Source organism: Ruminococcus bromii, assembly GCF_928721825.1.
In the GTDB taxonomy this organism is placed as follows: Bacteria; Bacillota; Clostridia; order Oscillospirales; family Acutalibacteraceae; genus Ruminococcoides; species Ruminococcoides bromii.
The window spans coordinates 865,073-922,743 of sequence record NZ_CAKMVP010000003.1 but is presented as its reverse complement, the minus strand read 5'-3'; the positions used below and the strand labels follow the sequence as shown (position 1 = coordinate 922,743).

The 57,671-nt window shown below is 40.4% G+C and carries 56 protein-coding genes and 1 pseudogene (2 of these 57 running past the window's edge); 31 read left to right on the top strand and 26 right to left on the bottom strand.

The window, feature by feature from the left end:
- From QDI94_RS04665 to QDI94_RS04645, 5 genes and pseudogenes are all read right to left on the bottom strand, one after another.
- Positions 1 to 746, bottom strand: partial view of an ABC transporter permease gene (locus QDI94_RS04665; protein WP_278418497.1) — the 5' portion only. The gene continues 76 nt to the left of window position 1, outside the view; the window shows 746 of its 822 coding nt (coding positions 1–746); it begins with the start codon at positions 744 to 746; its stop codon lies beyond the left edge, outside the window.
- A gap of 373 nt (positions 747 to 1,119) precedes the next feature.
- On the bottom strand, positions 1,120 to 2,208 hold the full coding sequence (locus QDI94_RS04660) for an ABC transporter substrate-binding protein (protein WP_278867576.1): 1,089 nt from the start codon (positions 2,206 to 2,208) through the stop codon (positions 1,120 to 1,122).
- A 31-nt stretch (positions 2,209 to 2,239) separates the two neighbouring features.
- Positions 2,240 to 3,046 carry an ABC transporter permease gene (locus tag QDI94_RS04655; protein WP_278867574.1) on the bottom strand — a complete coding sequence of 269 codons (807 nt, stop codon included), beginning with the start codon at positions 3,044 to 3,046 and terminating at the stop codon, positions 2,240 to 2,242.
- Complete coding sequence (locus QDI94_RS04650; protein WP_278474951.1) at positions 3,046 to 3,837, bottom strand: ABC transporter permease; 792 nt, start codon at positions 3,835 to 3,837, stop codon at positions 3,046 to 3,048. The genes QDI94_RS04655 and QDI94_RS04650 overlap by 1 nt, the downstream gene beginning before the upstream one ends.
- 384 nt (positions 3,838 to 4,221) lie before the next feature.
- Positions 4,222 to 5,265 (bottom strand): annotated as a pseudogene (locus QDI94_RS04645) (ABC transporter ATP-binding protein); the annotation flags it as partial.
- 520 nt (positions 5,266 to 5,785) lie between these two features.
- On the opposite strand from QDI94_RS04645, the gene QDI94_RS04640 reads away from it, so the two are divergent.
- A complete protein-coding gene (locus QDI94_RS04640) occupies positions 5,786 to 8,977 on the top strand; it encodes an alpha-amylase family glycosyl hydrolase (RefSeq protein WP_278867570.1) in 3,192 nt (1,063 codons plus the stop codon).
- A 175-nt stretch (positions 8,978 to 9,152) separates the two neighbouring features.
- Positions 9,153 to 9,731: a hypothetical protein gene (locus QDI94_RS04635; RefSeq protein ID WP_278867567.1), complete on the top strand. Its 579-nt coding sequence runs from the start codon at positions 9,153 to 9,155 to the stop codon at positions 9,729 to 9,731.
- Between the two features lie 204 nt (positions 9,732 to 9,935).
- On the opposite strand, the gene QDI94_RS04630 is transcribed toward QDI94_RS04635, so the two are convergent.
- From QDI94_RS04630 to QDI94_RS04610, 5 genes are read right to left on the bottom strand one after another with little or no spacing between them, the layout of a single operon-like run.
- The gene (locus QDI94_RS04630; protein ID WP_278867565.1) at positions 9,936 to 10,952 is read right to left on the bottom strand and encodes a rod shape-determining protein; all 1,017 of its coding nucleotides are present in this window, start codon (positions 10,950 to 10,952) and stop codon (positions 9,936 to 9,938) included.
- Positions 10,953 to 10,988: 36 nt separating this feature from the next.
- Positions 10,989 to 11,651, bottom strand: coding sequence for a ComF family protein (locus QDI94_RS04625; RefSeq protein WP_278867563.1), 663 nt, complete (start codon positions 11,649 to 11,651; stop codon positions 10,989 to 10,991).
- Positions 11,635 to 13,848, bottom strand: a complete 2,214-nt coding sequence (locus QDI94_RS04620; protein ID WP_278867559.1) for an SF1B family DNA helicase RecD2 — start codon at positions 13,846 to 13,848, stop codon at positions 11,635 to 11,637. Before QDI94_RS04620 ends, QDI94_RS04625 begins: the two co-directional genes overlap by 17 nt.
- Positions 13,849 to 13,854: 6 nt before the next feature.
- The gene (locus tag QDI94_RS04615) at positions 13,855 to 14,577 is read right to left on the bottom strand and encodes a glutamine amidotransferase (protein ID WP_278867556.1); all 723 of its coding nucleotides are present in this window, start codon (positions 14,575 to 14,577) and stop codon (positions 13,855 to 13,857) included.
- A 2-nt stretch (positions 14,578 to 14,579) separates the two neighbouring features.
- Entirely contained in the window at positions 14,580 to 15,905 is a 1,326-nt protein-coding gene (locus QDI94_RS04610; RefSeq protein ID WP_278867553.1) for a Mur ligase family protein, read from the bottom strand.
- A 214-nt stretch (positions 15,906 to 16,119) separates the two neighbouring features.
- Between QDI94_RS04610 and QDI94_RS04605 the strand changes: the two genes are divergently transcribed.
- The 3 genes from QDI94_RS04605 to QDI94_RS04595 are packed head-to-tail and all read left to right on the top strand — an operon-like array spanning position 16,120 to position 18,257.
- A complete protein-coding gene (locus tag QDI94_RS04605; protein ID WP_278867551.1) occupies positions 16,120 to 16,941 on the top strand; it encodes a hypothetical protein in 822 nt (273 codons plus the stop codon).
- Between the two features lie 18 nt (positions 16,942 to 16,959).
- Positions 16,960 to 17,496 (top strand): hypothetical protein, encoded by a 537-nt coding sequence (locus tag QDI94_RS04600; protein WP_101029191.1) that lies wholly within the window; start codon positions 16,960 to 16,962, stop codon positions 17,494 to 17,496.
- Positions 17,497 to 17,531: 35 nt separating this feature from the next.
- Complete coding sequence (locus tag QDI94_RS04595) at positions 17,532 to 18,257, top strand: hypothetical protein (protein WP_278867550.1); 726 nt, start codon at positions 17,532 to 17,534, stop codon at positions 18,255 to 18,257.
- A gap of 196 nt (positions 18,258 to 18,453) precedes the next feature.
- Here the strand turns inward: QDI94_RS04595 and QDI94_RS04590 are convergent, their stop codons facing one another.
- On the bottom strand, positions 18,454 to 18,786 hold the full coding sequence (locus QDI94_RS04590; RefSeq protein WP_278867547.1) for a hypothetical protein: 333 nt from the start codon (positions 18,784 to 18,786) through the stop codon (positions 18,454 to 18,456).
- Positions 18,787 to 18,906: 120 nt separating this feature from the next.
- On the opposite strand from QDI94_RS04590, the gene QDI94_RS04585 reads away from it, so the two are divergent.
- The 6 genes from QDI94_RS04585 (at position 18,907) to QDI94_RS04560 (ending at position 23,363) form a co-directional block, all read left to right on the top strand.
- Positions 18,907 to 19,089, top strand: coding sequence for a DUF1540 domain-containing protein (locus QDI94_RS04585; protein ID WP_015524182.1), 183 nt, complete (start codon positions 18,907 to 18,909; stop codon positions 19,087 to 19,089).
- 69 nt (positions 19,090 to 19,158) lie between these two features.
- A complete protein-coding gene (locus tag QDI94_RS04580) occupies positions 19,159 to 20,085 on the top strand; it encodes an AEC family transporter (RefSeq protein WP_278867544.1) in 927 nt (308 codons plus the stop codon).
- Between the two features lie 61 nt (positions 20,086 to 20,146).
- A complete protein-coding gene (locus QDI94_RS04575; RefSeq protein WP_278867541.1) occupies positions 20,147 to 20,686 on the top strand; it encodes a nitroreductase family protein in 540 nt (179 codons plus the stop codon).
- A gap of 13 nt (positions 20,687 to 20,699) precedes the next feature.
- Positions 20,700 to 21,221, top strand: coding sequence for a nitroreductase (locus QDI94_RS04570; protein ID WP_117519687.1), 522 nt, complete (start codon positions 20,700 to 20,702; stop codon positions 21,219 to 21,221).
- A 32-nt stretch (positions 21,222 to 21,253) separates the two neighbouring features.
- Entirely contained in the window at positions 21,254 to 22,150 is an 897-nt protein-coding gene (locus tag QDI94_RS04565; RefSeq protein WP_278867537.1) for a LysR family transcriptional regulator, read from the top strand.
- 100 nt (positions 22,151 to 22,250) lie between these two features.
- Entirely contained in the window at positions 22,251 to 23,363 is a 1,113-nt protein-coding gene (locus QDI94_RS04560; RefSeq protein ID WP_046433635.1) for a 5-methyltetrahydropteroyltriglutamate--homocysteine S-methyltransferase, read from the top strand.
- Positions 23,364 to 23,417: 54 nt separating this feature from the next.
- Here the strand turns inward: QDI94_RS04560 and QDI94_RS04555 are convergent, their stop codons facing one another.
- The 4 genes from QDI94_RS04555 to QDI94_RS04540 all read right to left on the bottom strand — a co-directional run bounded on the left by QDI94_RS04555 (position 23,418) and on the right by QDI94_RS04540 (position 26,275).
- Positions 23,418 to 24,350: an ABC transporter permease gene (locus tag QDI94_RS04555; RefSeq protein WP_278867535.1), complete on the bottom strand. Its 933-nt coding sequence runs from the start codon at positions 24,348 to 24,350 to the stop codon at positions 23,418 to 23,420.
- A gap of 1 nt (position 24,351) precedes the next feature.
- Entirely contained in the window at positions 24,352 to 25,263 is a 912-nt protein-coding gene (locus QDI94_RS04550) for an ABC transporter ATP-binding protein (RefSeq protein WP_278867534.1), read from the bottom strand.
- A gap of 115 nt (positions 25,264 to 25,378) precedes the next feature.
- A complete protein-coding gene (locus QDI94_RS04545) occupies positions 25,379 to 25,825 on the bottom strand; it encodes a DUF3021 family protein (RefSeq protein WP_278867531.1) in 447 nt (148 codons plus the stop codon).
- A gap of 9 nt (positions 25,826 to 25,834) precedes the next feature.
- A complete protein-coding gene (locus QDI94_RS04540) occupies positions 25,835 to 26,275 on the bottom strand; it encodes a LytTR family DNA-binding domain-containing protein (RefSeq protein WP_278867528.1) in 441 nt (146 codons plus the stop codon).
- A gap of 170 nt (positions 26,276 to 26,445) precedes the next feature.
- Between QDI94_RS04540 and QDI94_RS04535 the strand changes: the two genes are divergently transcribed.
- From QDI94_RS04535 to tnpA, 3 genes are all read left to right on the top strand, one after another.
- Positions 26,446 to 26,964, top strand: a complete 519-nt coding sequence (locus QDI94_RS04535) for a hypothetical protein (protein WP_278867525.1) — start codon at positions 26,446 to 26,448, stop codon at positions 26,962 to 26,964.
- Positions 26,965 to 27,052: 88 nt separating this feature from the next.
- Entirely contained in the window at positions 27,053 to 27,235 is a 183-nt protein-coding gene (locus QDI94_RS04530) for a hypothetical protein (RefSeq protein ID WP_278867522.1), read from the top strand.
- A 244-nt stretch (positions 27,236 to 27,479) separates the two neighbouring features.
- Positions 27,480 to 27,941 (top strand): IS200/IS605 family transposase, encoded by a 462-nt coding sequence (gene tnpA / locus QDI94_RS04525; protein WP_101105764.1) that lies wholly within the window; start codon positions 27,480 to 27,482, stop codon positions 27,939 to 27,941.
- Between the two features lie 104 nt (positions 27,942 to 28,045).
- On the opposite strand, the gene QDI94_RS04520 is transcribed toward tnpA, so the two are convergent.
- The 5 genes from QDI94_RS04520 to QDI94_RS04500 form a co-directional block, all read right to left on the bottom strand.
- Complete coding sequence (locus tag QDI94_RS04520; RefSeq protein WP_278867520.1) at positions 28,046 to 30,223, bottom strand: transglutaminaseTgpA domain-containing protein; 2,178 nt, start codon at positions 30,221 to 30,223, stop codon at positions 28,046 to 28,048.
- A complete protein-coding gene (locus QDI94_RS04515; RefSeq protein ID WP_278867518.1) occupies positions 30,220 to 31,182 on the bottom strand; it encodes a DUF58 domain-containing protein in 963 nt (320 codons plus the stop codon). The genes QDI94_RS04520 and QDI94_RS04515 overlap by 4 nt, the downstream gene beginning before the upstream one ends.
- A gap of 2 nt (positions 31,183 to 31,184) precedes the next feature.
- Positions 31,185 to 32,111, bottom strand: coding sequence for an AAA family ATPase (locus QDI94_RS04510; protein ID WP_278867489.1), 927 nt, complete (start codon positions 32,109 to 32,111; stop codon positions 31,185 to 31,187).
- 596 nt (positions 32,112 to 32,707) lie between these two features.
- Positions 32,708 to 33,556: an HAD family hydrolase gene (locus QDI94_RS04505; protein ID WP_278475905.1), complete on the bottom strand. Its 849-nt coding sequence runs from the start codon at positions 33,554 to 33,556 to the stop codon at positions 32,708 to 32,710.
- 9 nt (positions 33,557 to 33,565) lie between these two features.
- Entirely contained in the window at positions 33,566 to 34,582 is a 1,017-nt protein-coding gene (locus QDI94_RS04500; RefSeq protein ID WP_278867486.1) for a peptidylprolyl isomerase, read from the bottom strand.
- A gap of 366 nt (positions 34,583 to 34,948) precedes the next feature.
- On the opposite strand from QDI94_RS04500, the gene QDI94_RS04495 reads away from it, so the two are divergent.
- Positions 34,949 to 35,875 carry a S1 RNA-binding domain-containing protein gene (locus tag QDI94_RS04495; protein ID WP_278418535.1) on the top strand — a complete coding sequence of 309 codons (927 nt, stop codon included), beginning with the start codon at positions 34,949 to 34,951 and terminating at the stop codon, positions 35,873 to 35,875.
- Positions 35,876 to 35,942: 67 nt separating this feature from the next.
- On the top strand, positions 35,943 to 37,112 hold the full coding sequence (locus tag QDI94_RS04490; RefSeq protein WP_278867483.1) for a DNA recombination protein RmuC: 1,170 nt from the start codon (positions 35,943 to 35,945) through the stop codon (positions 37,110 to 37,112).
- Between the two features lie 56 nt (positions 37,113 to 37,168).
- Here the strand turns inward: QDI94_RS04490 and QDI94_RS04485 are convergent, their stop codons facing one another.
- From QDI94_RS04485 to QDI94_RS04465, 5 genes are all read right to left on the bottom strand, one after another.
- Positions 37,169 to 37,474 (bottom strand): hypothetical protein, encoded by a 306-nt coding sequence (locus QDI94_RS04485; RefSeq protein WP_278867481.1) that lies wholly within the window; start codon positions 37,472 to 37,474, stop codon positions 37,169 to 37,171.
- A 6-nt stretch (positions 37,475 to 37,480) separates the two neighbouring features.
- On the bottom strand, positions 37,481 to 38,674 hold the full coding sequence (locus QDI94_RS04480) for a M56 family metallopeptidase (RefSeq protein ID WP_278867479.1): 1,194 nt from the start codon (positions 38,672 to 38,674) through the stop codon (positions 37,481 to 37,483).
- 60 nt (positions 38,675 to 38,734) lie between these two features.
- Positions 38,735 to 39,115 (bottom strand): BlaI/MecI/CopY family transcriptional regulator, encoded by a 381-nt coding sequence (locus QDI94_RS04475; RefSeq protein WP_101029169.1) that lies wholly within the window; start codon positions 39,113 to 39,115, stop codon positions 38,735 to 38,737.
- Between the two features lie 298 nt (positions 39,116 to 39,413).
- A complete protein-coding gene (locus QDI94_RS04470; protein WP_015524165.1) occupies positions 39,414 to 40,127 on the bottom strand; it encodes a queuosine precursor transporter in 714 nt (237 codons plus the stop codon).
- A gap of 1 nt (position 40,128) precedes the next feature.
- On the bottom strand, positions 40,129 to 40,824 hold the full coding sequence (locus QDI94_RS04465) for a radical SAM protein (RefSeq protein ID WP_278867475.1): 696 nt from the start codon (positions 40,822 to 40,824) through the stop codon (positions 40,129 to 40,131).
- A gap of 421 nt (positions 40,825 to 41,245) precedes the next feature.
- Between QDI94_RS04465 and QDI94_RS04460 the strand changes: the two genes are divergently transcribed.
- From QDI94_RS04460 to QDI94_RS04405, 12 genes are all read left to right on the top strand, one after another.
- Positions 41,246 to 41,740 carry a YceD family protein gene (locus QDI94_RS04460; protein ID WP_278867473.1) on the top strand — a complete coding sequence of 165 codons (495 nt, stop codon included), beginning with the start codon at positions 41,246 to 41,248 and terminating at the stop codon, positions 41,738 to 41,740.
- 27 nt (positions 41,741 to 41,767) lie between these two features.
- Positions 41,768 to 41,956, top strand: a complete 189-nt coding sequence (rpmF, locus tag QDI94_RS04455; protein ID WP_015524162.1) for a 50S ribosomal protein L32 — start codon at positions 41,768 to 41,770, stop codon at positions 41,954 to 41,956.
- Positions 41,957 to 42,112: 156 nt separating this feature from the next.
- A complete protein-coding gene (locus tag QDI94_RS04450; RefSeq protein WP_278867470.1) occupies positions 42,113 to 43,420 on the top strand; it encodes a DUF512 domain-containing protein in 1,308 nt (435 codons plus the stop codon).
- A 4-nt stretch (positions 43,421 to 43,424) separates the two neighbouring features.
- Positions 43,425 to 44,747, top strand: coding sequence for a ribosome biogenesis GTPase Der (der, locus tag QDI94_RS04445; protein ID WP_278867467.1), 1,323 nt, complete (start codon positions 43,425 to 43,427; stop codon positions 44,745 to 44,747).
- Positions 44,747 to 45,472 carry a glycerol-3-phosphate 1-O-acyltransferase PlsY gene (gene plsY, locus QDI94_RS04440; RefSeq protein ID WP_101029164.1) on the top strand — a complete coding sequence of 242 codons (726 nt, stop codon included), beginning with the start codon at positions 44,747 to 44,749 and terminating at the stop codon, positions 45,470 to 45,472. Before der ends, plsY begins: the two co-directional genes overlap by 1 nt.
- A gap of 113 nt (positions 45,473 to 45,585) precedes the next feature.
- Positions 45,586 to 45,927, top strand: coding sequence for a histidine triad nucleotide-binding protein (locus QDI94_RS04435; protein ID WP_015524159.1), 342 nt, complete (start codon positions 45,586 to 45,588; stop codon positions 45,925 to 45,927).
- Positions 45,928 to 45,942: 15 nt separating this feature from the next.
- On the top strand, positions 45,943 to 46,479 hold the full coding sequence (locus QDI94_RS04430) for a phosphoribosyltransferase family protein (protein WP_015524158.1): 537 nt from the start codon (positions 45,943 to 45,945) through the stop codon (positions 46,477 to 46,479).
- 367 nt (positions 46,480 to 46,846) lie between these two features.
- On the top strand, positions 46,847 to 47,374 hold the full coding sequence (locus QDI94_RS04425; protein WP_278419714.1) for a hypothetical protein: 528 nt from the start codon (positions 46,847 to 46,849) through the stop codon (positions 47,372 to 47,374).
- A 12-nt stretch (positions 47,375 to 47,386) separates the two neighbouring features.
- A complete protein-coding gene (locus QDI94_RS04420) occupies positions 47,387 to 49,630 on the top strand; it encodes a ComEC/Rec2 family competence protein (RefSeq protein WP_278867463.1) in 2,244 nt (747 codons plus the stop codon).
- A 1-nt stretch (position 49,631) separates the two neighbouring features.
- Positions 49,632 to 50,675, top strand: a complete 1,044-nt coding sequence (gene holA, locus QDI94_RS04415; RefSeq protein ID WP_278867461.1) for a DNA polymerase III subunit delta — start codon at positions 49,632 to 49,634, stop codon at positions 50,673 to 50,675.
- The gene (locus tag QDI94_RS04410) at positions 50,675 to 51,253 is read left to right on the top strand and encodes a toprim domain-containing protein (protein WP_101029210.1); all 579 of its coding nucleotides are present in this window, start codon (positions 50,675 to 50,677) and stop codon (positions 51,251 to 51,253) included. Before holA ends, QDI94_RS04410 begins: the two co-directional genes overlap by 1 nt.
- Positions 51,254 to 51,320: 67 nt before the next feature.
- Positions 51,321 to 51,713, top strand: coding sequence for a putative ABC transporter permease (locus QDI94_RS04405; protein ID WP_176790637.1), 393 nt, complete (start codon positions 51,321 to 51,323; stop codon positions 51,711 to 51,713).
- A gap of 45 nt (positions 51,714 to 51,758) precedes the next feature.
- On the opposite strand, the gene QDI94_RS04400 is transcribed toward QDI94_RS04405, so the two are convergent.
- Positions 51,759 to 53,057: a hemolysin family protein gene (locus QDI94_RS04400; protein ID WP_278867459.1), complete on the bottom strand. Its 1,299-nt coding sequence runs from the start codon at positions 53,055 to 53,057 to the stop codon at positions 51,759 to 51,761.
- A 234-nt stretch (positions 53,058 to 53,291) separates the two neighbouring features.
- Between QDI94_RS04400 and QDI94_RS04395 the strand changes: the two genes are divergently transcribed.
- The 3 genes from QDI94_RS04395 to QDI94_RS04385 form a co-directional block, all read left to right on the top strand.
- Positions 53,292 to 54,098 carry a ClpP family protease gene (locus QDI94_RS04395; RefSeq protein ID WP_278867458.1) on the top strand — a complete coding sequence of 269 codons (807 nt, stop codon included), beginning with the start codon at positions 53,292 to 53,294 and terminating at the stop codon, positions 54,096 to 54,098.
- Positions 54,099 to 54,241: 143 nt separating this feature from the next.
- Positions 54,242 to 55,201 (top strand): undecaprenyl-diphosphate phosphatase, encoded by a 960-nt coding sequence (locus QDI94_RS04390; RefSeq protein ID WP_278867456.1) that lies wholly within the window; start codon positions 54,242 to 54,244, stop codon positions 55,199 to 55,201.
- A gap of 21 nt (positions 55,202 to 55,222) precedes the next feature.
- Positions 55,223 to 57,671: the 5' portion of a DNA translocase FtsK gene (locus QDI94_RS04385; protein ID WP_278867454.1), read on the top strand. The gene runs 308 nt beyond the window's last position; 2,449 of the gene's 2,757 nt are visible here — the first part of the coding sequence; it begins with the start codon at positions 55,223 to 55,225; its stop codon lies off the right edge, out of view.

Genomic DNA, 57,671 nt, shown 5'->3' with positions numbered 1-57,671 from the left:
ATTGCAAACACAAGACATTCCGTTTTGTTTGCATAGAACGGTCTGTTGTAGAGGAAACAGTTGCGGTAGCCGTTTACGAAAAAGTTAATCGGATTGATAAGCATAAGCTTGTTGAGGAACGGCGAATCAAAGCCGTAGGAGTTGTACATAATACCCGATAACCAGAAAATACCTGACATAACGGAAACAATCAGGCTTTCAAAGTCCTTACTGAACGCAGACATCGGGGCTGTTGACCATGTGAGCGCAAGGAAGAAGATAAACATCAACGGACAGTACAGGAAGAATTGCAGATTGTACCAGCTCGGTCCGATTGTGAAAAGTACATATGCGTACATAAATGCCATAAGAATCAGGTGAACAAAAAGCCTTGAAACCTCAGTATAAGTAAGGATTGTTGAAACGGGGAACTTAACCTTTGTAATAAATTGACGGTTGATTCTCAGTTCCTTTGCACCCTGCGTTATGCTGTCCTGAATAAAGAACCACGGAATGATACCGATGAACATAAAAGTAAAGAAGTCAACAGAAAAAGGCTGTGCTCCGCCGATGTCAAGGTGAAGTGTTTTAAGCTGTTTGATACCGCAGGAAAAAGCGAACCAGTAAACAAAAATTGTAAACGCAGGCTTAACAACAGCCCAAAGAGGACCGATTACGGCGCCTTTGTAAGTTTTAATAAGTTCGTTTTTGGCAAGGAGCAAAATCTGCTTTCCGAAGCCACGATGTTCTTTTAAAATTGTAAACAATTATTATACCATCCTATCTCTTTTTTGATGCACAGGCGCCCGCCTGCAAGTGAATAAAATCGAAAAATGTATTATGCACTCTTTAACAGTATATATTATATTACTTTTTCCTAATTTGTCAATCAAAACAGGGCAATTGAAATCTATTTGTAAGATTGAGCGAATCCCCGTTAATTCTGTGTATTTTGAGTGTTAGCAGAGCGAATATGACAACCTGTCACGGAAACCCTTTAAAATAAGGAATAATACTTTTAAGATAACATAAAATTTAAAGGCTGTATAAATGGGGGATGATTAATTTTAAAAATTCACCAAAATTAAAATCCCGAACAGAGCCTTTAAAAGCTTTGCTCGGGATTAATTTTATTGCTTATCAGTCTGCCTGGATTTTTACAAACTGTTCCTGCATATAGGAATAAACCTCATCGGAAACATTTGAAAATACATAGCATTTGTCAAGATACTCGTCACTCGGGAAGATAAATTCGTTTTTCTTTGCGTCTTCATCAATGTAATCGTCATATGCAACCTGATTGGGTGTTGCATAGTTGAGATATTCAAAGTTTGCGGCGGCAATTTCAGGATCCTGCATAAAGTTGATGAACTTCTCAGCATTTTCCTTGTTCTTACTGCATTTCGGAATACACATTGCGTCATAGAAAAGGTTTGAGCCGTCCTTTGGCATTGCGTAGTCAAGATCCTCGTTGTTATCAATCATTGTCATAATGTCGCCTGCGTAGTACGGAGCAATTGCCGACTGGCTGTTTTCCATTTCAGTAAATACCTGATCCATGACATATTTTTTAAGGAGAGGCTTCTGCTCTTTAAGCTTAGCGGCGGCTTTGTCAACATCTGCCTTGGTGCAGTTAGCAGGATTAATGCCCTCAAGCTGCATTGCAATCGCCATTGCGTCACGGCTGTTGTTAAACATAAGAATCTGACCTGAAAGGTCTTTGTTCCAAAGTGCGTCCCATGAATCGGGCTTTGTCTTAACCTTTGCTTTGTCATAAACCATACCGGTTACGCCCCAGCTGTAGCATACGGTATATTTACCTTCGGGATCGCAGGCAAGCTTTTTGAAACGATCCATAAGATTGTCGTAGTTAGGAATATTGTCAAAGTTAAGCTCCAACAGCATATCCTCATCAATCAATCTGCTGATCATATATTCGGACGGAATGACAACATCATAGCTTACATTACTGTTTTTCAGCATATTGTAAAGTTCTTCGTTGGTTTCATAGGTTGTGTAGTTTACCTTGATGTTGGTGCGTTTTTCAAACTCCTCGATAATGTCGAGTGAGTCATCTTCGCCGTTTGAAATGTACTCGCCCCAGTTGTAAACATTAACTTCTCCTGCGTCAGCTGAGTCAGCCGAAGCGCCTCCGCCGCAGCCTGAAAGGCAAGCCGCACATGTTGCCGTCATTGCAGATGCAAGGACAATGCTGATGATTCTTTTCATTTCTCAATCTCCCTTAAATAAAATTTAAAAATCAAGTTCTCTTTTTCTGCATCTTTTCTTCGTGTCTGTCACGCAGGTTGATTACAACCATAACAATGAGTACAGCAAGGAAAAGCAGCGCCGAAAGAGCGTTGATTTTCGGTGAAATTCTCCTGTGAGTCATCGAGTAAATTTCAATTGAGAGGTTCTGGAATTTTGCACCTCTTGTGAAATATGTTATGATGAAATCGTCAAGAGAATATGTAAAGCTCATGAGCAGGCCCGAAACAATGCCCGGCATAAGCTCATGAATAATTACCTTGTAAAATGCCTGCCATTGGTTACAGCCAAGGTCAAGGGCGGCGTCATAAATGCTCTGATCCATTCGTTTGATTCTCGGCATAACATTAAGCACAACAAACGGGACACAAAAGCATATGTGCGAAATCAAAACGGTGAAAAATCCCATTTCAAAGTTAAAGATAACCCCGAGAGTCGTAAACAAAAGCATAAGCGAAACACCCATTACAATGTCAGGGCTGATAATCGGAATGTTTGACGCATTCTGAATAAGCATTCTCTTTTTGCCTTTAAAATTACTGATGCCGATTGCGGCGGCAGTTCCGAGAATTGTTGCAAAAACAGATGCAAGAACGGCAATAATAACAGTGTTCCACAATGCGTTCATAATATTGTCGTCACGAAAAAGTTGTACATACCATTTGAATGTAAATCCTTTCCAGACGGTAGTTTTGCCGTTGTTGAAGGAATAGAAGATAAGTACGGCAATGGGCGAATAAAGGAAAATAAGCAGGATTGCAATGTAAATTTTTGAAAGAATACCTGTTTTCGTTTTCATTATGCAATCGCCTCCTCATCACCGAACAAGTTCATGATTATCAGGAACACGAAAATAAAAATCATTAATATCAATGAAATTGCCGAACCCGTGTTTTGGTCTGTCCAGAATATTTTTTCAATGACATCACCAATCATAATGTCGTCCGGACCGCCGAGATACTGTGCAACCAGGAATGTGCTTGCACTCGGAACAAATACCATTGTCACACCCGAAATAATTCCGGGAACGCTGAGCGGTGCGACAACCTTTCTGAATACGGTAAAGTTGTTTGAACCGAGATCATGTGCCGCCTCAATAAGACCGTTGTCGATTTTGCTCATAACGGTGTAAATCGGCAGAACCATAAACGGAAGATATTCATACACCATTCCGAGAATTACCGCACCCGTGTTGCCGATGTAGGTTGAATGAATACCCAAAAGCGAAAGCATCATATCAATCGGACCGTTATCCTGCAAAAGCGTTACCCATGCGTAGATTCTGAGCAGAAAGTTCATCCACATAGGAATCATAAGCAGCATAATGAGCGTGTTCTGGGTTGATTCCTTCATTCTCGTGAGAAGGTATGCAAGCGGATATGCAAGTACAAGACAGATTGCCGTTGAAATAAGCGCAATCCAAAGTGATTTTACAAAAATATTTGTGTAGTAAAACGCATTTGTGAATGCCTGAAGAGAAAAATTACCGTTTTTGTCGGTAAAGGCGGTAAAGCCGATCATAATAATCGGAATCATTGTGAAAACAACCATCCAGATTATGTAGGGAATAGAGGGCTTGCGTGATTTCATTTATCAGCCCTCCTTTTCCGAAAACTCTGAGATTACCTCAAACCGAGCCTTTGAAAAGTCAAATGAAAGCGGAACATAGGTTGCAACCTGCTCGTCTGTATCGCTGAGCATGAGCCACTTTCTTTCATCCGATTCAAGAATGATTTCGTTTTGTTCACCCTTGTAAACTACCGATTCGATGTACAAATCCTTCAAATCGCCAACACCGTCGCCTGCAAGTGAAAGAGCGTCGGGCGGAAGAGCAATTTTGAGTTTTGTGCCTTCTTCATAGTATTTATCGGGAACGGTAACGGTTTCGCCCTCAAGCTCAAATTCAAAGGAATTGTCGTTCTGATTTGCGTATGTAACGGTTGCCTCAATAACATTATCATAAAACGGAAGAAGCTTGTTCATAATCTGAATGTTGAACGGGATAACCCTCATACCGATTTTGTTTCCGATTTCAGCCGATTTGGTGGAGTGGATAAGAATTTCACACTTTCCGCATCTTACGCTCATCTCATAGTGAACACCCTTGAAGGTTGTGTTCTCAACAATTCCGACAAGCTGACCGTCCTCGGGAGCGGTAACTTCAATATCCTCGGGACGGATGACAACATCGACAGGCGTGTTTTTGCCGAATCCCTTGTCAACACATTCAAGCTCTTTGCCGAGAATCTGGATTCTGCAGTCGTCAAGCATAATTCCGTTGAGAATATTTGCCTCACCGATAAAGTCGGCAACAAATGCGTTCACAGGCTCGTTGTATATATCCTCGGGAGAGCCGATTTGTTCAATAACACCGTTGTTCATAACAACAACACGGTCGCTCATTGTCAGAGCCTCTTCCTGATCGTGAGTTACATATATAAATGTTTTCTGAGTTTTCTGCTGAATTTCCTTAAGCTCAAGCTGCATACTCTTGCGAAGCTTGAGGTCAAGCGCACCGAGAGGCTCGTCAAGCAGAATGATTTCGGGATCGCACACAAGCGCTCTTGCAATTGCGACACGCTGCTGCTGACCGCCCGAAAGCTTTGTAATTGAACGCTTTTCATAGCCCTTAAGGTCAACGGTTGCAAGCATATCGGTTACACGCTTTTTTATTTCATTTTTCGGCATTTTTTTGAGCTTAAGTCCGAAAGCCACATTATCAAAAACATTGAGGTGAGGAAACAAAGAATATTTCTGGAACACCGTGTTTACATTTCTTTTGTTAGGCGGAGTACCGTTAATTCTTTTGCCGCCAAAAATGACATCACCGCTGTCGGGTTCAACAAAACCGCCGATGATGCGCAGGGTTGTGGTTTTACCGCAGCCTGACGGACCGAGAATCGTAACAAATTCCTTTTCATTTATATCAAGGTTGATGTGGTTAAGAATTACCTCACCGTCAAATTTGATGAAAATATCCTTGAGTGAAACTATTGTTTTCTTTGATGTCTGTTCCATTTATGCACCCCTGTTCCGATGATATAGTAGAAGCCTGTAAGTAAATGAAGTAAAGGCGGAATGTGTCAACTTGCATAAAGTGCAGGCGAACACAGTCCGCCTTGCCGTTTCTGCAAAGACATAACCATGATGCTCGGTGTTTTGTGCAGAAAAATAAGACGGCTGTGTTGCTCCGTCCTTTCTTTCACATAAATCCTTATTATTGCTTAAAAAGCAATAGTCGCAATACAATTTGAATTATATTCTAAATGCATAAAAATGTCAATCAATATTGCGTAAAAACAAAATGTATTTTTTTGAAAAATAAAATTCTTTTAGAGAAACATACCGAGAATCAAAGCTATGAGAATTGAATATAATGTTATTTAATGCAAATTTATTGTCACCGATTGTTCCTTTGCAGTATCAGCAGTAAAATCTGCACAAAAAAGTCTGCTTTAATTTGTAACATAGGGTATGTACTTTTTTGGACAAATTTGTTATAATTGAAATGAAAATTTTATGAAAGGATGTTTTCACAATGAAGAAAGCAAAAAAAATTGCAAGTCTTGTTGTTGCGTCTGCACTCTTGACATCTTCTTTTGCGGCAATTACCTCCGTAAATGCTGCCGAGATTGATTCCGCACAGGTTGCGTCTGCCGACAATACCCTTCGTGATAAGGTCGGCGATGGTGTTATGCTTCATGCATTCAACTGGTCTTACAATACAATCAAGGAAAATCTTCCCGCAATTGCAGCGGCAGGATACACAACAGTTCAGACCTCTCCCGTTCAGCAGCCGAAGGACTATTCAACCTCGGGTGATGTAGTCGGTCAGTGGTGGAAGCTCTATCAGCCAATCAGCTTCCACATTGCAGAGAAGTCTTGGCTCGGCACAAAGGACGATCTTAAATCGCTTTGTGATGAGGCTGACAAGTACGGCATCAAAATCATCTGCGATATCGTTTCAAACCATGTTGCAAACGCTGATGACGACAAGCCAAACGCTGTCAGCAGTCAGGTTAAACAGTATGAGCCTGATTTCTATAAGAAAAGAAAAACTCTTACCCGTTATTCATACAAAGGCGATGCAAGCGACAGTTCGGTTCAGGCTGTTGTTCAAGGTCATGTTTCAAGGTGTCCTGACCTTGTAACAAATGATACTGTTATCCAGAACTATATTATCAACCTTCTCAAGGAATGTATCGACTGCGGTGTTGACGGCTTCCGTTTTGATGCAGCAAAACACATTGAAACAGAGGATGACGGTGAATATGCGTCAGACTACTGGAAGAATGTAACAACCTCGGCTTCTTCTTACTACACACAGAAAACAGGCAACGACCTCTATATCTACGGTGAAATCCTCAATAACTGCGGTGCAGGCAGAAGCTACAACTCATACACAAAGTATATCAATGTTACCGACAACAGAACAGGTGATGCTGTGCTTTACAATGTTGCAAAGGGTAAGGCAAGTTCAGCCGCAAATGCAACATACCAGTCGGGCGTGGCAGCATCAAATGCGGTTATTTGGGCAGAAAGCCATGACACATATGAGGGCAACTCAGGTTCATGGGGCTACTCAAATACTTCAAGTGTTTCGGATGAAAATGTTGTAAAGGCATGGGCAATCGTAGCTTCAAGAAAAGATTCAACAGCACTTTTCTTTGCCCGTCCGGGAACAGCTCTTATGGGCAATGTTTCAACAGATTCAACCTACAAGAGTACAGCTGTTTCTGAAATCAACAAGTTCCACAACCTTTTTGTAGGTCAGTCGGAAAAGCTCGGTTCTTCAGGCGACATTGCTTATGTTGCAAGAGGCACAAGCGGTATTGTTCTTTCAAATTGTAAAGGCACAAACGCAAGCGTAAGCATTTCAGGCACAGGTCTTGCAGACGGCAAGTACACAGATACAGTTTCAGGTGCAGAGTTTAAGGTTGTAAACGGCGTCCTCACAGGCTCAATCGGTAAGACAGGCGTTGCTGTTGTTTACAACGGTACAACAACTCCAAAGGTAACAAACTCTGTTGAAAGCGGTACATTCAAGGGCGACACAATGACACTTACACTCGGTCTTGAAAACGCAGCATCAGGCACATACTGCCTTGATGATTCAACTCCTGTTAAGTTTACTGACACAACATCAATCCGCATCGGTTCAGACTACAAGCCGGGTGAAACAATCAACCTCACAGTTACGGCAACCGACGGTGTAAAAACTACTTCAACGGTTTATAAGTACACAAAGAGTACTGCTGAGGAATCGGGCGTTTATGTATTCTTCAACCCTGCTACAAAGAAGAACTGGTCAGCTCCTTATCAGGTTTACATCTATGATGAAAACACAGACAAGGGTATGGTTTACAAGAATGCAAACTGGCCGGGCGAAGCAATGACTCTTGATCCTGCTACAGGCTACTATTACTACGAAGTTCCGAAGTCATCATGTATTTCAGCTGATGAAGATGATCAGAATCAGGCTGCATCAAACTTTGACCTTTCGTCTTCAGCCAACACAAGAGTAATTATTTCCGAAAAAGGCGGCGAGCAGTATCCCGGCAGAACAGATGCTGCTATCAGCCTTAACGGTTCTTCAAAGGCATACTCACTTTCAAAGGCAGGTACTTGGGAGGATACAACACTTACCCCGACAAAGGTTGAGATTGAGGCTACAGATGTTACAAAGGGTACGGCAACAGAGCCGACAACAGAGGCTCAGACAACCGCTCCTGTTCCTGCAACCGATCCGACACAGCCGGACACAAAGCCCTCACAGCCGTCAGGCGGTGCTGTTTACGGTGATGTAAACAATGACGGAATTATCTCTGTAGTTGACTCTACACTTGTACAGAAGTTTATTGTTCATAATGAGTCGCTCACAACAGAACAGCAGATTATTGCTGATGTAAACGGCGACAATGTTGTTTCGGTTGTTGATGCTACTGCAATTCAGAAGTATATTGTGCATTCTGAAGGCAGCGGCCGTACAGGTGAGGCTTATACAACGGTTGAACCAACAACCGCAGAGCCAACAACTGCAAAGCCGACCGAAGCTCCTGCAACGGCAGAACCTACAACAAAGCCTGCTGACACATACACTCTTTACTTCAAGACTAAGCTTGGCTGGATGACATCGGACGGTGTTTCGCTCTTTGCTTATGACCTTAACACAGGCGTAAGCTATCAGCTTGAGCAGGATACAGACGCTTACCCGAATGTTTACACAGCCGAAGTTCCCGCAACAGTAACAAATGTCAGCGTTTATCGTAATCTCTCAGAGGTTGACGAAAAGCCTGTAGGCGGCGACGACGGTAATGTTTACAATTGCTGGGATGCAACAGTTTCAAAAACAAACAACTGCATCACACTCAGCAATGACGAAGCTGTTTCAACAGCTCCGTATGCTCCCGAGCAGAAGCCTGCATTCACACTTTCAAGAGTTTACTTTGATAACTCAAAGGCAAACTTCAGCGATGTTTATATCTACGGTTGGGCAGAAAGCGGCCTTAACGAAACAGCCGTTCATATGAATAAGATTGCAGGTACAGATATCTGGTACTACGATTTTGACACACCGCTCAGCCCCGGTGCAAACTGTTTCCTCTTTAAGGACACAGAATCAACCTGGGTAACACAGACAAACGACTTGACAGTTGCTGACGGTAAGAACTGTTTCCGTGCAAATCCGGGTTCAAAGTCCGGCGGTGTCTGGGTAAGTTATTCAGAATAATCTGTTCGGATAAAGCTTATTGAACTGAAACATTCCCCTCGATGAAAAGTCGGGGGGAATGTTATTTTAGAACAGTTTTTTCTTGAAAAAGTGTCGGAAATACAGTATCATACTTTTTAGAGATATATTGTCGAAAAAACACAGAAAAATCAAAAAAAACTTTGGATTGACGCTTATGAAGATGGAACAAATTTTTCGTGAATTTGAACGAGCCTTAGAAAATGAATATTATATGGAACTTGCAAAAAAAGAGGTTATGACTGTTCCCCTTCTCATCGAAGTTTTTCTTGACGATGATTATGCCAATTCTTTGTGGGCGGAACAGCTTCTTGAATGTATAAGCGGGGAAAATCCAAAACTTTTGTACCCGTTTTTTGAATACATTGCAAAAGGTCTTGACAGTAAGAACAGCTATCTTGCATGGAACACATGGAAAATACTTGTAAAGCTTTTGCCTGTTGATTCCGATAATAAGTTTGAACTTGTTAAGGAAAAATTTTACGACGCGCTTTTATCGCACAATCTTCCGGAGTTTTCAATAGCGTGTGATTGCGCTGTCCCTGTTTTTTATTCAAAGCCTAATGAACAGGAGAGGATCCTTAACATAATGAAAAAATCTTCTGAAAAAAAGTTTTATCTTGGCAATGATGAGTTGAAAAACAGCGGCAAAATGGCAGAAGAAAAGGTACAAATTTTCCTTGAAAGAATAATAAACGATAAAACAAAAGCTGAAAACAACGCTTTACTGATATAATCCCCTTAAAGCAGATTCTTGAAAAACAGTTATCAAGGAATGCTCTGAGGGGAGATTTTTATGTAAAAAAGAAGAATGAAAAAATACGGCACTAAAATGGGATAAAGACAATTGTTAAATCATATTTTAGAATTTGTCAATATTATGTTGCAAAAATCCGCAGACGGTAAAATCTGCGGATAAAATGTTTAAAATTAAATTTTTTTAAAATGCTTCTATAAGCGGATTGACTGCACCCGGCTGTATTTTTTCGGGATGGTCAATGTACTCGATTGCCTTGCCGCAACCGTTGATAACGCAGTCTGCGGCGGCTTTGTGAACTCTTACCTTCAGCCTTGTGGATTCGCTGAGAAGCCTTGCAAATCCCGTCAGCTTGGCAAGACCGCCCGTAAGGATTATGCCGTCGGAGTAAATGTCGCCGACAAGCTCAGGCGGAGTCTGTTCAAGCACATCCTTGATTGCTTTTATAATGTTTAGCGCAATGTCCTCGATTACCGGCTTGATTTCGGAATATCCCACATCAATAAATCTGGGCAGACCGCTTACGGCATCTCTGCCTTTAACTCTGAAAAGCTTAGGTTCTTTCGGAATTTTTACACAGCCGACTGAAATTTTGCACTCCTCAGCCATATTTGTACCGATAATCAGGTTATGTTCTTTTCTGATGTATTTAACAATTTCTTCATCCATTGCACAGCCTGCCGACTTAATGCACTTTGAAACCGAAATTCCGCCGAGTGAAAGCACCGCAATGTCAGCCGTACCGCTGCCTATATCTGCAATCAACACACCGTGCGGACTTGTTATGTCGAGTGAACAGCCAATTGCCGCCGCCTTTGGTGCTTCAATAAGATACACCTTGCGGACGCCGATTGAGCTTACTGCGTTTACAACCGCTCTTTTTTCAACCTCTGTAACCTCACTCGGTATTGACGCAACAACCTTCGGCATAGTTACCTTTGTCGGAACAACCTCCTTGATGAGAATTGAAACCATATCTTCAACAAGCTCGGAGCGTGAAATAACGCCGTCGTCAATCGGATGCATTGCTCTTATGCCTGCCGGTGTTTTGCCAATCATTTTATAAGCCTCGTTGCCGACGCCGATAATGTCGTAGGTGTCAACATCAAACGCAACAACGCTTGCTTCGTCAAGCACTATTCCTTTGTTTTCAATAAAAACTCTTGTTCTGTCAGAACCGAGGTCTATAGCTATATTCATTTTAATCACTCCAATGCCGTTTAGCAATGTTTAAATTTATAAAAGCAATGATGTGCAAAGCGTACAGCAGCAAATCTCACCGCATTTGCACTTGTTAAGTATTCTTGCACATTCGCCAAGCGTACTGCCTGTTGTGATGATGTCGTCAATAATCAGTATTCGCTTGCCCTTGATTAAATTTTTGTCAATCGGTGAGTAGACACCTATAACATTTTTTGCTCTTTCAGCCGCTTTTATGCTGTGCTGAGTTTTGTTCTTCTTTGTTTTTACGAGCAAGTTGCCGTATTCCATACCGAGAAGTGCCGCACATTCCCGTGCAAGCAGCTCCGCCTGATTGAAGCCACGCTCTTTTAGGGTATCCTTGTGCATCGGTACGCAGGTTACAATGTCAAATTCTTTGTTACTGTAAACATCTTTTATTGCCCGAACCATTTCGTATGAAAGTAATTCGGCATATGCACCGCAGTTGTGAAATTTAAAGTTGAGAACCGCCCTGCGAAAAATTCCGTCATAGGGAAAGGGAGAGGTACAGATGTAACCTCCCGTTGCATACCGTACAAACGGAAATTTCGGAAATTCTTTTTTGCATTTGTCGCAACATTTTTTGTTCGGTTCAATAACCTTTCCGCAGTACGGACAACGAACCGTAAAGAGAAAGTCCTTTATTCGGCAGTAAATTTTATCAATAAAGTGTGTCATCTCTCAGCAAAAATTCTTTAAGACCGCTGTACCGTTTTGTACGGCGGTTATTGTTTACCATATATTCAACGGTTGACGGATTTCCGACAAGCACAAGCGTTTTCTTTGCCCTTGTAACAGCGGTGTAGAGCAGATTCCTGTAGTAAAGCTGAGGCGGCCCCGAAAACATCGGAATTATAACTGCTTCAAACTCGTTGCCCTGACTTTTGTGTACCGTAATTGCATAGGCAAAGTCGAGATCGCTTGCAGATTCAAAGGTGTACCGTGCAGTCTTATCAAAAAATTTAACGGTAAGCAATTTTATCTTTTTGTCAATTTTTGTGATGATTCCTATGTCGCCGTTGAAAATTCCCTCGCCGGTTTCGCCGTTTTCTCTAAACCAGCGAATATCGTAGTTGTTCTTTATCTGCATAACCTTGTCGCCTGTGCGAAAGGTTTTTGAGCCGATTGTGATTTCAGGTTTTTCATCATCCTTCGGATTGAGCGCCGCCTGCAATTTGTGGTTAAGCTCGGCAGTTCCGAGTTCGCCTTTTTTGGACGGTGCAAGCACCTGAATATTCTCAAAAGGAGAGTAGCCGTATGCCTTTGGCAGCCGGTTGGCACAGAGGTCGGTTATTACCGTTGAAACCTCTGATTTATTATTCCTTTGAAGAAAGAAAAAATCCTTATCGGCGGAGTTAAGCACAGGCATTTCACCGTTCACAATCTTATGTGCGTTTGTGACGATAAGGCTCTGCTGTGCCTGACGGAAAATTTCATTCAACCGTACAACGGGGATAAGTCCGCTTTCGATAAGGTCGCTGAGTACATTGCCCGGCCCCACAGAGGGAAGCTGGTCGGAGTCGCCGACAAGAATAAGTCTGCATCCGATTGCAAGCGCTCTCATAACGCTTTCCATAATAAATGTGTCAACCATTGAAACCTCGTCAACAATCAACGCGTCACATTTCAGCTGATTGCGTTCGTTTTTGTTAAAAATGGGGTTGTCGTGTTTATCCCAGCTGACCTCAAGCAGTCTGTGCAGGGTTTTCGCCTCATCGCCCGTGAGTTCGCTCATACGCTGAGCCGCTCTTCCTGTGGGGGCAGAAAGCAAAACGGTTTTGCCCTTTGCCTTCATTATCTTTATTATAGCATTGAGGGTTGTCGTTTTTCCTGTACCGGGGCCGCCGGTCAGCACGAGCATACCCTCGGTGAGTGCCATTGTGATTGCCTGCTTTTGCAAATCGGCATATTCGATTCCGTCCTCTTTTTCACACTTTTCAATCGCCTTGTCAATGCCTTTAATTTTCTCTGAAGGAAATTTAAGCAGCATTTTTATTCTTGACGCTATGTACATTTCACACAGGTGAACATTTGGGGAAAACACGAACTTTTTGCCGTCAATTTCATCTTCGATAAGTGAACGGTCAAACAGCATTTCTTCCATACACTGCGAAACTTTTCCGCCGTCAACTTCGAGAAAATCTGCTGAAATCTTCAGCACCTTTTCCTTTGGCAGACAGGTGTGACCGTTTCGCTCGTTGTGATGTAAAATATACGCAATTCCCGCACGCAAACGGACATTTGAATCGGGTTCTAAATTTTCTTTTTTCGCAATAAAATCCGCACTCTCAAACGAAACTCCAAAGTCACCCTGACAGAGAATGTACGGATTTTTCTTGATTAAATCGACACAGCTCGGACCGTAAGCGTTGAAAATTTTGACCGATGCGGTGTTTGAAATTCCGTACTCGCCGAGAAAAAGCATAAGTGTTCTTACACCCGTGTTCTGTTTTAACTGCTGTGAAAAATCCTCGGCTTTTTGAGGAGAAATTCCCTTTAGCAATGCAACTCTTTCGGGCTGATTTTCAAGCACATCAAGTGTTGCCTCGCCAAATTCCTTTACGAGCCTTTGTGCGGTTTGAGTGCCGATTCCCTTGATAGCTCCGGATGACAGATAACGCAGAATATCAGCCGCCTCGGTAGGTCTGCTGATTTCGCAAATCTGCACGGCAAACTGTCTGCCGTAGCTGGGATGATTTGTATATTTGCCGGTAAGCTTTACAACATCACCCGATGACACCTGCGGCATAATTCCGACAGCGGTCAGATAATCGTCACCGTCAGCAAGCTCAATTACCGTGTAGCCGTTTTCATCGTTTCGGAAAACCACGCTTTCAATTGCTCCCTCAAGCTGAAGAAGATTGTCGTTGTTCATCAAAACTTACTCCTCAAATCTTTTTGTGAGTTCGCCGAGAGTAATTTCGTAGCCCGCTCTTTCGTAGTCAAGGTAATCCGTACACGGCTTGAAGCTATCCGTATTTTTTGAAATCTGCAAAGCAATGTATTCAAGAAAATGCGGATTTTTAATCATAATAGGCCCTGTAACATGAGTTGCAAAAAGGTTCTTGTCCTTCAAGCCTTCTGTTTTTGCGTTTTCATAATCGCCAAGACCGTGTTTAACAGAGAAAAGATGATTTTTAATACCTTTAATTTCACTGCACTTGTTTACAAAGCCGACAATCGGTTTTGTGAGAATGTCAGATGTATAAACAATATCGCCTGTAATTCTGCGTTTGTTCTGCTCGGTAACTGTAAAATCATAAATTCCGAGTCCGTCATAAACCTTGCCGTCAGAGTCTGTAATTGTTTTTCCGAGCATTTCAAACGAGTTGCCCGTCATAAGAATTACCTTGCCGCTGTTGATGTATTCAACAAGAAAATCCTTGTACTTTTTAAAATCCTGCAAAACAAGCTTCTGATTTTTTTCTGTACCCGAACCGATGTAGATAAAATCGTAATCGCCGAGGTCGGCATTGTCAAACAGGGTAAGCCTGTCGGTTGTAAATTTTACACCGCTCTTTTCAAGCATTCTTTCAAGTGCGGAAACATTGGCATATTCTCCGTACAGGTTCATTATATCGTGATACAAATGAAGAATTTTCATAATCAGTCCACCTTTACCTTTTCAAGAAATTTACCCTTGTCCGAGAAACAGGTAATTACATAAATCTTTTCTTTGCGGTCATTGTCAAGATAATCAACGGCTTCTTCAATGTCTTTGATAACCTTGATTTTGTTCCTGTCAACCTTTGAGAAAGAAAATCTTGTTGCAAGGTCGTTGCAATATGTTCCTGCAAGCACAATGTTCTTTACATTGTCGCTTTTGAGAAGGTCAAAGTTGATGTCCCAAAGCCATGAAACATCGCTTGTAAAATACTTTCTGCTGACTGCGTCAACAATAATCAAAACATCGCACTTATCCTTGTCGGATGCGGCAAGCTTGAGTGACTGATTGTACGAAATGCTGTTTTCATGTTTTGATGTAACAAGCGTACCCTTTCTGTTTCCGAGTGTGAATGTTACAACACGGAAGTTTTTGAGAACATAATTGCTCAGGCTCTTTGCAATTGTGTTGCCGTCAACACCTGTGATTGAAGCAACGGTAAATGCCGCAAGCAAATTGTAAACATTATAAAGCGATTTGAGTGTAAGTTCAATCTTGTACTTATTGTTGATTGTAATTTCACCTTTTTCAAGATCGGCAGATGTAACTGTGTAACTTGTATCCTGTCTTTTAAGACCGCAGTTAGGGCATTCATAGTTGCCTATGTGGTCGTAGTGATAGCTTGAATATGTCATCGGAGATTTGCAATGAGGGCAGTATGCACCGTCATTGTAAACACCGACAAACGCCTTTGTATCGGTTGGAAGATTGCCTGCACCGAACCACACAACATTATCCCTGCCGTAGCCAAAGCACGAAACAAGCGGATCGTCGGCATTAAGAATAAGCTGAGTTTCGGGATGAATACTCTCCTTTACGGCATTGTAAACCCATTCCGGATGACCGTTTCGTGTGAGCTGGTCACGGTAAAGGTTTGTGATAACATAGTGAGTAGGTGTGATGTATTTGAATGTATATTTTGCAAAGCGTTCGTCACTTTCAATAAGAAGAATGTCCGACTTAACCTTGCCCGAAAGAGTACAACTGCCGAGAATAAGAGTTGTAACGCCCTCAATCTGGTTAGAACCCTCTTTGTTCCAGGCAACTTTTTTGCCGCTTTCACAAAGAATATGTGCAATCATCTCAACGGTAGATGTCTTGCCGTTACTGCCTGTTACGGCAACAATATATTTCGGCAGTTCAATTCGTCCGAGAATATCGGGGCAGAGTTTAAGCGCAATCTGTCCCGGCAGACTGCTGCCCTTGCCGAGCAATCCTCCGACAAATTTCAGAACCTTGCACACAATAATAGTAAATAGTTTTTTCATTTTGCCACTTCCTTAATCAAAGACAACCTGTGTTGCCTGTACATACCTTGTATATACTCTTCATCATTATACCACAATTTTATTTCTTTGAATATATATTCTTAAAATTATTTTTATGATCTCGGTAACGGTAAAATCTTGACAGCCGTATAATTGTTTAATACAATAAGGGCAGACAATTAAGGGCAGACAATTTTGTGTAGGAGTGAACAAAATGAAGTCAAAAAACACAGCGGGGATTATAACCGTAACCTTACAGAGCATTTTTATTGTGCTTATGCTTGTTAATATAGTTTATTGTCTGTGTACTTTGCAGATGAAAATGTTTTTTACCACAATATACAATTCGGTATTCGGCTCATTTGTAAACTATTTTAAAACAGGAAATCAATATGACCTTGTCGTGTTTTTGATTTTGCTGATTTTTTTGATTGCATTAACAACGATTACGGCATATGCGCTTTTAAAAGATGAAAGTACAATGACAGAATGGATTTTTGTTTTAAACGGAGTCGTTTATTTGTCAGATTTGTTTATTGAAACCGATATGATAATGTTGATGCCGAAATTTTTCTTTTTTAATTTTATTATAATCTTTCTTATGCTGTTGTTGGTTATTTGGTCGGGAACTGCAAAAGTTTTTGGCAGAAGGGTTTATGTGAACACAAAGTTGATTCCCGACAGCTACTATCAATCTGATAAAGACTTTAAAAATCACGGGTACGAGTGCAACCGTGTTTTGAAAAATGTAAAAATAGCCTTAGTTTTTCAGGCAGGTTTCTTTTATATCAGCCTGTTCACAAAGTATTACGATATAGTGGGCTTGCTGTGGGTAGTAATTCTCTACGCAATCGGCTTGATAATTGCAGTTTCATATTTTGTCACTTCCTTTTCAGATTACAGAAAACTTTTGTCAAAATACGATTTCTTTGATGAAAGAACAGAAAAAGTCGAAAAAATTTCAAAATATGTAAAATGTGAAGGAATATCATTAATTGCATACCTTTTGTCAGGTCTGTTTGTATTTTTATTTTAAATGTAAAGGTAGATTTATATGCAGCCGAAAAATAAAAAGATTATTTTAATAGCGGTAACAGCAGCTGCTGCAATTGGTGTGTTTTTGTTTGCACCGTTCGGCACACAGCAGATTGGAAACACTGTTATCAACGGAAATTATTATGATACGCCCCTCGAAGCGTATAATCACGCAGATGCAAGCTTTGATGTAAAAGAAGAAATTGCTACGGTTGACATAACAGAAAAATCTGCAATTTGGCTTGTATATACTGATGATAGCAATGAAGATACAATTGTTGTTGAGGGAATGTCAGTTGAAGATAACAAATACTACGACCTTGGAGATACTGCATTACTCAACTGTCAGAGCAGAAAAAATCCGCAAAGCAAGATTGAACTTGATAATTATATCGAATTTTCTGACGCTAAGGTTAATTATGAAGTGGTTATGAAGGATAACTATGACAAGCTTGAAAATAAACCTGATTGTCTCAGCAAAGAATTGTCATATACCGACCAAAACGGCAACAAGACAGAATTTGTGTTTTTGTATCAGATTAGTGAAGACGATTGATTTATAATCGCAGGTGAATTTTTATGGATGACTAAATGGTGAATTTAGAAGTAGTCGGAGAAAATCTTCGTTGGTATTTACATATTTATATAAATAATAAGTCGTATTGCCTTAGTAAAGATAATCCGAGCTTTAATATTGAACTGCCGCAGGGTAAGCATACAATGATTGTAATCGGAACTAAAATGAAAGATTATAATCTTGAAAGCACTTTAAAATCAATGTCATTCAGTTTTAGACCTACATTGGTTCAAGGGTATAAAAACAGAGGCATTCTAAATCATATACTCAGTTGGAATAATAAAACAAACTTTTTTATTAAGAAAATTGAAATTGATATAAGGTCAAATAGTAAAATAAGTTTTTCTGTAGGAAATTATATCAGATACAACTTCTTTGATGCTAAAGAAGTTGTGAAAGATATTCAGATTACCAAAAATGCTCATGTGAAAAGTGTTGCGGTTGAAAGTTATGATTTTGTAAGCAGAAAACAGAAGATAAGATATTACCTTGTTCAGTTGCTTTTGTTGCTGACAAAGTATGCTATAAATATCGATTTTGCTGTTTCGGAGATGTGCTTGGATGTACAGTATTTAATAGATCCTGAATCTGTCAGTATTGTGTATGCAAGTCATGGTCACAAATTTAATATAATTTTCAGCAGTTTGTTGCTTGGTGCATATTTATTTAGATTTGTTTTTTACCTTGTAAAATGGATAAAATGGGTGAGAGATGACTCGGATGTTTTAAAACCTAACTAAGATGCAGTGCAAATTTATGCAAAACCACCGTTGAACTTTTTGAAAATTATAACGGCGACTGTAAGCCCGCTGAAATTACCGAGGAGAGCCTGCAGACAACGAAATTTTTCTGAAATATTTCTGAAATATTATAACAAATCAAAGCTGCCACAGAGTTTTCCGCGGCAGCTTTTTTGTTTGAATTTCGTTTGAATTTTCACTTTATCATTTCAAAAAATTCCTGTTTTGTCAAAAGCTTTGCAAAGCCGTAGTCACTGCATATTTTTTGGCAAATTCTTTTTGTTTCATCGTCCATACCGCAGTCAAGGCAAATTACACAGTCGTTTCTTCCTCTGCTTATCCATTTTACCCTTGCGGCAGCACTTCGCAAAATATATTCGGCATTTTCACATTTTCCGCTGATGGGAGCAACAAACATAACGGTATTATTTTTTCTGCTGCGAAAGAGAAAAATTGTAAATTCACGGACAAATGCACAAATTCCGATTACGGCAAAAACAACAAGAAAAACAGCCGATACAACATTCATGTAATTCACCTCAGTACATTTTATTGCAGATGTTTCAAAGTGTGCGGTATAAATCCGCAAAATGCAGAAACAATATAAAAAGCGGCTAATCCGCAAAAATGAATGAGGAGAATGAATACTATGGAAAACAATGCATATTGTAATCAGAGCATTATGTGCTCGGTAACAAACTGTAAGCATCACAACAGCACAAAGGACTACTGTTCGCTTGAGGCAATCAAGGTCGGCACTCATGAGGCAAATCCGACTGTTTGTCAGTGTACGGACTGCCAGAGCTTTGAAGCAAAGTGCAGCTGCAAGTAATTTGATTTGAAGCTTACACCCTCAGCCGCTCGGACTGGGGGTGTTTTGGCTTTAAAAGGGGGCGGATTTGTGGAGATTTTTTCATCGGTGATTTTTCAAATTGCGGTTTTGTTTTCGTTTATATTTATCGGTTTTATAATCCGACAGGGCGGATTTCTGCCGGAAAATTCAGCCGAAATTTTTTCAAAGCTTGAGAACAGAATTCTTATGCCTGCAGTTGTAATCAACACCTTCCGCACCAATTGTACGGTAAAAAACATAAGCGAAAAATGGGTGTTCATTGCCTACAGCACGGGAGTTCTGCTGTTTTGCATTGCAACGGGATTTGCCGTTTCAAGGTATCTCGGCAAAACGGAATATTTGAAAAAGGTGTACCGCTATTCAATTTCCGTTTCAAATTTCGGATTTGTCGGAACTGCAATGGTGTCGGGAATATACGGCACCGAAAGTATGGAGCTTTTCGACTATCTTATGTTTACTTTACCGCTCAATTTGTTTACTTATTCAATAGGAATTGCGTGGCTTGTGCCGAACGGACACGGCAAATTTTCAATGAAAAATTTTGTCAATCCGATTTTTGTTTCAATCTTTATCGGGGCAATTCTCGGTTTATTGCCGATCCCGAAATTCAGACTTGTTACAACAATAATCAATTCAACCGCCGCCTGTATGTCGCCCATTGCAATGATTCTGACAGGTTTTGTAATAGGCGGCTACAGTCTTGCAAATCTTTTCGGCAAATGGCAGACCTATGTTGTTGCAGGAATCCGCCTTGTGTTTCTGCCAACGGTTTCGGTGCTTGTATTAAAGCTTTTTAACGCACCTCAGGAGGCAGTTGTTGCAACACTTTGCGCAAACGCAATGCCGCTTGGACTTAACACGGTAATCATTCCGTCAGCCTACGGAAAAAGTCCCGATGACGGGGCAAGTATGGCGCTTGTGTCACAACTGACGGCAGTTTTCACTATACCGATTTTGTTCTATATTCTGATTTAACTCTTGAATAATTCCCACTCCGTTGGTACAATATAGGTATAAAAATGTTGGAGGTTTGATTATGGAATTATCCGAAGCTTTAAATAACAGAAAAAGCACAAGACATTATATAGATAAAAAAGTTGACAAAAGCCTGCTTGACGAAATGCTGTCGGCGGCAAATCTTGCTCCTTCGTGGAAGAACTCGCAGACGCCGCGCTTTTATGTTGCAACAGGCGAGAAAAGTAAGAATGCCGTAAGAGAGGCACTCCCCGAATTTAACAGGAAAAATTCAGAAAATGCGTCCGCATATATCGTGACAACAGTTGTTCTCAATCGTTCGGGTTTTGACAAAGACGGTACTGCCGTGACTGAAATCGGCAACGGCTGGGCATATTACGATCTCGGCCTTAACAATATGGCACTTTTGCTAAAGGCAACCGAACTCGGCATTTCGACCCTTGTTATGGGTATCCGTGATGGTGAAAAACTCAGAAAAGAATTTGACATTCCCGAAACAGAGGCTGTTGTCAGCGTTATCGCAGTCGGTTACACTGATTCCGAAATCGTAAGACCAAAGAGAAAATCTGTTGAGGATTTTGCAAAATTTTACGAGGAATGAGAGGGTTTACATAATGAGTGAATTTATCGAAAAACTGAAATCAAGAAGAAGCGTCCGCAGCTTCAAGTCTGAAATGCCGCCAAAGGAAGTTATTGACGAAATCATTTCCGCAGGTCTGTATGCACCGTCAGGAATGAACAGACAGCCGGTTATTATCGTTGCCGTTACAAACAAAGAAATGCGTGACAGGCTTTCAAGAATGAATGCCGAAATTATGGGAAAAGATGTTGATCCGTTCTACAACGCTCCCGTTGTGCTGATTGTGCTTGCCGACAAAGCTGCTCCCACATATCTGTATGACGGTACTCTTGTAATGGAAAATCTTATGCTTGCCGCCCATGATGAGGGACTCGGAAGCTGTTGGATTCACCGTGCAAAGGAAGAATTTGAAAGCAAAGAGGGCAAAGAAATTCTCAAATCACTCGGTATTGAGGGTGACTATGAGGGTATCGGTCACTGCGTTATCGGTTATGTGAACGGTGAATATCCCAAAACTTCACCGAGAAGAGAAAACCGTGTTTTCTATGTTGAATGAGGGAATTTGTTTTTTGAAAGGATTGAACAAGGTTGACTTTGCAACAGTTGAAATATGTTGTCACCGTTGCCCGCACAGGCTCAATGAGTGAAGCGTCAAAAGAACTTTTTATTTCCCAACCGGGACTTACAACATCAATCCGTGAGTTGGAAACGGAAATGGGCATAAAGATTTTTACACGCACAAACAAGGGCGTTGTAACTTCAAACGAGGGTGAAAGATTTCTCGGTTATGCACGACAGGTTCTTGAACAGGCAAGCCTGCTTGAGGGAGTGTATAAGTCGGGAACAAAGATAAAGCAACAGTTCTGCGTTTCAACCCAGCACTACTCGTTTGCAGTCAATGCATTTGTTGATCTTATCCGACGGTTTGCAGGCGAGGAGTACGATTTTTCACTTCGTGAAACCGAAACCTACGAAATTATTGACGATGTTGCAAAGATGAAAAGCGAAATCGGAATCCTTTATCTCAACAGCTTCAACAAAGATGCGCTGATGAAAATTATAAAATCAAAGTCGCTGACATTTACCGAGCTTTTTACGGCAAAGCCTCATGTGTTTGTATCAACCGACCATCCGCTTGCAGACAAAAAATCCGTTACAATGGAGGAGCTTGCCGATTATCCGTATCTCTCGTTTGAACAGGGGGAGCATAATTCTTTCTATTATTCGGAAGAAATTTTCAGCACGGTCGGGCGTACAAAAAATATCAGAGTGACCGACAGGGCAACCCTGTTCAACCTTTTAATCGGACTCAACGGCTACACAGTTTGCAGCGGTGTAATCGACAATGAGCTTAACGGTGATAATATAACCGCAATCCCCCTTGATGAAGAGGGGGGTATGAAAATCGGTTATATCGAAAATAAAAAGATTCTGCACAGTAACCTTGCCGAGGCATATATTGAGGCTTTAAAGAAACATATTTGATATAAGAAAAACTAATAGCAAACGGCTGATAACAAGTATTTTACAAGTCTGTGAATTCATAATATAATTAACTCATCAAATTTCCACGGAGGTATTTAAGATGAGTAAACAGCACACACCATTTAGATTTGAAACAGTAGGCAGCTTTTTAAGACCCGATTATCTTAAAAAAGCAAGACTTGATTTTGAAAACGGTAAAATCACAAAAGAAGAGCTTACCGCAGTTGAGGACAAGGCTATTCTTGACCTTGTTGCAAAACAGAAAAAAGCCGGTATAAAAGCGATTACCGACGGTGAATTCCGCAGAGCAACATGGCATCTTGACTTCATGTGGGGATTTAACGGAGTTGAACACAAAAAAACCGAAAACGGTGTTGCATTCCACGGCGAACAGGCTTTGATTGACGATACATGGCTTTCCGGCGAAATCTCGGTTGACAGTCATCCGTTTGTTGAACATTACAAATTTGTAAAAGCTCTTGAGGATGAAAACACAGTAGCAAAGCAGACAATTCCTGCTCCCGCACAGTTTTTCCAGCAGTTCATCATTCCTGCAAATATTGAAACGACAAGGAAGTTCTATTCGACAGATGAAGAACTTATAAACGATATTGCAAACGGATACAAAAAGGTAATCAAAGATCTTTACGATGCAGGTTGCAGAAATATCCAGTTTGACGACTGCACATGGGGCGTTCTTGTTGCGGAGGGTAGCGTAAACCGCTATGGCGAGGATGCAGATTTTAAGAGCATCAGTGAGAAACTTCTCAAGGTAAACAACCTTGCAATTGAGGGTAAGCCCGATGACCTCGTAATCAATACTCATGTTTGCAGAGGTAACTATCATTCTGCATACTTCAGCAGCGGTGCATATGATCCTGTTGCAGAGAAACTTTTCGGTGAAGAAAATGTCAACGCTTATTATCTTGAGTTTGACGATGAGCGTTCAGGCGGTTTTGAACCGTTAAAATATGTGAGCGGTGACAAAAAGGTTGTTCTCGGTCTTATCACAACAAAGTCACCTGTTCTTGAGGATAAGCAGACTGTAATCAATCGTATTCATGAGGCGGCAAAGTATATTCCGCTTGACAGATTGTATCTCAGTCCGCAGTGCGGTTTTGCATCATGCGAAATCGGTAATAAGCTTACCGAGGAAGAGCAGTGGGCAAAGCTTGCTCTTGTAAAAGAAATTGCAGAAGAAGTTTGGAAGTAACTATATATAAAAAGCCGACACTTTTCGGAGTGTCGGCTTTTTATCTGCCATAAATCAGTCCTTGCGTTTTGAACTGAATTTGTATGATATAAGGTTGAGGACAAGGAAAAGTACGATTGCACCGATTGAGTACATCATCATAAATGTGAAATCCACTTCGTTTCCGAAAAGGTTGAGGTTGGTTGCAAACGCTTTTTCTGCCTCTGCGGCAAACATTCCGTGGTCTGCTCCTGCGAGTGAGGTCGAAATATCGTTAATGCACGGGCTGACAAGCACATTTCTTATCATGGCCGCAATGTGTGAGCCGGGGATAAGATTTACAAATGTCTGAACTCCGTCCGAAAACTGGCTGACGGGGATGTATGCACCGATTACAAAACCGATTGCAACCGAAATAAGTGTGTTGAATGCGGCATAGGTTGAATTCTTTTTGAAGAATGACGCAACAAACATAAGAATAAGTACAGCCGAAACAGAGCCTAAAATCACAAGTCCGTATAATTTTAAAAGCTCTGTAAATTCGGGAAAGCTTGAACCCGATATGCACGAAAATGCGATGCCTGCCGTCAGCAAAATTGCGCTGATTACAATTGTGTTTACAACCGCACCCGAAAAGTAGGAGAGAACAACCGTACTGCCCTTTACGGAAGAAGCGTTGTAGTCGTAGTCAATCTTGTTCTGCTTGTCGGAAATCATTACCGAAAGCGAGTTCATTGCAACCGTAACAACAGATGTTCCGATAACGCCCGATACAAGCCATGAATTTACAAGTGCGTTAATCAAATTGTCCTCTGTTTTGATGTTGAAGCCGTCAAGCATTGAAGTCATTGAATCTACATAATTCTGTTTGAGAAATAAAAGATAGAGTCCGAGTATGATAATCTGCGTCATCATTGAGAAGATAATTGCGGTTTTGTCCTTTAAATATACCTTTATATTTCGTTTTGTCATACCCTTGTATGAGCAAAGTGTTCTTTGAAATTTCATATCAGTCACCCAGCCTTTTACCCGTTACGGTCAGAAACACATCGTCCATATTGCCTTTGATAATCTCAAAATCGACAATTTCAGTATGTTTGTTTGTGATTTCAAGAGCCTGTCTGCTGTTTTTGATTTTGATTTTATACGCATCTCCGACTCTTTCAAATTCGAGATTATCGGCCTTGAGAAGATTATCGTTTTCAGAATTTTCTTCCGTGTACCAAACAAGGCTGTTTGACGAATAATCTTTTTTGAGATTATGCGGAGAATCGTTGGCAACAATTTTGCCCGAATCAATAATCACCACATTGTCGCAGTCAACTGTTTCTTCCATATAGTGGGTTGTGAGGAATACCGTAAGTCCTGTTTCTTTGCGAAGATTGTGGATGATTTCCCACACCTGCAGCCTTGTTTTCGGGTCAAGTCCCGTTGTCGGTTCGTCAAGGAACAGGAGCTTAGGTCGGTTAATAAGCGCCCTTGCAATGTCAACCCGTCTGCGCTGGCCACCGCTCAATGTGCCGTATTTTCTTTTGAGAATTTCCGAAAGGTCAAAGGTTTGTGTAAGGCTCTCAATTCTTTTGGCGATTTCTTTTTTGTTGAGTCCGTAATATGACGCTCTCGATTCAAGATTTTCTTTAACGGTGAGCTGTTTGTCAAGTACAGAACCCTGAAAAACAATTCCGATAAGCTCCTTGATTTTGTTCTTTTCTTTGTCAAGGTCATATCCGCCGATTTTAACATTGCCCGATGTTTTTTCAAGCACCGTACAAAGAATGTTGATTGTGGTTGATTTGCCTGCACCGTTAATTCCGAGAAATGCGAAAAACGAACCTTCTTCAACCGTGAATGATATATCATTTACTGCGTGAACATCTTTATAATTCTTTACAAGATTTTTAACTTCGATTATGTTACTCATTAAAAATCCCCTCCTTCTGTCAACATAGTAGCACCTTGCAATTCAAAAGAAAAGCAATTTTAGCTGTGTTGCAAAAAGAGGGGAGTAAGTTGCAATTTTGTATGTCAAAATGCAGTTATTCGTCCTGATAATCCTCGTCAGCGTTAAATCTTTTGAGCGATTCATTAATTGACTTTGCCGTGTTTGTCCGTGTAATGTAGCTGAAAAGGAATGTCAACAGATACACGACGGTAACCATTGCAAAAACCAAAAGCGCCATAGGAAAATTCTTGTACCAACCAAGTAAAAATCCCTCGGTCATAACAATTGCCTGAATAAGGCAGAAATGAATGACAATTCGTATGCGTGCCTGCAGTTTGGTGGGTTCTTCTTTAAAGTAAAAAAGCAGACTCGGAATTGAAGTTACCGCACCTGTTCCCATTACAACCCACGGAAAATAGGGGGGATAGTATTCGATTAACGCAATTGAATTTGCAAGGCTTACAACAAAAAGCATTGCAACCGTGATTATGAAAAAGTCCTTTATGATTTCCTTTATAATTTCCTTTAAAGAATCATTCATAACAATACCTCACATTCCAAGCTTTTTCTTCAAGGTCGGCACATACTGCCTTGAAATAATTGCCGTTTCACCGTTCGCAAGCTTTGCCTCAAAACGGCTGTTGACAGACGGTGACACGGAACGGATTTTACCGATATTCAGTATCATCGACTTTGAACATCTGAAAAATTTTGTCCCTTTTAAAATTTCCTCAAGCTCATACAGCTTTTGTTTGGTTTCATAAATATTGTTTTTGCAGTATATAAAGGTTTTGTTGTCAACCGATTCTATGTAGAAAATTTCCTTTGTGTCAAGCTTGAACATCTCGCCGTCTTTTGATGCAAGAAGAAAACGTTTCTGCCCCTTAATGCTGTTTGCAAGCGACATAACCTCGTCGCTGATTTCATGACAGCAAATTATAATTTCTTCTCGTTCCTCAATTCCAACCTGACGGATTGTAACATTAAACATCGCATTCCCTCCGTTCATCAACCATTTTACCATATCAAAAAGAAAATTAACAGTACCGAACCCTAACTTGCAAAATTATGTCGGTAAATTACAATTTTTTGTTGACAAATAAAAATATTACTAATAGAATAATACTATTATTTATTATCTGATTTATTGGAGAGGTTTAAATGAGAGCGTTGACCTTTAAAGGATATCTTCTTTCACAACTACAGGAATTGTCGGGAGTGGGCGGAACATCGTTGTACTCGTTTTCAAAACTTGCCGAAAATAATTTTCGCCTTAAAGATGCTTTATGTCTTTATCTTATGATGTTTACCGATAAAAATTTAAAGAATAAACTTATTAAAAAGTACGACTATCTTAATGACGGTTGCGAAAAACTTTCGGGAATTACGGACAATAATGTTGGAAAATATGTTTCCGAAAAAGAATTAAGCGAGTACAAAACAATCTATGATAACTACCTTTACAGATTAAACAAACACAATAATGAAACAAAAATTAAAAATTTGATGTATAAAAAAATCTGTGAAGTTAAACAGCAAAAGTGTATTACAAACTACCGCATTTATAAGGAATTGAACCTTAATGCAGGTAATGTCAATTCTTTTCTCAAATACGGCAACACTGATAAATTGAGTGTTGAAACAGTAAGAAAAGTTCTTACATTTATTAATGAATATTAATAAAAATATATTGACAATATAATGTTGCAATGGTATAATCAGCTAAACAAAAATACTAACATTGTATTGCTTTTGAGAGGTGTTGTTTATGTTTTGGTTAGTTTTCTGGATTTTGGTGTGTGTTGCAATTCTTGCTTACGGAATTCGCAGAATGGCAAATCACGATTATCGTTTTGGCTCGGGACTTTTCAAGAGCAGTGACAGCAATCTTGACGAAAAGGACGAGTTTGTCGATAAGGATTATTATGACAAAGAGAATCTTTTTAAATAATATAAAGCAAAATCTAAGGCTCTTGAGTCGTTTTCAAGAGCCTTTTGTTGTGATACTAAGAACGAAAAACGCTCCCGCATTGAACGGGAGCGTTTCTTATTAATGGGTTTACCCAGTGCCACGCTTGCGTGGCACAAACAACCACCCGCTATGCGGGTGTGCATAAAAAGTTATACAAAAAAATCACCAATCGTATTACAATAAGAATGTTCAAGTCTATTGTAAAAAAAGAAAGGTGATTTTAATGGCAAATAAAACAAATAGTTTATCCCACACAAAATGGATGTGCAAATACCATGTAGTGTTTGTGCCAAAGTATAGAAGAAAAATAATATATGCACAGTATCGACAGAGTTTGCAAGACATAATAAGATTGTTATGTCAGTACAAAGGAGTGGAGATACTAGAGGGGCATATGATGATAGATCATGTACACTTGCTCTTAAGTATACCACCGAAGATGAGTGTGTCAAGTTTTATGGGATATTTAAAAGGAAAAAGTGCGTTAATGATGTTTGAGAAACACGCAAATCTGAAGTATAAGTTTGGAAATAGGCACTTTTGGGCAGAAGGATATTATGTGAGTACAGTAGGTCTAAATGAAGCAACCATAAGGAAATACATAGAAGACCAAGAAAAGCATGATATAGCACTAGATAAATTAAGTGTACGAGAATATGAAGACCCTTTTAAGGGTGGCGAGTAATACAAACACCCTTTAAGGGGTGGCGAAAGAGGCAAAGGCAATAGGCTTGAACCAAGTGAAAGCCAGCGTCTTGAGACGCTGGCCGGTAGCATGGGCTTATAGCCCTAGAGCAAACCACCCGTTGGACGGGTGGTTTTGATTTTTATCGCTTTTATGAACTTGTAATACGGCTTTTTGATGCGAGGGAGATTATTGTAAATTTCTTCAACGGAATTATAGTAAGCGTTTTCAATAATTTTCAGTTCATCATCGCTTATCGTGTGATTGCTGAACCTCGCCTTTTCATACACGGATTTCACTTCATCTGTAATCAGAAGATGCGAAATTTTCGTGAGATTTTTAAGTTCTTTATAAATGCAGATTGCCCTTTTATTGTTTCTTCCTGTTTCAAATCTTTGTTTTCTTTTTTTGATAATGATAATTCTTCTTGAGAAAATTGCGATTAAAGCAAGGGCAACAATTCCCAATGACATCATAGCGATTGTAAATCCGTTAAATTCAAATGAAGATTTAATGTCATTTTTCGGCTTTGTGCTGTGAGAAACCGTGCCGTTTGTCGGAGAAGTCGGTGCTGTTGTCGGTTCAACGGTTGTTGGCTGAGTTGTGTCAGTAATGCCACCGTTTGCTCTTTGAGAGCCGACATACCTTGCCGGCTGAAACGATGACGGTGTACATTCAAGCGGAATCCAACCCGCCGTATCGCTGTAATACTCAACCCATGCGTGAGCGTTATCGGTTGTTACGGTCACGGTTTGATTTGCGTATGCGGTTGCATAGTAGCCTGTAACATATCGTGCCGGAATCCCGAGTGTCCTCAGCATAAGCGTGCCGGCCGTGGCAAAATGAACGCAATATCCCGTGTCGCTCTCGTTGAGAAACCAAGTTGCAAAATCTTTGCCCGAAGGCATTTTCGGAGTTTTGAGTGAATAGGGTTTACTGCTTGAAATATAATTTTTTACCATTTCAATCTTTTCGGAAACGGTAAGCTCTGAGTCGAGAAAGCCCTCTTGGTCTGCAATTCTACGCAATTCAATTTGTGTTTTCCTCGGAATCTCAAGATATGTATCATACACAAATGCTTTGTAATTTTCCGCTTCGGTTGAATTATTGTATCTGTATGTGTTTTCGGCATAAAACGGATAGTGCGAATAATAAAATTCGTTTTTATCCGTATCGTTTTTTACGCACACATCGGCAACCGAATTGAGATTGTCGGGTAGACTTTCCAAAAAGTAGGGAACATAGGCAATCTTACTTTCATTCAGCATATGAACTCTTGTATCGGTTAAAGCATTGTTTCCGATTGTTGCCGTAAACGGTACGAAATCCTGCGGATATCTTGCGGCATCATTGTCGGAAATGATACTCCATATATTGTCCCTGTAGTCGGCATATGCTGCGCCTTTGAGATAAATATTACCGCCAACTGCCGAAGTTACCGTCATAACAGGTGTATGCGTCTGCGTCAGCGGAGAAATATCGTTGAGATTTTCTTTTTCTTCAAGTGAACCTTTGATTTCATTAAGGTTTTTTTCTGTGGAAGTTTTTCGTCCGTCATCAATATTAAAGCTGTTTTCAATGCTCTGCAAAAGGTTTTCCTGCCAGTCAAATCGCTCATATTTTTCAATCGGATTGAACGCAAGCAAAATTGTCATCACAACAAGCATTGTTCCGAATGAAATTGCCGCAATCACACCGCCCTGTGACGGTCTGAATTTGCGTGTGTTCTTTGAAATGTACAAGGCAATAAGACTTGCAATTGCAATAAAAAGACAAACGAGCGACGGAAGAGTGTTTACAAGAATGAAGCAGGGGACGAGCAGTACCATTGACAGCAATGACGGAATCAAAATACGCTTGTATCGTATCAGGCTGATTGTAAAAACAGCACTCAGTATTGCCGAAATAAACACAAAAAGTCCTGTTGCGCTTGTGCCGAGGGTATCTCCCAAAATGATTTTGTTCTGTACGGGAAGATACTGCGAAAGCGGTTTTAAAACCTGAGTAATAGCATAACTCAATTGCTCAAGTATGCTTTCAAGTGAAAACAGCAGAGTAAATACAAAAACAATCATAGTGATTGCTACGCTGATAAACAGTACACCCGACTTTTTGACAAGGGAGGCAAGCAATCCGTAAATTGTGCAGAAAATTGCCGTAGGAATTACTATGATGTACCATTCTGTTTTTATATCAAAAGAGGTGACAAGACAGTAAAACAGGCTTGAAATCAATGTTACGCAGAGAAGAATGTCAATCGTAAAGCTTGTTTTGTTTTTCACAACAAGTCAACCTCCTCACGATCGGCAAATATACTATAATGCTGAAAATCATTTGTGTCGGCAACAAAGTTGCTTTCCGTGTTTAGATAGAGTGCGGAAAAATAGTTTAATATATCGTTTTCGCATCTTATCTCGAAAGGATTGCCGTTCCTGTCGCATGCAAAGCAAATGCCTATGCTTTTAATCATATATCGGCAGACATACATCAGCTTTGCAAAAACAACATCATTTTCGTCTGCATTATCTCCGAAAAAAGGCATTATAAGACAGTTCTTAATTATCGGAACATTCGGTTCTTTCACAATCAAATCGTCACTTTTTGACGAAAGCTTCCAATGAACATTGCGCAGACTGTCACCGTGACGGTATTCACGAAGTTCATAAATTTCGCTGTTGCCGACAGGCTTAGGCTTGTATCCCGTAACCGTGAAATTACTGCTGTCGGGGATGATTTCCGGCTTTTGCGACTTTGGAAGAACACGAACAAAGCTGTGCTTTTTTATTCTAATCGGAATAAAAAATATACCAAGCATATCGTAAACTTTACCGTTTTTGCATACAATGTCAAGCTGTCCGCAATGCTGTGTAAGACTGTTGCATTGTCTGATTAATGGCTTTGTAAATGTACCCGAAAATCTGATTTTTATGTTCTTACAAAGATTAGTTGTAAGGTTGGTCGATTTTATGTTCAGCGTGAGCATAGGGCAGAAGAGCGGTTTCTTCTTCTTGCCTGATATTGCAATGTAAAAATCGTCTTTCACATAAACATTGTTTTTTGCAAAAATTTCAATGCCCGAACAAGCACTCCGTATCATAAAAGGCAGACTCAGCAAAAGCGAGATTATCGGAATTGAAACGACCGTCAGAAACAAGAACCACGAAAACCAAGCATAATAAAAAATGCTGAACAAAAATGTTCCTGTCAGCAGACAAAGATAAATTATTATGTTCCTTATCATTTTCAAGTCCTCGGCTTTGGAGTTTTTCTGAGAATTTCGTGCAGAATTTCTTCGCCGTTCTTTTTTGATGCAGAGGCTTTTGCATTGAGAATTATCCTGTGATTTACGGTGCAGACAAAAATATTCTGAACATCTCTCGGCACAATGTAATCTCTGCCCTCGGCAAATGCAACAGCCTTTGCCATATCGCTGAGCGAGAGCGTTGCTCTGGGACTTGCACCTCTTGAAAGCAACGGATGCTTTCTTGTTGCCGAAATGAGTGACACAATATATCTTGCCATATCGTCGCTGACAAAAACATTCTGAACCTCCGACTGCATATCAAGAAATTCATTTTTGGATACAATGCAGTTTACTGAGTTAAGGGGATTTTTACCGCTTCTGTTAAGCAGCATTTTACATTCCGCATCGCTGTCGGGATATCCCATTGAAAGCCTTACCGTGAATCGGTCAATCTGTGAATCAGGCAAAAGCTGTGTTCCCGACGCTCCTGTCGGGTTTTGCGTTGCGATAACAGAAAAAGGCTTTTCAAGCTTGAAAGTGCTGCCCTCAACCGTTACCTGCCGTTCTTCCATTGCTTCAAGCAAAGCCGCCTGTGTTCTGCTTGAAGTTCTGTTTAACTCGTCTGCAAGAAAAAGATTACAGAATACAGCGCCTTTGTTGAAAGTAAATTTTCCTGTATCCTTGTTATAGACCGCAAAGCCTGTGATATCTGACGGCAAGGTGTCTGGAGTGAACTGTACTCTGCCGTATTCAAGACCGAGCGCCTTTGAAAACGCAACCGCCATTGTTGTTTTTCCCACACCCGGAATATCCTCAATAAGAATGTTTCCGCCTGTGAGCAACGCAAGCAGAGTGGTGACAACCGCCCTGTCTTTACCGTTTATTACCTTTTTTACCTCATTGGTTATAAGTTGAAATTTATTCATTATTTGTTCCTTTGTGTTAAAATTTGTTGCTATATTTTTTATACAATAATTGAATCTGAGCAACGCTCTCTTTAAATTATATTTGATTTGCTTTTTTATTGCAAGTCTTTTTCGTAAAATACAGACCAACTTCAGATGTGAAGATATGTTTTTAGGTTATGCAGAATATATGCAAAAAAACGGCAGTCCGTAAAGAACTGCCGTCTGAAAATTAAATTGACAAATAAGAATTAAACTGTTAGAATAAAACCGTGATACCTGCATTAAACGGTAGGCGGTTTCTCCTCACAAGAGGAGGTGATAACCATGACAATTTCCGATGTATGTTTACTCGGCACTTTAATCGTCAGCGTTATCGCTCTTTGTTACCAAGTTTTCGGTAACAAAAAATGACTTCTTTTTAGTACATAGCAATATGTACACTTAAATAAAAAAGAAACTAACCGCCCAAAATTCTCCCAACGGCGGTTAGCTTCTAACCAATACAGTGGAGAACCCGCTTATCGCAGGTATCTCCTTTTCTATAATTATATTATACCAAATAAATAAAAATGTCAAGCATCGTTTTGATACTTGACTTTTTTATTCAACCGAAATTATCTTCCGAGAATTTCTTTTTTCTGCTCATGGTTTTCATCGTACAAAAGACCGCAGACAGCCATTTTTCTGATGATATTTTTAACGGTGAGGTCAAGACCTGTGTTTTCCGAGTAGTCGGCAGGATAGATAAAATCAACCCTGTCTTTCATCAGCAAATCTTCAACCTTGCTGTCTTTTTTCTGATAAACTGCAATTGAATATCCGCCATAGGCCTTCATCATTTTCATACACGGAACATCCGAAAGACCGTCGCCTATGTAAATCATATTGCAGAATGGAACCCGTTTGCTGTCCTCAGGCATTGAACGGTTGAGGTCAATATCATTCGCAACATCAAGAACACCCTTGTTTATTCTGTAAACAAACTGCGTTTTATTGGTGTAATTTACATCTGTTTTAGGCCATACGGCGTTGCCGCTCTCATCGTAAAGAAACTCACACGCAAAAATACTTTTGAAGTTTTTGCTGATTTCCGTTCCCTCAATAATTTCTTTCATACCGGAAGAAATAACATAATGTTCAACCTGCATTCCAAGATTTTTGCCGAAGTCGGAAATCCTCTTGAACCAATCCTTTACGCCCTCAAAAAATTCAACATTCGCACCCATTTCAACAAGGTCATTTCGCAGAAGCGGAATATCCTTTTCTCGGGACATTCTCACCATGGCATACATATACGCAAGAATTGAGTCCATATGCTCGTTTTGACCGAGTTCGTTTGAAAACCTCCAGAACTCATCCTCGGTCATATTAAGACGTGGGATAAAGCTGTAATCCTGCATATCCTTTGTGCAAAGGGTACGGTCAAAGTCGTACATAATCGCTACAACAGGCATTTTCTCCATAATTTCTCCTTATCCGACTGTAGTCGGCTGCGTAACGCCCTCGGCAGATGTTGAAGCTGCCTGAGTTGTCGATTTCTCCTTGTACTGTGTAATCTTAACGCTTTTTATAACAATGTTTTTAACAGGAATACCGTCCTTGTCAACTTTTGCAGACGCAATTTTGTCAACAACATCCATTCCGTCAATTACCTGTGCGAAAACTGTGTATCCTCTGTCAACGGCATTGTATGCACCGTCAAGATAAGGGTTACCACCGTTTTCTTCGTACAATTTCTTTACGCTGTCGGGAACGCTGTCTGTGTCATAGCATTTTGTACTGTTTTTCTCAATAAATGCACTGAGCAGGTTTGAATCTTTGTAGTTTGCAAGCTGAGTTTTAATTGTGTCCCACTGACTTGTAAGTTTTTTCCAAACACCTTCATTTTTATAAGCTTCCGCAGTTTTTTGATTGATAAAGAAAGTACTTTCATTTTTATCAGCACCTGTGTTTGACATTGCAACCGCACCTCTGATATTAAAGAGCTTGTCGCAAAATTCATCTTCAAAAACATCACCGTATGAGCTTGTGCCGCAGTAACCGCCGTTAATCATAAAGTCCTTTGTTACCTTGCTGAAAAGCGAGTTGTTATACTTTCCTGCTTTTGCAAGATTTACAAAATTAGTAACAGTTTTTGGAGCCTGCTCGGGGAAAAGCCGCATTGTAATGTCACCGTATGAGGTGTGAACAACTGCGATTGTATCGCCGTCCTTCGGCATATCAAGCTGGAAGCCTACAGGGTTTGAATCGTGAATAATGTTCGGGTTGATGCCGAGAGTAGCGGTGTCTATGCCGATGCTTTCAAGATAATTCTGTGCGGTAGGCTCATCGGCAGTGCTGACAGCCGCAGTAGTTGCGGGAACCGTTTCATCCGGTGTCTGCGAGTTTTCAATCTGTTTATCACCGCAACCCGAAAATGCCAACGCAGAAGCACACATAATTGACGCAACCGATACGGCACATATTTTTTTAAGACTGTAAGTATTCATAGGTTTGTTTCCTTCCTGTCAAGCCATATAGCTATGATACATAACCTCGGCTCTTCTAATCTGGATCTAAAACACACATTATTTTACCGCAGTCACAATTTGAATTACGGTAAAATTACCCATCGAAAATTTTGCGGAGCAAAATTTGAGGGGATATAAAAGCACTCAACAAAAGCTTAGATTTCATCACACTTTTCGTGTCTATTATACCATAAATGAAATAAAAATGCAAGTTTACCGCATTTTATGAAGGAAAGCGTTGCAAATGCAAATAAAATTCTCAGGTGAAAAATTTTATCCGTGTAATAAGATGCAAAAAAACTTCATATGATTTTTTGTAAACCTAAATATAACGGAGGCTTTAAAATGTCAGAATATTTACCCGAAGGAAAACTTATATCCGAACAGGAAAACATAAATATAATTCATTCTCTGAAATTGCTTGAAGAGGCAAAAAACAGTGAAAAAATACTTGAGGCAAAGGCAATTGTTTGTGACAGCAGTCACAATCTTATTGTTGACCTTGGGGGCATCAAGGGCATAATTCCGAGGGAAGAGGGGGTAATCGGAATAAAAGACGGCTCGGTTCGTGACATTGCCGTAATTTCAAGAGTAAACCGTCCCATTTGTTTTGTGGTTACCGACATAACCGAAGCCCCGAACGGAGAACCTGTTGTTATGCTTTCAAGGGAAAAGGCTCAACGCAAGTGCCTTGACGCGTATATTTCAGGCTTGCGCTGCGGAGATATTGTGCCTGCCCGTATAACTCATCTTGAAAGTTTCGGCGCATTTGCCGACATCGGCTGCGGAATTATTGCATTGATGCCGATTGATACAATTTCGGTTTCAAGAATTGAGCATCCCCGTGAGCGGTTTACTGTTGGGATGGATATTAAGGCTGTAATAAAATCAATTGAAAACGGCAGAATCAGCTTGAGTCATAAAGAGCTTCTCGGAACATGGGAGGAAAATGCCGAAAAGTTTTGTGCCGGAGAAACCGTGTCCGGAATTGTTCGCAGCGTTGAAAATTATGGTGCTTTTGTTGAGCTTTCACCAAACCTTGCAGGTCTTGCAGAAACAAAAGAGGGCGTTTGTGTGGGAGATCAGGTAAGCGTTTACATAAAAAGCATCATTCCCGAAAAGATGAAAATAAAACTGATAATAATAGATGTTTTTGATTATAAATACAATCCCACATCTCCTGAATACTACTGCGGCAGTGACCATATTGACCGCTTTGTTTACTCACCCGAAAACTGTAAAAAGCGTGTTGAAACATTATTTAAACCGTGAGTTGACAGAAAAACTCCCGAATGATATTATTTAACTGTAAATCGAATTATTGTTCGGGAGGTTAAAAATGCAATTTACAACAGCGGAAATAATTTTGCTTTTACTGTGCTTAATAACGCTTACAGTCAGCATCATTACATTGATAACAGTTTTCAAAAAGAACAGTAACAATAAGGCGGAAGATGAGCTTCAAAAAATATTGCTCAATCAGCAGAGCTTTGCACAGTCACAAAATGACAGAGCGGTTCAGCTTGAACAAAGACTTCACAGCTTTTCGTCAGGCAACGCTCAGAGCCTTGAAAATATCAGACGCTCGGTTGATGAAAAGCTTGAAAGTATAAGACGGGAAAATCTCCGTCAGCTTGATGAAATGCGACAGACAGTTGATGAAAAGTTTCAAAAAACACTTGAGGAAAAAATGAATAAATCATTTTCTCTTGTCAACGAAAGACTTGAACAGGTTTATAAGGGACTCGGCGAAATGCAAACGCTTGCGGTAGGCGTGGGCGATTTGAAAAAGGTTCTTTCAAATGTCAAAACAAGGGGCATACTCGGCGAAATTCAGCTTGGCGCAATTCTCTCCGAAATTCTTTCAAAGGAGCAGTATGAGGAAAATATTGCAACAAAAAAAGGCTCAAAAAATGTTGTTGAGTTTGCAATCAAACTGCCCTCTGACGGTGCCGGCACAGTGTATCTGCCGATTGACTCAAAATTTCCGGGCGATACATATTCTGCTCTCCGTGATGCGGTTGAAAGCGGTGACAGGCAAAGCATTGAATCGGCAAGAAAAGCACTTGTTCAGCGTATAAAGAGCGAGGCAAAGGATATTCACGATAAGTACATTGATCCGCCGAACACAACGGAATTTGCAATTATGTTTCTTCCTTTTGAGGGGCTTTACAGCGAGGTTGTCAATATGGGACTTGTTGAAGTCCTTCAGCGTGAGTATAAGGTGAATATTGCAGGTCCGAGTACAATGGCGGCTCTGCTCAATTCGTTGCAAATGGGATTCAAAACCCTTGCCGTTCAGAAGAGAAGTGCAGAGGTTTGGAAAATACTCGGCAGTGTAAAGACCGAATTTGACAAGTTCAATGATGTGCTTGTAATGACACAGCAAAGACTCGATCAGGCAAACAAGGAACTCGATAAGCTTGTAGGTGTTCGTACCCGTCAAATTCAGCGTCAGCTTAAAGATGTTGAATCGGTCAGCCTGTCGGAACAGAATCTTTTTGAATAAGCAAAAATTAAGGCGAAACAGATTTGTGTCTGTTTCGCCTTTGTTGTTACTGTTGATTAACCTTTGTAGTCAATCCATTCGTCATCAACCCATTTTTGTCTTGTTTCGTTCCATCTTCTGTACTGGAGCTGACCACGACTTCCACGACGCCATTTTATAACTATTTTATCCGCTCTCGGCTGGATAGAAGTTGAATCGGCACCGCTCTCCAAAGATGAACTGTCAGGAGTTGCGGTTTCAATAACTATAACGCTGTCGGGGGTTGAATCTGTTTCTGCTGCACTTGCAACCATAACGGTTCCCTGTGCGATAATTGCTGCCATAATAAATGCTGTGAAAATTTTTGCGGCTTTCTTTTTCATCTGTTATTACTCCCTTAATATAAGACAATAATTATAGTAGCCGTTTTCTACATCGGAGTATGGAATAATAATAGAATCATCTTTTGTATAGACAATGCCTTTCTTTTCATCGTAAGGCTCAAAAATAAGGTGAGTGGTTTTGTCTTCTTCAACATACACATACATATTTGTTTCGTCATACACTTTGACACTATCGTTGTATTCACCCGATTCAATGAGATCGGCTACACAATCCTCGTATGTCGTGTCCCAACCGGGGACAATCAAAAAGCAGTATGAAGCAAAGAATATACCGACAATAAGCAATGCCATAAAAGCTGTAACAATATTGTTTATAATTGTCTGCTTTTTCTTCGGGTACAGAATCATTTCCATTCTGCTTACAATTTTTTCGCCCTTTTCGTTGGTTACAAAACTCATTCCGACAAGCGCACTTTTCAGTGCAGTTTCCCTGTCGCTCTCTTCACTTTCTTGTTGTTCTTTATAGGCTTTCATTTGCGTTACAAGAACTTCGTAATAAACAGTACATCTGTTCTCGCTAAGCTCGCTTGTAACACGCTTGTCACACCTTAGCTCAAGACAGTAGGTTAAATCTTTTTTCAAAAGGTGGACAAACGGATTCCACCAAAAGATTCCGCAATAAAATTCCGTCAGCAATTTAATCCAAATATCCTTGTTCTTTATATGACAGCATTCGTGCATTGCGATATATCCAAAATCCCTGTCGTCAAATTCACGATTCGGAATAAGAATAACATGATTGAAAAATCCGTATGTAACAGGGGAGATAACGCAATCGGTAATTTTTAGCTTAACTTTTCTTCTGATTCCGCACTTTTGCGAAATGAGGTCAAGCTTTGCCTGCATTTCGGGTGTGCCGTCAATAACATTTGCTTTCAGAGCTTTGACTGCTTTGTAATACTTAATCATCACCCATAAAATGTATATCACACTTCCGACAATCCATACTGACACAAGCAGATTGAGCAATGTGAATTCAGGAACAAACACAGCTCCCTTGTCGGGGGTCAGGACATTCATTATAGAGGCATATACATTGTGATCGGAAAATGTATATGTAAATTTGAATTCAAACGGCAGAGCCATTCTTGCAAATGTTACAGCATACAATCCCAAAATTGTATAAAGACCGTAGTAATTAGAAAAGGCAATCTTTTTTCTGAAAAAGTAAAGCAGCACTATAAAAATGCTGCTTATTACAATAGAAAACAAGAATGAATAAAAACTTATTTGCATAGATTATTTGCCGAGTTCTTCGCGACGCTTTTTAAGAAGAGCCTCAAGCTTATCGAAAATTTCTGAGCTTTCGGTTTTCTCAATAAGCTCGGAGAAGAGAGTCGGAATATCGCTGTCGGCAAAATTCGGTCTGTCCGAAATCTGCTTGATTGCATAAGCGTCCTTTGTCATTGTAGGAACAAAAGTACGGGCATAGTTCTTAGTCATCTGCTTAACGCCGACAACCTTAATCATGTCCTTTTTGAGAAGAGAATTGATAAGAAGGTTAATGTAACTCTTTTTCCATGTTTTGTTTACAGCCTTTTTAACAATTTCTGAGCTTGTGAGCGGCTCATCGAGGTCCCACAATAAGTACATAATTTCTTCTTCACTTTTAGTAAGCATAATATTTACCTCCAAAAATTAAGTTTATAAATAATATTAAGCATTCAACTTGCCTTCATTATACTATTTGGTACAGAAAAAGTCAATAAAAATCTTAAAAAATTATGTGGTTTAGGATAAAAACAGCCAATTTTGCACATATTGTTAAAAAATGACTATAAAAGAGCGGAATATTACATATTATAAAAAGCATAATATTGTGGATTGTACACACAAACTTCAAAAAACAAAAACAAGTCACCGCAAAGAATATTGCGACGACTTGTCTTTTTATTGAAAATATTCAATTAAGCTGTTTTTATTCCGAAATCTTTTTCTGTTCCTTTTTATCGTGAATAAGTCTTGCAAGATAAACCGCAGGCGTGTCGAGCAGGCTTGTAAAAATGTAAATTACATAGCTTGACAAAAAGATTGAAACGAGTGTTCCGAAATCATAAGTTCCCCAAAACGCAAAAGCGGTGAAAAGGGCTGTGTTAAGAATTTGACTGATAAGCGTTGAACCGTTGTTTCTCAGCCATAAAAATCTTCTCTTGTCACCGAATTTCTTTTCCGTGAACTTCCACCACTTGTGATAGAGCCACACATCAAACAGCTGACTTATCGCATATACAATAAGTGATGCAAAAATCATTCGGGGAGTGTTTGAGAAAACCGCCTTGATTGACGGCATAATTGTGTCGTTCGGACTCGGATTGTAAAGCATCCAGCTTTGTGAAAGCACAAGAAAAAATACCGATGAGAGTATTCCTGTAAGAACCGCCTTGTTTGCGGCTTTTTTGCCCTCACATTCCGAGAGAATGTCCGTAATCAAAAATGTTACCGCAAAAAGCACATTTCCGAGAGTCTGTTCCATTGAAAAAGCGTTTACAAGGATTAAAGCCTCAATGTTTGCAAGAATTGTCGCAACGGCTGAAATGCAGTAAAGCCCGGCTTTGCCGAAAAGAGCATAGCCTAAAACTGCCATACCGTATATGAATACCACCGAGAATATAAGCAAAAGTTCATTTATCATATCAGTCACCAACCCCAAAATCCGTGTTGTTAATTAAAATATCCGTCCTCTTGTTATCCTTATATATAGGATAGACCTTCTGCATAAACTCTTTTATGACAGCCTTATCGGGTTTGACTCCCGTGGTGTTGTCACACATAATGTTGACGCAGATTCGTTCAAAATACTTTAATCCCAGTTCAATGTCATTTTGCATTGTTTCGGCTGTCTGTCCTTTAATTCCAAAAAGGAAATTAGCTTCGTCGAAATTCTCTGCAATAACAGCGGGACTGCTCTCTTTGATTCCTTTTTTCAGGACATTTTCTCTGAAATCGCAGTCAAAGGTTTCAAGACCGAGCTTCATTTTCAAATCAAAATCCGCAAAATCTTTTCTGAGCTGACTGATTTTGTTACGATAAAGGTAATGTGCCTCAAAATGAATGGTACTTATCTTTTTTTCTTTGCACACCTGTTTGATAAAATCAAGTGTTTTTTTGTCAAGCTCAAAAACCGAGCCTGAGTTAATGACCTCAAGGTCACCGAAAATTCCCGTAACTTTTTCAAGCACGGCTTTGTTAAGACGAAAGTTTTCGTCCTCGTCACTGCACCTGTCGGTGTAGTAGTCGCAGAAGATGCATTTTTTGTAAACGCAACCGCTTCCACGCAGAAGAACAATCTCCCGATTGTTCTTTTCATTGATAATACTGTATCTCTCCATACTCTCTTTCCGGCACAAAAAAAGCACCCACACAAAAGAGGGTGCAAAAAGGGCGTAAAAAGCCCTGTGCCTTTCTCCTTAGTTTTGATAGAAGGAGCAGCCTATCAGCGTCCTTCCGGCAGGATGGTTACGAACTGCCACACAGTATGCTATCACAAATTCCGCTTTATGTCAACTGCAATTTATTATTGCATTATATATGTTTAAGGGGTATAATAGAAACCGAAAATCAAGTGCAAAGTAACTTCTTGAACAACCTTGCAGGCTTAAAATTCCATATGGGAAAATTAGCTAACATTGTCATAAATTCCCGAAAAAAACAGCCTATTTTCTTGTATTTTTTAGTTGACAAAGGGACAATCCTTTTGTATAATAATAAACAGCGTTTTAATATGTGTCTATGCTGTCAAGAGGTGCAGATATGCTTTTTGAGCTTAAATCCGTCTTTCAAAATGACGGTGAAGAAAAACAAGTTGAATATAAACTTGACTTGTCAGGTCTTGATGTTGACGGGGTTTATCCATTCAAAACTCCCGTTGTCGTGACTGCTAAAGCAACAAACAGAGCAAGTTTGATTACTCTTGTAATCAACGCACACTTTGATTACAGCCGTGACTGTGACCGTTGCGGTGAGCCTTATACAAGAGAGATGAATATGAGCTTTGAACACATGCTTATTCAGACTCTTGCCGATGAGGACAATGACGACTATATTGAAACACCTGATTTTACACTCGAGCTTGATGATGTTGTAATTTCTGACATTTTTCTTTCGCTCCCGTCAAAGAATCTTTGCAGGGACGATTGCAAAGGTCTGTGTCAGATTTGCGGACAAAACCTCAACAACGGTGAATGTTCCTGTGATAAGCGTCAAACGGATCCAAGACTTGAGATACTTAAACAGTTGATTGACTAAGATAAATTTTGTAAGGAGGTTTTTGTAATGGCAGTACCCAAGAACAAAACATCACACGCAAGAAAGAGCTCAAGACGTTCAACAGTATGGAAGATCAATGCTCCTGAACTTACTGCTTGTCCTAACTGCGGTGAATTAACAGCAGCTCACAAGGCTTGCACAAACTGTGGTATGTACAACGGCAGACAGGTTGTTGTAAAGAAAGACGAACAGTAATTTTTTATTACAAGCATTACGGGCGGCAGTTATCTGTTCGCCCTTTTGTTTTGCAAAATTTACGAATTATTCAAAACAATCTGCAAATCTGTTGATTAAAAACGCTGTTTTGTGTAAAATAAATGTGTGTATAAAAATCTTTTGCGAGGTGAAGGTGTGGCTGTTAAAATTTATGATGTCACAATCGGCAGTCATGCCGACAAAGCAGGAATAAAAAAGGGAGAAACCCTTCTTTCAATCAATTCAAACGAGATTGTCGATGTTCTCGATTACCGATTTTATCAGGTAAACCGCAAGCTTACTCTTGAGGTTGAGGATGAGGACAAAAATGTCCGTACCGTAGAAATGACCAAGGGCGAATATGAGGAAATCGGTCTTGAGTTTGAAACCTATCTTATGGACAAACAGCATTCGTGCCGCAACAAGTGCATTTTTTGCTTTATTGACCAGCTTCCGAAGGGTATGCGTGAGTCGCTCTATTTCAAGGACGATGACAGCCGACTTTCGTTTTTGTTCGGCAACTATATCACGCTGACAAATATTACAGAGCACGAAATTGACCGAATTATAAAAATGCACATAAGCCCGATAAATGTGTCGGTTCACACAACAAACCCCGAGCTTCGTTGTAAGATGATGAATAACCGCTTTGCAGGCGATACATTGAAATATCTCAAACGCTTTGCAGACGCAGGAATAACGCTTAACTGTCAGATTGTTTCCTGTCCCGGAATTAATGACGGTGACGAGCTTGTCAGAACATTGACCGATCTTGAAAGCCTCGGTGTTAATATGACTGCGATTGTTCCTGTAGGACTTACACGCTACCGTGAAAACCTTTATCCGCTTGTTCCTTATAATAAGGAAACGGCAGGGCAGACAATTGATATAATTGAAAAAATGGGTGATGAGTGCGTCAAAAAGCACGGCAGACGAATTTTCTTTCCGGGTGATGAATTTTACCTCCTTGCCGAAAGAGAAATCCCGTCACCCGAATTTTATGAGGACTTTTCCGCTCTTGAGGACGGAATCGGTATGATTGCGTATCTGACCGATGATGTCGGCTGGAAGCTTGAAGAGCTTGATGCAGACGAAAGCCTTTGCCATAAGGTAACAATTGCCTGCGGTGAGGGAGTGTTTCCGTACATGAAGCGGATTATGTCGATGATTAACGAAAAATTCCCGAATATAACTATAAATACAAGGGCGATTAAGAACAACTTTTTCGGCGGCGGAGTAAATGTGTCGGGACTTGTCACGGGCGGTGATCTTATTGATCAGCTCCGTGACGATGACCTTGGTGACAGGCTTATTATCACGTCATCAATGCTCCGTTTTGAAAACGATTTGTTTCTTGATGATGTTTCAACAGATGATGTTGAACGGGAACTCGGTGTAACTCTTGTTCCCGTCAATAACAACGGAAACGACCTTGTAGAGGCTGTAATTGCAGGAAAGGACTGATAAGATGAACAAACCCGTAATTGCCGTTGTCGGCAGACCAAATGTGGGAAAGTCAACGCTTTTCAATAAACTCATCGGTCAGAGATTGTCAATTGTTGACGATACTCCCGGTGTTACCCGTGACAGAATATACGGTGAGGTGGAATGGTGCGGAAAAACTGCCTTTATTGTTGACACAGGCGGTATTGAACCGAAATCAGATGATATTATTCTTGTGCAGATGCGCCGTCAGGCTCAGCTTGCAATCGACACGGCTAATGTTATTATCCTTGTAACAGACTGCAAGTCGGGCATGGTGGCAACGGATATGGATGTTGCGCAGATGCTCCAGAAGTCGGGCAAGCCTGTTGTGCTTTGTGTAAACAAGTGTGACACACTCGGCGAACCGTCACCTGAATTCTATGAGTTTTACAATCTCGGTTTGGGTGATCCTATCGAGGTTTCAGCCGTTCACGGCTACGGTACGGGCGACCTTTTAGACAAGGCTTTTTCAAGTTTTGATTATGATGAAAATGCGGAAGATGACGGCACAATTATCAATGTTGCGGTAATCGGAAAACCGAACGCAGGCAAGTCATCTCTTGTAAACAAAATCACAAACGAGGAACGCTGTATTGTGTCCGGTATAGCAGGCACAACCCGTGACACAATCGACACGCTTGTTGAAAATAAGTACGGAAAGTTCAACTTTACCGATACCGCAGGACTTCGCCGTCAGAGCAAAATCTATGATAATATCGAAAAATACAGTATTATCCGTGCAAAAATGGCTATTGAACGCAGTGATGTGTGCGTTATTATGATTGATGCGACAGAGGGCGTTACAGAACAGGATACCAAGGTTGCAGGTCTTGCGCATGAGGCAGGCAGAGCGTGTATAATTGCCGTAAACAAGTGGGACGCTGTCGAAAAAAACGATAAGACAATGCAGGAGTTCCGCAAAAAGCTTGACGCAGATTTTGCGTTTATGTCATATGCGCCGAAGGTATTTATTTCCGCAAAAACAGGTATGCGTATCGACAGGCTGTTTGAATATATCATAAGCTGTAATGACAGCGCAAACCGCAGAATCAGAACAGGTATGCTCAACGAACTTCTTGCACAGGCTACAACAAGAGTTCAACCGCCGTCAGACAAGGGTAAGCGACTTAAAATTTTCTATATGACTCAGGCTTCCGTAAAACCGCCGACATTCGTTTTCTTCTGCAACAATGCACAGCTTTTCCACTTCTCATATCAGCGTTATCTTGAAAACAGAATCCGTGAGGCTTTTGCTCTTGAGGGTACGCCGATCAAAATTGTGGTAAGAGAGAGAGGAGAAAAGTAATGGAGCATATTTCGGCAATTTTAGCAAACTGCTGGTGGATGATTCTGCTTTCGGCATTGATTGCGTATCTTCTCGGCAGTATCAACACGGCTGTTCTTGTCACAGGCATTGTGACAAAGGGCAAAAAGGATATCCGTCAAATGGGCAGCGGCAATGCAGGCTTTACAAATGTACTGCGTAGCGTCGGTAAAGTACCGGCAATCATCACAATTGTGTGTGACGCACTGAAGTGTATTATCGCCGTGCTTATCGGAGGTTTCATCTTCTCGTTTGCATCGGTTGCATTTCAGGGTGAAAGCCCTGTTTTTATAAACGAGCTTATCAACTGCGGAAAATATGTTGCAGGTATTTTCTGTATTCTCGGACATTCATACCCCGTGTATTTTCACTTTAAGGGCGGTAAGGGTGTTGTAACCGCCGCCGCTCTTATGCTGACAGAGGATTGGCGTGTATTCATCGCAATTATTGTAACCTTTCTTATTATCTTCCTCTGCTCAAAAATCATATCACTTGCAAGTGTTCTCTGTGCGATTCTCTATGCGCCTTACACCTTTGCAATGACATTTATCTTTGACTTCATAATTTACAAGGATTATTCTCTTACATATGTAATCTTCTCAACTGCGGCGGCTCTTTTAATTGGTGTTTTTGTTCTTGTAAAGCACAAAGAAAACATCAAAAGACTTCTTAAAGGTGAAGAAAAGAAAATTACAGCCAAAAAATGACGGCAGTATTGACCGAAAAGTGATTTAGTTGTACAATAACTTTGGTATGATATTTATTATATTTTAAATATTTCTGATACGGAAAATAAATTATATTGAGAGGTTGAATTAAAATGTCAGATTGTATTTTCTGCAAAATCGTTGACGGCTCAATTCCGTCAAAAAAAGTTTATGAAGACGAAAAAATTCTCGCTTTCTATGATCTTGAACCACAGGCTCCCGTTCATGTGCTTGTAATTCCAAAGGAACACATCTGCTGTGCAGACGCAGTTAATGAAGAAAATGTCGGCAATATTGCTCACATTTTCACTAAAATTCCCGAAATTACAAAATCACTCGGACTTACAAACGGATACCGTATTGTAAATAACTGCGGTGAGGACGGCTGTCAGAGCGTAAAGCATATGCATTTCCACATTCTCGGCGGCAAAAAGCTCAATGGCACAATGGCATAAGAAGGGACTGCAATAATGGATACATATAAGATTAATATTGAAGGACTTGACAGAGAACTCAGAAAATTCCCTGTAAACGATAAGCTTGATATTGCCGCATTTATTATGTTTGGTGACATTGAGATGACAGAGGTTGCCGCAAGAGAACTCCTCAAGCGTGTTCCCGAACACGATGTCGTTGTGACTGCCGAAGCAAAGGGTATTCCGCTTTGCTATGAAATGGCTCGTCAGGGCTGCAGAAACTATGTTGTTGCAAGAAAAAGCGTTAAGGTTTATATGGGCAATCCTATCGGAGTGACCGTTAATTCAATCACAACAAAAAATGAACAGAAACTCTACCTCGGCGAAGATGATGTAAATCTTCTCAACGGCAAGAGAGTTCTTCTTGTTGATGATGTAATTTCAACAGGCGAAAGTCTTCACGCTCTTGAAACGCTCGTTGAAAAAACAGGCGCAAATATCGTTGGCAGGGCATCAGTCCTTGCCGAAGGTGACGCTAAGGACAGAGATGACATTATATTCCTCAGCGAACTTCCGCTTTTCTTTAAGTAATACTGAGTAATTATAAAATCAAATTTAAACAGCTGTTGAAGTGTGCAGATTATACCGTCCGCATATTTTGACGGCTGTTTTCCTTTTTTATACCATAGATATAAAGTGTAAAAATTAAAGTGTAGAAATTGTTCAACTTATAAATAATTGAATAGAAACAGTGGTGAATAGATAATTTAATGAGAAGAGATAGCAGCAAAATAAACAAAAATATAAATATTTTTAAAAAATAATATTTATATTGACAAATGAAATTCTATATGATATTATAAAAATACCAAAAATGATATACTTGAAGTAATAAAAATGGACTAATTGTTTTTTGTAGATAAAAATAACCAAATAAATAATAAAAGGAGATGCCATTATGAAAAAAGTATGTTTATGCCTTGCTTTTGTGTTGGCAGCGGTATGTATTCTATGTTCCTGCTCTGATTTACCTGCACCAAGTACCTCTGAAACCGTGAATCCTTCCGTAGATGTTACTTTGAAAAAGTGGGAAGATTGCGGAGCGAGTATTGATAAAGCGGAAGAAATTTCCGGAATTAAGTTTGGCGAAAGTTTGAAAAATATTGTAAGTGTAAGAGCTATTCCATACACGGCGATCGAAGTGGTTTGTTCGTTAGATAAATCTGCCTCTGACAATACTGTGACCTTGCGCAAGGCTGTCAGCTATGCTGTAAAAAACAGTGAAAATCTCAGCGGAGTCAATACAAACGGACTTTCTCCCACAATGGCGACTTTTGAAATTAAGGGTGCGAATTTTGTAAATGAAAAAGGTAAAATTGTAGTAGGAGAATATAATGATAACAATTATAAATATTCTTTTTATTGCAAAAAAGGATTGAATGGTAACCGAGTGTATAATTATATTAAAAAAATGATTACTGAATAAGGATTGATTTTTATGAAACGGCTGTTTGGACTTATAGGATTTACTTTCCTGTTTGTCCTTTCAGCCGTTTTTTATTCGGATTTTAATGAAATTGTCTTTGCAATAATCGGCTCGTTAGGAGTGTTATCCGTTGCAGTAGGTATATTCTTAATTATTTCAAAGAAAAATAAATCATTCGGCAAGTCGCTGTGTGTATTTGCTTTTGCTGTAATATATTCTGCGGGCAATATAATCGGTTATTCCGAATATATTAACAACACGATTATAAATAAATATTCCGATATAGAAATTACAGCAAGCGGATATATTTGTGATGAAATCATCACCACCGATTCATCATGCAGTTTCGTAATCAAAACCGACAAAATCAACGGTCAGCCGTCAGATGCAAAAATTCAAATTATTTCATATACAAATGTTGATGCAGAGCCTTTTGAAAAGGTCAACTTCACGGCTCATACATACAAGAATAATGTAAACTCACAGATCAGTCACGGAATTTTTCTGAAAGCATATTCCTATGACGGCTTTAAAATCGAATCGACAGGGGAGAAAACAACAACCTTCTATTCACTTGCGGTTTCAATAAGACGGGCAATGAAAAATTCCCTTGATATGCTGTTGCCGGAGGATTATTCAACGCTCTGTCGTGCCGTTCTTTTGGGCGAGAAAACAGCTCTTGATTCAAGCGTTAAAGATGATTTTTCATTGACAGGCACTTCGTTTTTGATAGTGGTTTCGGGAATGCATCTTGTTATAATCACTTCGTTTGTATTGTTTTTGGTAAGAAAATTAACAAAAAACAGATTTTTGATAACAGGTTTTACCACATTCACGGTTATTGCTTTTATGGCTGTAACGGGCTTTGCACATTCGGTTGTCCGTGCCGGAATTATGATGATAATTGTGTCGCTTGCATCGTCAAATCTCAGAATAGCCGACTCGCTGAATAACCTTGGTTTTGCCGCAATTGTCCTGACAGTCTTCAACCCATATGCGGTAGCAGATATCGGAATGTTGCTCTCATTTGGGGCAACAGCAGGCATAATTCTGTGGTCAAAACCGATTGAACGCTCTGTGCTGAGATTCTTTCACTACCAAAACGAGCGTAAGGACGGTTTTGTCGGAACGGTTGTCTATTATATCAAAAGGCTGTTTAAAATCTGCGTAAATATGCTGTCAGTTTCAGTATCTGCATTTCTGTGGATTTTGCCGATAACCGCTGTTGCATTCAACAGAATTTCCCCGACAGTCATACTTGTTTCTCTGTTATGTGAACCGTTTGTTTCGGCACTTTTGGTGTGTTCTCTGCTGTCTTCGGTACTGTTTATCTGTCCGTTTATATCATTCCTCGCATACCCGTTTGCGCTCGTTTCGGGATTATGTTCAAAGGCAATTTTGTGGTTGGTGTCAACTTTTTCGCAATTCCCGTTCAGCACAGTCAAAACCCATTCGCTCTATTGGTTTGTGTGGATAGGCGTCAGCATTTTTCTTGCAATCGGCGGATGGTTTGCCATAAATAATCGAAAATTCTATGTTAAAATTTCCGTTTTGTTATCAGCTTCTGTCCTTATAATCGGTGCTTCACTCAATGTGCTTTTAACAGCCGATAACGGTGAAATGAAAATTTACAGTGTCGGCAACGGTGTTTTTGCAACCGTAAATTGTCCCGACAGCTGTTCCGTGATTTCATGCGGAGGCAACAGAGCAAGCGCAGATGATGTGACAGCCGATATCAGCGAAAGCTATTCCGATATTGAATATATGATAATTCCAAATCAGAATAATAAATACTCTTCTTTTGAACGCTTTGCAGTCACAAAATTTGACTTGAATAATATTTTGGTATATGATAGTGATATTGAAAAACAAAACCTTTTGAACGCTTTTGACGGCAACAGCCGACAGACTTTCGGCGGAAACCGGCGTTTTACGCTGAATCTTTCCGATACGGTGACGGATGAGGTAATCTGCGAAGATAACACAATGTTCCAGTATATAAAAGGGAAGAGTGCGACAGCTTTGTTTGTTCCGTCACACGGAGATGTTTTAAAGCTACCTGAAAAATATCGCAATCCCGACTATTTGCTGATTGATTCCGTACCCGAAAATTCCGAATTGATATCATGCAAAGCCGTGATATTTTCGGGAACTGAAAAGCAGCTTCAAAAGCGTTATGATTCTATAAAAGAAATCAGCCCGACAGTTATTCCAACCGCCGACGGCAGTATAACGGTAAATTTGAACGGAGGATAAAATGCCACGCATTACAGAAGCAGACCTGAAAAAACAAATCAAGAACAAAAGTTTTTCGCCTGTTTATCTTATTTACGGCACTGAGCAGATGTTTGTAAAAAGCTATACCCAAAAGCTTCGGGAAGCTGTTGCAGGCAAAAATCCCAATAATTTTAACTGTCAAACCTTCAGCGGTGACATTAACCTTTCGGAGTTGGCAACAGCACTTCAAAAAACACCGTTTATGGCAGAGAGAAACTGCGTTGTTGCAAGTGACATATACTTTGATAATATGTTAAAGGATGACCTTGACACATTTAGGGAGCTGGCAGGCAGGGCTTGGGACGGTACTGTTTTCATTGTTTCAATGCCGACTTATATTCCTTCAAAGAATAAAAACTCGTTTAATGCACTTGTAAAGCGTATTGAAAAAATCGGAAGCGTATGCTGCTTTGAAAAATTCAATTCGCAGATTGTTGAGAAATATGTTGCAAAGTGGGCAAACGAAAACGGCAAGCTGATTTCACACCTGAATGCCACAAGGATAATTTCCAATGTAGGCGAGGATTTAAATCTTCTGAAAAACGAGGTCAACAAAATTGCCGCATATGCAAAGGGTGAGGAAATTACCGACCGTGACATCGACCTTTTGTCAACCGTAAACCTTGAAACGAGAACCTATGATATGGCTGACGATGTTATCAACGGCAGAGGTGACAGAGCTTTTAAAAAGCTCGATATACTTTTCTGTCAGCGTGAAGAGCCGATTAACATTCTATATGCGCTTTCGTCCGCCTATGTTGACGCGTATCGTATGCGTGTTGCTGATGAGTGCGGAATAAGAAAAGAAACCGTGGCAAAGGATTTTGCCTACAAAAACCGTGCGTTTGTGTTAAACAGGGCGAGAACCTCCGTTTCAAGAACCTCAACCGAGGCACTTCGGAAAAGCCTTGATGTGCTTGTTGAAACCGATGAAAAGCTGAAATCCGTTTCTGTCAACCAAAGGTTTTTGATTGAACAGCTTATTTCCCGTTTGCTTCTGATTGCAAAGGAGGGCAGAGTCTGATGCTCAAAATCCGTGAGGCAGTCATAGTTGAGGGCAGATATGACAAAATAAAGCTTTCATCAATTGTTGACGCCCCCATAATTGAAACCAACGGTTTCCGTGTTTTTTCCGACAAAGAAAAACAGTCGCTTATCCGCAAAATTGCCGAAACAAGGGGAATACTCATAATGACAGACAGCGACGGTGCAGGCTTTGTAATAAGAAATTTTCTCAAAGGCTCGGTCGATAATTCAAAAATTAAAAATTGCTATATTCCGCAAATCAAGGGCAAGGAAAAACGCAAGATAAAAGGCGGTAAAGAGGGGCTTTTGGGCGTTGAAGGAGTCAGCGATGAGGTTATAATAAATGCAATCCGTAAAAGCGGTGCCGAGATAATCGGCGAAGAAAATAATATTCCCGAAAGGAAAATTACTAAAGCCGACCTCTTTGTCCTCGGACTTACGGGAACTGAAAATTCAGAAATCAACCGCAAAAAAATTCTTAAAAAACTCGGTCTGCCGTCATATCTTTCAACAAACGCATTTTTGACCGCAATCAACTGCCTTTATTCTCTTGAAGAACTAAAAAGTATGCTGTGATAAAATAAAAATTACATAAGCTAAATAAATCACCTGTTTCCGTGAAAACTAAAACAGGTGATTTTTTATGAAAAAAAGTTTAAGACTGCGTAACGATTGCATTCTTTTTTCAATAGGCGGGGCAGGCTACGCTCTGCTTGAAATTTTGTGGCGGAGAAAAACTCACTGGTCAATGGCGGTCACTGGTGGAACTGCGTTTGTGTCGCTTTTCAGATTTTACAAGCATTTTTCAAAAATGAATATGCTGCAAAAATGCATATCGGGCAGTGCGATAATTACCGCACTTGAATACTGCTGCGGCTGTGTTGTCAATCTGAAATTCAAGCTTAATGTGTGGGATTATTCCAATTGCCGACTTAATTTTAAAGGGCAGATTTGTCCGTTTTACAGCACCTTGTGGGCTTTTCTTTGTATTCCTGTCAGCGCATTATGCACTTCTCTCTGCAAAAAAATACAGTAAAAAACAGGAGCGGTAAGTAAAAATACTGCTCCTGTTATGTTTTGCTTATTCGGACTTTTTGTCCTCTTTTTTTTCATCGGATTCGTTTTCTTCGGCGGTATCGTTTTTCTTGACAACAACCCGTAAAATACGCTGATCCTTAACCTCCATAACGGTAAACTTAAAGCCGTCGGCGTCAATGTTGTCACGCTTGTGGGGAATTGTTCCTGCATGCTCAAGAATATATCCTCCGACTGTTACGCTGTCACATTCAAGGCTGTCCTCGTCCATATCAAACAGACCGAGCATATCCTCAAGCTCCATATCACCGTTTACAAGGAACTCACCCTTGCCGATTTTGTAGTAGTTATGCTCAATTTCCTCGTCCTCGTCCCAGATTTCGCCGACAATTTCCTCAAGCAAATCTTCCATTGTAACAATTCCGAGTGTGCCGCCATATTCATCCGTAACAACCGCAAGATGAATTTTTGTGCGTTTGAATGCACTCAGAATTTTTGAAAGCTGTTGTGTTTTGAACACAAAGTAAGGCGGCTGCATAAGCTCCTTAACATCGGGAGCTTTGCCGTCTGCAAGTCGTTCAAGATAATCTCTTGTGTGAAGAATACCGACAACATGGTCAACCGTGCCTTCATACACGGGGATTCTCGAATAGCGGTTTTCAATGATGATATCCTTGATTTTTTCAGGTGAATCATCAATGCTTATGAATGTAATATCAACTCTCGGTGTGAGAATTTCCTCAGCAGTAGTTTCGTCAAAGTCAAGTGCGGAGCGAACCATTTCGCTTTCGCTCTCTTCAAGAACGCCTTCTTCCTCGATGCTCTCAACAATGTATTTAAGCTCGTTTTCGGTAACTGACGGAGCGTCGCCGCTGCTGCCTGCAATCTTTAAGGCAATCATTTTGAACCGTGTGAAAATCCACACCAGCGGTGTAAGGATTGCCATAAGTCCTCTGAGCAATCCGGCTGTTTTGAGTGAAAAGGCATCGCAATGCTCCTTTGCAAGGCATTTCGGTACAATCTCACCGAAGGTCAGCACAAGAAAGGTTGTTGCACCGGTTGCAATTGCCGAGCCTGCGTCACCGAAAAGATTCATACATAGTACAGTCGCAATTGAAGAACAACTCAGGTTTACAACATTGTTGCAGATGAGAATTGTTGTAAGGGCGTTGTCGAAATGCTCGATTATGTAGAGCGCTGCTGCCGCTTTTTTGTTGCCGTCATCCTTGTAACGCTGAACACGCACCTTGTTTACAAAGGAAAATGCCGTTTCAATCGCAGAAAAAAATGCAGAAAACGCAATAAGAACTAAAATGACAACACCCATAATTATGTCAGATGTCAACTGAATATCACTCCATAACAACTTCCGACAGGTTCTGTCGGGATAATATTTCTTTTATACTACTATAATTCTTTAAAATAATTATTGCTTATTAGAAATAAAGAAATAAAATTATTGAAATAACTTTGCTAAAATGATATAATGAAACGGTAATGTGCCGTGAATGTCCTAATTTGATGTGCGGTATACATTTTATGCGCAATTTCGGAGAAACTATTCTCGGAGGTGCATACAATGCCACAAAAATCAAAATCTTCTAAAACCTCTTTAAAAAAAGGAAACTTTGTTAAAAATCCCGCTTTGGAAGATGAACCGCAAAGGCTTGCAAACGACAGCCCCATAAGTGAAGAACACACTGACCAAATTGACGAAACAGGTTCTGTTCTGACAACTCACAAGGACTGCGTTTTTCATTGTCTGACAATTATAGGGCAAATTGAAGGTCATTACATTCTTTCACAGCAGAACAAAACAACGAAATATGAGCATGTTATCCCCCTGCTCGTTTCGGTTGAGGAGGACGAAAGAATTGACGGTCTTCTTGTGCTGATTAACACGGTCGGGGGAGATGTTGAGGCAGGACTTGCAATTGCCGAGGTGATTTCGGGAATGAAAAAGCCGACTGTTTCAATTGTTCTCGGCGGAGGTCATTCAATAGGTATTCCGCTTGCTGTAGCGGCTGACAAGAGTTTTATTGCCAAAAGTGCTTCAATGACGGTTCATCCGGTCAGGTCAACAGGGCTTACACTCGGAGTTCCGCAGACATTTGAATATTTTCAGCGTATGCAGGACAGAATCACAACATTTGTTGCCGAAAATTCCAATATTACAAAGGATCGTTACAACCGGCTTGTACTCAACACAGGCGAGCTTGTAATGGATATCGGGACTATTCTTGAGGGAGAAGAGGCTGTTGAAGAAGGCTTGATTGACGAGGTCGGAACAGTTTCCGACGCCATCGACGCTCTCTACGGTTTGATAAAAGAAAACAAGAGCAGGTCAAAGCCTAAAAAATCCCGCTCAAAAAAGCAGGAAAAATAATTTCGGGCATTTTGCCCGAATACATATATACCGTGACGCTTATGATTTTTATGAAATCCGAAATGCCAACCCACACGGCATTTCAGCGTACAAATAATAAAGAAGATTTTTAAAACTTATTTTTTTGGAGGGAATACATAACCATGTCAATTTTAGATGCTATTATTCAGGGTATTGTTCAGGGACTTACCGAATTTTTGCCCGTATCAAGCAGCGGACACCTCGCAATCACACAGCACATTCTCGGTGCAGGCACAGGCGAAAGCAATCTTTTCTTTAATGTAATGCTCCATGTCGGCACACTTGTTGCCGTTGTTGCATTCTACCACAAACTTGTGTGGGATCTTATCAAAGAATTTTTCCTTATGCTCAAGGATATTTTCACAGGAAAGTTCAAATGGAGCAAAATGAATTACAACCGTAATCTCGTTGTAATGCTCATCATCGGACTTATTCCGCTGTTTTTGCTTTTTCTGCCAATCCCCGGAACAGATATGAAACTCAAGGACCTTGCAGACCGGCTTTCCGCAAGTCCTGTTCTCATAGTAACTGCCTGTTCGCTCATTCTTACAAGCGTACTTTTAACAATCGGTATTATCCGTAACCGCAAGAGTGTTGCCTCAACTCACAAACATCTTGCAACAAAGAGCAATGCCAAGGCAACAAGAGATAATTTTAATGTTGTTGACGCAATCCTTGTCGGTGTAACACAGGTTTGTGCCGCACTCCTTCCGGGACTTTCCCGTTCAGGCTCAACACTTGCGGTCGGTGAGATGAGAGGAATCTCAAAGCAGAAGGCACTTGACTACACATTCGTACTCGGTATCCCTTCAATCCTTGCGGCGGCACTTCTTGAGGGTGTGGATGCAATCAAGTCACCCGAAGGTTTAAGCAATATTGAATTTCTTCCGCTGATTATCGGAATGGCGGTTTCCGCAGTTGTAGGCTATCTTGCAATTGTAATCTTTAAGTGGTTCTTAAAATCCGACAAAATGGAAATTTTCGTAATCTACACAGCTATTGTCGGTGTTGCATTTATTGTAATTTCAATCATCGAAATGAATACGGGCGTAAACCTTTTCACAGGTGCGCCAATTGCATAAATTTTAAATGGAGTGATTTTATTGGCAGCTAACAAAAATAAAGCTGACAAAACTAAAAATACTGCGTCGGGAAGAAAAAAGACTTCTTCAAAAACCTCATCAAAAGGTGCAAAAACTGCAAGCCGAACCAAAGCATCCGCTGTTCCGAAAAGGAGCAGCGGACTTTCGCCGCGTGTAAGGGCAATTCTCTATGCCGCCGTTGCGGCTGTTTTTGTCTGTATAATTTTCATTAAAGGCTCAAATGTCTGGACAATGATACGCAGTTTCTTTTTCGGAGTTCTCGGCTTCGGAATTTTTCTTGTTCCCGTAACGCTTTTCTATTTATGTGTTATGACCGAAAAGGAAAAGCAGGTTGCACGCTATAAGCTGAAGCTTTTTCTTTGTGTCGTCATAATTCTGTTTATCGGTGCGTTGATTTATGCAGGCAGCGGTGCAAAATATTCGGATATGAACTTTTTTGCGTGTCTTGGCAATCTGTTCAAGGATGCCTCCGACACCTCAAGGTATATGACTTTCGATTGCGGAATAATCGGCGGATTGCTCGGCTATCCGCTTGTTGTCCTGTTCGGCAGTACAGCCGCACTTTTTACAAGCTTTGTTGTAACAGCCGCACTTGTTCTTATTGTTGCGAACATTTCAATTAAGGATATGACAGCGGCGGCGTCAAGAACAGCCGTACATATCCGTGAAGCGAGTGAAGAGATGGCAAGAGCACGCAGAGAACGCAGAGAAGAAAACCGTGAGAGAAAGCTTGCCGAAAGAGGCAATATCGACATTGCGCTTGAAGGTGAAAACAGAAAGTCCTCGGGAAGTTTTATTGACATTCCGCTTGATGACAAAAAGACAAAGGTCAAGAAAGCAAAGTCGGCAGTAAACGGAATTGACACGGATATTGCCGATTCAAAGGAAGAAAATGCCGCAGACAAGGATCTGTCACAGGATCTCATCAACATAATCAATCGTGCAAGCAAGCCTATGGGCAAAAGTGCCGATAACACCGTTTCGGCACTTGCAGAGGATATTTCAAATGAAAAGTCAGCTTCCGATGCCGAATATCTACAGAATGAGTCTGATTCCAAAACTGAAAGCATCGCTAAAAAAGCACTTCTCAAAAGCAAAAAAGACAACAGCGAGGAGGCCGGCGATGAAATTGCGGAACAGCTTGACAGAGCTGTTCGTTCTGATAATTCTCAGAGCGAAGAGAAAAAATATCAGTTCCCACCGATTCAGTTGCTCAAGCCGAAGCTAAATTCCGATGACGGCGACGCAATGGAAGAAATGCAGAATAATGCCAAAAAACTTATTGATACCCTCACAAGCTTTGGAGTTAAGGCAAGCATTGTAAATATCTGCCGAGGTCCGTCCGTAACACGCTATGAGTTACAGCCTGCCCCCGGTGTTAAAATCAGCAAAATTACAAATCTTTCTGATGATATCGCACTCAACCTTGCCGCAAACGGCGTTCGTATTGAAGCGCCTATCCCGGGCAAAGCCGCAGTCGGAATCGAAGTTCCGAACAAGGTTGTAAGTATGGTAACAATGCGTGAACTGATTGATTCGGACAAGTTCAAAAACAGCAAGAGCAAACTCACAACCGTTCTCGGCAAAGATATTTCGGGTGAAATCGTAGTTACCGACCTTGCCAAAATGCCGCACTTGCTCATTGCAGGTACTACGGGTTCAGGTAAATCCGTATGTGTAAACTCAATTCTTATGAGTATTCTCTACAAGGCGACTCCCGATGAAGTAAAGCTTTTGCTTATTGACCCGAAAATGGTTGAATTTTCAAAATACAAGGGTATTCCGCATTTGCTCATTCCCGTAGTATCCGACGCAAAAAAGGCGGCGGGTGCGCTTGCATGGGCAGTAAACGAAATGCTCCAGAGATATAAAATTTTCTCCGAATACGATTGTAAGGATATTGATTCATATAATTCTCTTATCGAAAAAAATATGAATTATATGGAGAAAAATCCACCTGTTGTTAATGAAGAGGGAGAAGAGGTTCAGCCTGTTCTTGAAGTGAACGGACTTCCCGTTGCCAAAGAAAAAATGAGCCGTGTTGTAATTGCAATTGACGAGCTTGCCGATTTGATGATGGCGGCTCCGAGCGAGGTTGAGGACTCAATCTGCCGACTTGCTCAGATGGCTCGTGCCGCAGGTATGCACCTTATCCTTGCAACCCAAAGACCTACCGTTAATGTAATCACAGGTCTTATCAAGGCGAATGTACCGAGCCGTATTTCACTCAAGGTAAGTTCAAACACAGACTCCCGTACAATTCTTGATACAGGCGGCGGTGAAAAGCTGATTGGCCGAGGCGATATGCTGTTTTTGCCTGTAGGCGCTCCAAAGCCTATTCGTGTTCAGGGCTGCTATGCTTCCGATGAAGAAATCGAGGGCGTAACCCACTACATAAAGAAAGCGTATTCGGCTCAGTATAATTCTGAAATCGAAGAAAAAATCAAGA

What these genes read in the sequence shown, in the direction of transcription:
- QDI94_RS04475 (WP_101029169.1), bottom strand. Translation starts at nt 39,115, where the DNA reads ATGCTTACTAAAAGTGAAGAAGAAATTATGTACTTATTGTGGGACCTC.
- QDI94_RS04540 (WP_278867528.1), bottom strand. Translation starts at nt 26,275, where the DNA reads ATGTTTAATGTTACAATCCGTCAGGTTGGAATTGAGGAACGAGAAGAA.
- QDI94_RS04625 (WP_278867563.1), bottom strand. Translation starts at nt 11,651, where the DNA reads ATGACACACTTTATTGATAAAATTTACTGCCGAATAAAGGACTTTCTC.
- QDI94_RS04545 (WP_278867531.1), bottom strand. Translation starts at nt 25,825, where the DNA reads ATGAATGATTCTTTAAAGGAAATTATAAAGGAAATCATAAAGGACTTT.
- QDI94_RS04640 (WP_278867570.1), top strand. Translation starts at nt 5,786, where the DNA reads ATGAAGAAAGCAAAAAAAATTGCAAGTCTTGTTGTTGCGTCTGCACTC.
- QDI94_RS04505 (WP_278475905.1), bottom strand. Translation starts at nt 33,556, where the DNA reads ATGGAGAAAATGCCTGTTGTAGCGATTATGTACGACTTTGACCGTACC.
- QDI94_RS04405 (WP_176790637.1), top strand. Translation starts at nt 51,321, where the DNA reads ATGAAAAAAAGTTTAAGACTGCGTAACGATTGCATTCTTTTTTCAATA.
- QDI94_RS04555 (WP_278867535.1), bottom strand. Translation starts at nt 24,350, where the DNA reads ATGAAATTTCAAAGAACACTTTGCTCATACAAGGGTATGACAAAACGA.
- plsY (WP_101029164.1), top strand. Translation starts at nt 44,747, where the DNA reads ATGGAGCATATTTCGGCAATTTTAGCAAACTGCTGGTGGATGATTCTG.
- QDI94_RS04615 (WP_278867556.1), bottom strand. Translation starts at nt 14,577, where the DNA reads ATGAAAATTCTTCATTTGTATCACGATATAATGAACCTGTACGGAGAA.
- QDI94_RS04575 (WP_278867541.1), top strand. Translation starts at nt 20,147, where the DNA reads ATGGAATTATCCGAAGCTTTAAATAACAGAAAAAGCACAAGACATTAT.
- QDI94_RS04395 (WP_278867458.1), top strand. Translation starts at nt 53,292, where the DNA reads ATGCCACAAAAATCAAAATCTTCTAAAACCTCTTTAAAAAAAGGAAAC.
- QDI94_RS04430 (WP_015524158.1), top strand. Translation starts at nt 45,943, where the DNA reads ATGGATACATATAAGATTAATATTGAAGGACTTGACAGAGAACTCAGA.
- QDI94_RS04610 (WP_278867553.1), bottom strand. Translation starts at nt 15,905, where the DNA reads ATGAAAAAACTATTTACTATTATTGTGTGCAAGGTTCTGAAATTTGTC.
- QDI94_RS04435 (WP_015524159.1), top strand. Translation starts at nt 45,586, where the DNA reads ATGTCAGATTGTATTTTCTGCAAAATCGTTGACGGCTCAATTCCGTCA.
- QDI94_RS04390 (WP_278867456.1), top strand. Translation starts at nt 54,242, where the DNA reads ATGTCAATTTTAGATGCTATTATTCAGGGTATTGTTCAGGGACTTACC.
- QDI94_RS04420 (WP_278867463.1), top strand. Translation starts at nt 47,387, where the DNA reads ATGAAACGGCTGTTTGGACTTATAGGATTTACTTTCCTGTTTGTCCTT.
- QDI94_RS04425 (WP_278419714.1), top strand. Translation starts at nt 46,847, where the DNA reads ATGAAAAAAGTATGTTTATGCCTTGCTTTTGTGTTGGCAGCGGTATGT.
- QDI94_RS04485 (WP_278867481.1), bottom strand. Translation starts at nt 37,474, where the DNA reads ATGAAAAAGAAAGCCGCAAAAATTTTCACAGCATTTATTATGGCAGCA.
- QDI94_RS04495 (WP_278418535.1), top strand. Translation starts at nt 34,949, where the DNA reads ATGTCAGAATATTTACCCGAAGGAAAACTTATATCCGAACAGGAAAAC.
- QDI94_RS04465 (WP_278867475.1), bottom strand. Translation starts at nt 40,824, where the DNA reads ATGGAGAGATACAGTATTATCAATGAAAAGAACAATCGGGAGATTGTT.
- holA (WP_278867461.1), top strand. Translation starts at nt 49,632, where the DNA reads ATGCCACGCATTACAGAAGCAGACCTGAAAAAACAAATCAAGAACAAA.
- QDI94_RS04630 (WP_278867565.1), bottom strand. Translation starts at nt 10,952, where the DNA reads ATGAATATAGCTATAGACCTCGGTTCTGACAGAACAAGAGTTTTTATT.
- QDI94_RS04410 (WP_101029210.1), top strand. Translation starts at nt 50,675, where the DNA reads ATGCTCAAAATCCGTGAGGCAGTCATAGTTGAGGGCAGATATGACAAA.
- tnpA (WP_101105764.1), top strand. Translation starts at nt 27,480, where the DNA reads ATGGCAAATAAAACAAATAGTTTATCCCACACAAAATGGATGTGCAAA.
- QDI94_RS04460 (WP_278867473.1), top strand. Translation starts at nt 41,246, where the DNA reads ATGCTTTTTGAGCTTAAATCCGTCTTTCAAAATGACGGTGAAGAAAAA.
- der (WP_278867467.1), top strand. Translation starts at nt 43,425, where the DNA reads ATGAACAAACCCGTAATTGCCGTTGTCGGCAGACCAAATGTGGGAAAG.
- QDI94_RS04660 (WP_278867576.1), bottom strand. Translation starts at nt 2,208, where the DNA reads ATGAAAAGAATCATCAGCATTGTCCTTGCATCTGCAATGACGGCAACA.
- QDI94_RS04635 (WP_278867567.1), top strand. Translation starts at nt 9,153, where the DNA reads ATGAAGATGGAACAAATTTTTCGTGAATTTGAACGAGCCTTAGAAAAT.
- QDI94_RS04595 (WP_278867550.1), top strand. Translation starts at nt 17,532, where the DNA reads ATGGTGAATTTAGAAGTAGTCGGAGAAAATCTTCGTTGGTATTTACAT.
- QDI94_RS04500 (WP_278867486.1), bottom strand. Translation starts at nt 34,582, where the DNA reads ATGAATACTTACAGTCTTAAAAAAATATGTGCCGTATCGGTTGCGTCA.
- QDI94_RS04585 (WP_015524182.1), top strand. Translation starts at nt 18,907, where the DNA reads ATGGAAAACAATGCATATTGTAATCAGAGCATTATGTGCTCGGTAACA.
- QDI94_RS04590 (WP_278867547.1), bottom strand. Translation starts at nt 18,786, where the DNA reads ATGAATGTTGTATCGGCTGTTTTTCTTGTTGTTTTTGCCGTAATCGGA.
- QDI94_RS04650 (WP_278474951.1), bottom strand. Translation starts at nt 3,837, where the DNA reads ATGAAATCACGCAAGCCCTCTATTCCCTACATAATCTGGATGGTTGTT.
- QDI94_RS04620 (WP_278867559.1), bottom strand. Translation starts at nt 13,848, where the DNA reads ATGAACAACGACAATCTTCTTCAGCTTGAGGGAGCAATTGAAAGCGTG.
- QDI94_RS04515 (WP_278867518.1), bottom strand. Translation starts at nt 31,182, where the DNA reads ATGATAAGGAACATAATAATTTATCTTTGTCTGCTGACAGGAACATTT.
- QDI94_RS04470 (WP_015524165.1), bottom strand. Translation starts at nt 40,127, where the DNA reads ATGATAAATGAACTTTTGCTTATATTCTCGGTGGTATTCATATACGGT.
- QDI94_RS04560 (WP_046433635.1), top strand. Translation starts at nt 22,251, where the DNA reads ATGAGTAAACAGCACACACCATTTAGATTTGAAACAGTAGGCAGCTTT.
- QDI94_RS04600 (WP_101029191.1), top strand. Translation starts at nt 16,960, where the DNA reads ATGCAGCCGAAAAATAAAAAGATTATTTTAATAGCGGTAACAGCAGCT.
- QDI94_RS04570 (WP_117519687.1), top strand. Translation starts at nt 20,700, where the DNA reads ATGAGTGAATTTATCGAAAAACTGAAATCAAGAAGAAGCGTCCGCAGC.
- QDI94_RS04490 (WP_278867483.1), top strand. Translation starts at nt 35,943, where the DNA reads ATGCAATTTACAACAGCGGAAATAATTTTGCTTTTACTGTGCTTAATA.
- QDI94_RS04510 (WP_278867489.1), bottom strand. Translation starts at nt 32,111, where the DNA reads ATGAATAAATTTCAACTTATAACCAATGAGGTAAAAAAGGTAATAAAC.
- QDI94_RS04550 (WP_278867534.1), bottom strand. Translation starts at nt 25,263, where the DNA reads ATGAGTAACATAATCGAAGTTAAAAATCTTGTAAAGAATTATAAAGAT.
- QDI94_RS04605 (WP_278867551.1), top strand. Translation starts at nt 16,120, where the DNA reads ATGAAGTCAAAAAACACAGCGGGGATTATAACCGTAACCTTACAGAGC.
- QDI94_RS04535 (WP_278867525.1), top strand. Translation starts at nt 26,446, where the DNA reads ATGAGAGCGTTGACCTTTAAAGGATATCTTCTTTCACAACTACAGGAA.
- QDI94_RS04655 (WP_278867574.1), bottom strand. Translation starts at nt 3,046, where the DNA reads ATGAAAACGAAAACAGGTATTCTTTCAAAAATTTACATTGCAATCCTG.
- rpmF (WP_015524162.1), top strand. Translation starts at nt 41,768, where the DNA reads ATGGCAGTACCCAAGAACAAAACATCACACGCAAGAAAGAGCTCAAGA.
- QDI94_RS04530 (WP_278867522.1), top strand. Translation starts at nt 27,053, where the DNA reads ATGTTTTGGTTAGTTTTCTGGATTTTGGTGTGTGTTGCAATTCTTGCT.